Below are 57671 nucleotides of genomic sequence, written 5' to 3' on the forward strand. Positions count from 1 at the left end.
TAGGGGCTTCAGGTAATAATTTGAAAGCAAATTTCTTAGCTGGTCCTGAAACGACGAACCAATCTAAAAGAAAGGCACATAGGTAACCTAAGGGAAGACCTACCCAGGCTGTTTTAATAATTTCTCCATTGAATGCTCCAGCATTCATTCCGACATTGTACATACTCATCCAAAAAACCATCACAAAACACATAATCAATGAATAAACGAAACTTTCTCTTTTATTTGTTGGCATAAAAATCCTCCTAATAGTATTTACTTAAATTCTTAACTATTAAATAATTTAATAATCAATCCTTTAAGACAGCAAAAAAGTGGCCATCGTATAACTCGCTACGATAGCCACTTAGGGATCTTCACTGCGTTATGGAAAGTCAAATTTTACTACTTCCTATTATAAGCATATTTTTCAATTTGATATAAGTGAAATTTTCATTTTTTTTCAATAAAATTATTTCTTTTCACCAAGCTCGTCTTTTAAGCGATATATTTTAGAGGGACGTCCAATTCCAACCGGACGCTCACCGATCTCATCAAAATACTGAAGCATCGCTTTTTTAAAGTTTGAATGGTCAACGGTCTTAAAATCAACACCTAAAAATTTTGCAAAAACTTTACGAGCTTCTGTAATAGTGAATTCTTCGCCTAAAACTTGTAAAATCAATGGTTCATGATCCATTTTGTTGACGACTCGATTGAATGCTTTGCGGATAATTTCATTATGGTCAAAAGCTAACGTGTCTTTACCAATGGATTTGCCGGTTGCTAAGTCGATTTCAATTGAGATATCATCGTCACTAGTGAGATAGATGGTTTCGCCACGACGTTCCAAATTGAACCAACGGGCATCTTGCGTATCATCTCCAGCGGTTGGCGGTACTTGTCCGATAAAGGCTAGATAACTAACTGTGATAACCCAACCACGAGGATCTCGATTTGGCGAGCTGAATGTATGAAGTTGTTCAACATTTTTTCGTTCAATCGTAAGTCCAGTTTCTTCAGCAGTTTCTCGACGGACACTATCGTTAGTTGATTCATTTCGTTCGACAAAGCCACCAGGTAAGGCCCACGAATTACGATAGGGATTTCCTCGACGTTGAATCAACAAGATTTTTAGTTGATCTTCTTCCTTGTTATAACCCATGATGACGATATCAACCGTTACTGAAGGTTTATCGTATTCAGGATGTTCTTGTTCTTTATACCAAGCAACGAATTCTGCTTCGTCGGCTTCGTGTTCATAATAATCTTTTTCTGCTTCTTTAGAGGCAAATGATTTCATTTTTTCACCTATTCTCCTATAAGTATTCTCGTTTTTATTGTAGCATGAATAAAAAAAAAGGGGAACTCCGCTTGGAGTTCTCCTTTTTTTATTTATTTTGATGAATCTGTTGAAGCAGTGCTTGAATCAGTTGCTTCAGTACTTGATTCAGTTGAAGAAGTACTTGTTGCTTTTTTGCTTGAAGAACTATTTGTTGCTGCACTTGAAGAACTATTTGTAGTTAGGAAATCAGATAAGATATTTTCGAATGAATCATCTTTGATCTTAACATTGGCTTTTTTCAATTCTTTAGCAATAACTTCAGAAGTGAATGTTTGGTCAGTCATTTGCGTATCTTCTGCGATTTTTTTCAATTCTTTTTTGTATTTGTCCATGTCATTGCCTTTAGAAGAAGTTTTCTCCATTTTTACAATATAATAACTTGTTTGGTAAGTAGAAGAATCTGTTGTTGAAATCACGTCAGAAACTTCACCATTTTTCAATTTGAAGGCTGCTTCTTTGACTTCAGAAGGAACACTTGATGATTGAGAGCTAAATTTAATTTTACCACCATCTGCTTTAGTAGTAGAATCTTGTGATTTTTCTTTCGCAATTTTTGCGAAATCACCTTTGTCATCTAATTGTTTTTTGATTGCTTTTGCATCATCTTCGCTGCTTGCTTGGATAATACGAGCTGTTACTTCTGGATGGAACGATTCCCAAGCCGTTTTTAAATCTTTGTCCGTTACTTTAACGTGAGCTTTTAGACCTTCTTGGAATGCTAATGATTGTTTCAAATACTCTTTAAAGGTTTTCGTTGTATAACCGGCAGATTTTAATTGAGTATCAAAACTATCACCTAATGATTCTTTTTGTTCATTGTAAGCTTTGTCGACTTGTTTATCCGTTACTTTATCGCCATAAGCATTTTCAAAGACTTTATAGATGATCATATTACGCACCAAGCTTTGGTTGGTTTGTTCTTTCTTGGCTTCATTATAGAAGTCTTCGACGGTGATTTTACCGCCTTTCATTGTTGCGATTTCTTGGCTTGAACTTCCAGAACAAGCACCTAGGACTACTACGCTGAATAATCCAGCAGCAGCTAATAAGATTTTTTTCTTCATGTTTGTGTTACAACTCCTAAATTAAATTTTCATACGTTCGTTATTCCTTTTCAACTATACCATACCTAAATTTACAAAAGAAAGTGATTAAAAATAGTTTCCGAGAAAATTCACACTAAAAGCACATTTCCTTAAGCAGAATTAAATAAAATTACTTCGTATCATTTGGACGATTCAAAGAAAAGCGCCCATTTTTGATTGTCGTACTTTCGGCCATTTGAGGTAGGGCTTGATTGATTTTTTCTAATTGATCTTGGATTTGTTGAATCCTTGGTTCGGCTTGGAAGCGAAAATCTTCAACATCCTTTTCCACACCGGATTTGAAAGCCGGCACTAAAGTATCAAACGTTCCTTTCAACGTAACGAGTGATCGGCGAAAATCGGTCAGATTATCATTCAACGCATCGGTCAATTCAACCAATTCGCGGGTATTACTGATCAGCTTGTCACGCGTGTCTTCACCTTTACGAGGGGCTAACAATAATCCGCTCAAGGTTCCGATACCAGCGCCAAATAAAATTCCTTTAAAAAAGCCCATTTATTTCACCTGCTCTTTAATTTTATCTGTGATTGTTTGCATTTCTTCAGGTGTATATTGTTCCGCATGATTACCAAAATGGATCGAAAAATCGTCTTTTTTGCTGTAACGTGGGACTAAATGAACATGTGAATGGAAGACCGATTGATAAGCCAACTCTTTATTATTGTTCAAGATATTCAATCCATTCATTTCAGGAAAAGCTTTTTCTAATGCTCGAGCAATTTTAGGAATTCGCGTAAATACATCAGCAGCCAACGCTTCGTCGTATTCAAAAATGTCGGTTACATGTTTTTTAGGGACAACTAGTGTATGTCCTTTGGTTGTTTGAGAGATATCTAAAAAGGCATATACTTTTTCATCCTCATAAATTTTGTAACTTGGGATTTCTTGGTTGATAATCTTGCAAAAAATGCAGTCTTCCATGGTGAACATCCTTTCTTAGATCGAGGGTTATTTTTTTATATCGCTATTGGATAAAACATCCATTGCGACTCAAATTTCTTCCTTAACTTTACCATAACTTCCAAGACTTGTGCGTCGAAAAGGTCAGGAGAAGATTAAAAAAATTGGAGATTCTGCTATAATATTAACTAAGAAAACGGAGGGGAAAAGATGAGTTTACAAATTCAGCACGTTACCGGCGGTTATGGACACTTGCCTGTTTTAAAAGATATCAACTTTAATGTCGAAAATAATGAAATGATCGGCTTGATTGGTTTGAATGGAGCCGGAAAATCAACAACGATAAAAAATATTATCGGCTTATTGACGCCCCAAAAAGGAACAATCACGGTTGATGGCCTGACGCTACAACAAGATCCAGAAAATTACCGTAAAAAAATCGGTTATATCCCAGAAACGCCCTCATTATATGAGGAATTGACGTTACGTGAACATATTGAAGTAACAGCAATGGCTTATGGTATCCCAAAAGAGGAAGCGATGCAGCGGGCAGAAACATTGTTAAAAACATTCCGTTTAGAAAATCGTTTGGAATGGTTCCCGGTCAATTTTTCTAAAGGAATGAAACAAAAAGTCATGGTTTTATGTGCCTTTTTGATCCAACCAAGTCTTTATATCATTGATGAACCTTTTTTAGGTCTAGATCCATTGGCGATCAATGCCTTATTAGAATTGATGGTGACAATGAAAGAGCAAGGCGCGGCTATCTTAATGTCGACGCATATCTTAGCGACAGCTGAAAAGTATTGTGATCGTTTTGTCGTCTTACACGAAGGTGAAGTCCGAGCCCAAGGAACTTTAGAAGAATTACAACAAGAATTTAATTTGCCAGGCTCTTCGTTAGATGAAATCTATATTGCTTTAACAAAGGAGAAAGAACATGCTTGATTTTTTTCGATTGCGGCGTCAACGTCACCAAAAGAAAATGATGAAGTATATGCGTTATGTTTTCAATGATCATTTTGTTTTAGTATGTTTATTTTTGGTGGGTGGACTTGCTTTTTATTATTCAAATTTATTGAAAGGGTTACCGACTGATTTCGTCTGGGGTCTACCAATCGTCGGAATCATTTGGTGGGTGCTTTTACCATTTGGACGCTTGGCTACTTTAGTCGAACCAGCAGATATGACTTTTTTATTGCCGAAAGAAAAAGCCATGGGTAGCTACCTGTCACAAGGCGTGCGCCATTCGATTGGAATACCCTTTTTTATTGAACTATTAGTTTGTGGGGCGTTATTGCCTTTAGTAGTTTTGACTAAACAAGTGAGTTTCGCAACTTTTTTTCTGTACTTAGCTATGCTTTGGAGTTTGAAGTTCGCTAATTTACGTGTGCAACGTTTCGCGTGTTTTCAAAATACAAAAAACGCGACGGCTTACTTAATGCTAGGTTGGTTTTTACTTAGTGGTGTTGTCATTTGGATTAGTCTATATTTAGGGGCAGTTTTTGGAACGATTCTAGGGTTGGTGATAGCCAGTATTTTTTATGTATTAACCAAAGAAAAGGGACGATTACTCGATTGGAGTAAGATGATTGAGCGAGAAAATGCACGTTTGCATCGAATCTATCAATTCATCAATTTGTTTACAGATGTGCCAGAAATCGAAGCGAAAGTACGGCGTCGAAAATATCTCGATGGACTTTTAGCACGCATCACATTCAAACAAGAAAACACATATTTATATTTGTTTGCAAGAGGAGCCTTGCGAGGAGCGGAATTTGGTGGATTATTCTTCCGCTTATTGATTGTCGGCGGAGTTTTATTGGTTTCATTGAATGATTTTCGCTTTATTGTCGGTGTCAGCCTATTGTTCATCTACTTGATTGGCTTCCAAATGATTCCATTATATGGTCAATTTGATTATATTGGAGCTACACAGCTTTATCCGGTAGCAATAAAATATAAACGTGCAGCCTTACAAAAATTAATGGGGATTTTATTAATCGCAACTGCATTTATTTTTGCATTGTGCAGTCTCTTCCAAGTATCGATCGGACAAAGTTTGCTTTTATTCGTGGTACTCTTGGTTGAGATTGGTTTATTCAGTTGGTTATATCTCCCAAAACGTATAAAAAAAATGGAGGAATAATAGATGAAAATATTATGGAACGATCAAATACTCGAAGATTCAGAAGTTGCGATTGATTTTGAAGACCGTGGTTATCAATTTGGTGATGGAATCTATGAAGTGATTCGTATTTATGATGGCTGCATGTACATGGAAAAGGAGCATTTGGACCGTTTATGGGTCAGTGCAGAAAAAATACGCATGGTGCTGCCTTTTACACGTGAAGAACTAAGTCAACGTCTGCATCGATTAGTGAAAGAAGTTGGTTTAGCTAATGCACGGATCTATTTTCAAGTCACACGTGGTGTTGCCAAACCACGTTTACACGATTTTCCGGATCCTAAAGAAGTCACACCTGTACTGACAGCAGATGTCCAAGCAGTTACTCGCCCAGCAGCAAAACAAAATATTGGGATTCGTGCAGGTTTTGTTGAAGATAAACGTTGGCTACATTGCGACATCAAATCGATCAGTTTATTAGGGAATCTTTTAGCCTTAGATGAAGCTAAACAAAAGGGTTACGAAGAAGCTGTCTTAGTCCGTGATGGTTTCGTGACTGAGGCTTCAGCTTCTAATTTATGGATGGTAAAAAATGATATCTTGTATACCCATCCTGACGGAAATCTTGTCTTGCCCGGAATAGCCAAAATAAAAATCCGCGAGATTGCTAAAGCATTTGGACTTGAAGTCCGAGAAGAAGCTTTTACAAGAGAAGCATTATTGGCTGCGGATGAATGTTTCAAAACAAGTTCTGTCGCAGAAATCATGCCGATCGTAGAAATCGATGATCAAAAAATTGGTGAAGGGATGCCTGGAAAGCTGACTAAAAAATTATTGAATGCGTATATTGAGGCCATTCAATTAACTGTCCAATCACATCTTAATGAAAAATAATCTAATAAGAACATACATCCTCTTGACGAAGCGACCATCCCCGACTAAAATAGGAAATACGTTTAAAATGCTAGGGGAGGGCCTTGGGAATGGAATTTCAGTTGGATAGTGACTGGCGCGTGCAACCGATCAAGGGTGATACGGGAAAAACCTATATCGGTTATCGTGATGAAGATCGCGTCTTCATTAAACGAAATACCACCCCGATGTTGGCTGCTTTGTCTCGTGAAGGGATCGCACCAAAACTTGTGTGGATTAAGCGGACCGGAAATGGTGACACACTAACCGCGCAAGAATGGTTAGATGGGCGCATCCTAGAACCAGAAGAAATCGCGCGAAGAAATGATGTCGTGGATGTTTTATATCATTTGCATCATTCACCTTCTTTGAAGACGATGCTAAAAAGAATGGGCGGTCGCCAGGTGACACCGCAACAACTTTTAGCCAATTATGAAGCCAATTTGCCTACGATGATCGAGCAAAATGGTTTTATTGAATTAGTTTATAATTATTTGAAAAAAAATATTCCCACATATGCTAAGAAAAATTATACTGTGGTCCATGGTGATGTCAATCATCGCAATTGGTTGGTTTGTTCGAACTATCTTTATTTAGTTGACTGGGATTCAGTCATGTTTGCTGATCCTGCTCTAGATATCGGAACGATTTTAGGAAATTATGTTCCTTTATCAAGTTGGAGCAAATGGTTGGTTCGTTATGGAATTCGACCAACCGATGAAAATATGGAACGGATTTACTGGTATGGCTTGATGAGTCTACTGTTAGAGATTTCTCGCCAATACAAACGTAAAGAGTTTCGTCACATGAATCAATCAATTGTACAATTGAAAAGAATTTTCGCAGGAAGCTGAACGTTCTGTTCAGCTTTTTGTCAGTGTTTTCTAGCTTTTATAGGCTGAAAATAAATACATAAAATAATAATGATAATTTTTGGAGGAAAAATATGCGTGTAAGAAATCGTCCAGGTGCAGCCGAAATGTTAGCTGCTCGTCCTGAATATGTAGTACCAGATCCTGAAGCCTTTAAAGGACGTTGGTCGGAACGTTTCGGTAATGATCATCCCATCCATATTGAAATCGGTATGGGAAAAGGCCAATTCATCACAGGAATGGCGGCAGCTCATCCTGAAATCAATTATATCGGGATAGAGATGCAAGCCAGTGTGCTGTCATTAGCTCTGGATAAATTAGTTGAATTAGAGTTGCCAAATTTACAATTATTGCATGTTGATGGGTCCGATTTGACGAATTATTTTGCAGATAGCGAAATCGATCAAATCTATTTGAACTTCTCAGATCCATGGCCTAAGACGAAGCATGAAAAACGCCGCTTAACTTCTCCAAGTTTCTTAGCAGTTGATGAAACGATTTTACGTCCAGCAGGAGAGATTCATTTTAAAACTGATAATCAAGGATTATTTGAATATTCATTAAGTAGTTTTTCAAAATATGGCATGGTATTAGAACAAGTATGGTTAGATTTACATGAAAGTACCTTTGAAGGAAATATCATGACAGAATATGAAGAAAAATTTTCAAATAAAGGTCAACGTATCTATCGAGTAGAGGCACGCTTCCAAGATAAAACCAAAAAATAGAAATTACTATTAAAGAGGTTAAAACAAAAGTAGACATACTTTTGTTTTAACCTCTTTTTTTTATGAATTAGTTTAATTTTACGTATGTTGTTTTAGAGGTGAAAAGATGGAGATTGAAGAATTTTCAGATCGATTGGTCCAGTTTGGCTGTGATCACCAGCTACAAGATTTGTATCTACTCCCTAAGAATGAAAATTATCACTATTTTTTTCGACGAGGAGATACGTATAAACAGTTTGATGCGCAATCAAATGATACTAAAGGGCAATTAGCTACAGATGATGCCATGCAATTGATTAATCGTTTTAAATATTTGGGTCAAATGGATGTCAGCGAACGAAGAAAAGTCCAGTTAGGAGCAATCACTTATTTATTGCCTCATAAAACTCAGCGTTTACGACTTTCAACCGTGGGTGACTATAAGTATAAAGAAAGTTTAGTTGTACGTTTTTTGCATCAATTCGGTCAGAGTCCAGAAGTGTACCATTTGCCAGAACAATTGGCTGTGATTGAAAAAAATTGTAATCAACGAGGCCTGTATTTATTTTGCGGACCAGTTGGTTCTGGAAAAACAACGTTGATGTATAAATTAGCTCGAGCAACCAAAGGACAAGTGATTACAATTGAAGATCCAGTAGAAATTGAAGAACCAAATTTTCTTCAGCTCCAAGTCAATGAAAAAATACAGCAAAGCTATGAAGAATTAATCAAATTATCTTTACGACACCATCCCGATGTTTTGATTATCGGCGAAATCCGTGATTCTAAAACAATTAAAGGTGCGATTCGGGCAGCTTTAACCGGGCACTGCGTTTACGCAACACTTCATGCTTCCAGTCTAGAATCTGCACATGCTCGAATTTTCGAATTAGGTGGAACGGAAACCTTGTTAAATGAGTGTTTGCGTGGTGTTATTTATCAGGAATTATTTTCCGTTGATGAAGTGCTAGGACTATTAATGAGTTATCGATTTTATCGGGAAAAACTGCTGTTTACTTGGGAAGAAGGCCTAGCTGATGTGGCACAAAAATAAATTGAACCGGAAACAACGCATTGATTTTGCACATTTATTAGGCGATCTTTTAGAAAATGGGTTTAGTTTGCAGCAAGCTTTGGCATTCTTTCTTAGTGCGGGGTTATTCTCTAAACCATTAATAGAATCCATTCAACAAGACTGTTATCAAGGAAAACAATTAGCAACCAGTTTTGCACATTTAGAGTACTCTAGCGATCAAATTTTACAAATAAAGTTAGCTGAATCCCATGGCGAGCTTGCTCAAACGTTATTAGGAATCGCACAGCAAATGCGGTTAGTACAAAAGCAACGAGAAAATTTTATTAAAGCCATCTCGTATCCACTATTATTGTTGATTTTTTTAATTGTAATTTTATTGGGCATGCGTTTTTTTTTATTGCCACAATTATTAGCAAGTGGAATGATTCGAGCAGATGATTTTTCGGTCCAATTAATTACGACTATTCCAATGATTGGTTTAGGGATGATTGTAGTATTAATAGTCATAGTAGTAATCTGGCGTTTTTTAGGGAGGCGTCATAGCTATTTAGTTCGTTTTTGCTATCTAGCAAAAATCCCCTTAGTTGGGAAATTATTTAGTAATTATTATTCTGCCTATTTTGCTTTAGAGTGGGGAAAGCTATTTGCTCAAGGATTAGAACTGCATCAAATTATTGAATGTATATTAGTAATTGAAGGAAGGTCACTGATGCAGGAAATGGCAGGTGATTTAAAGAATCGTTTATCTAAAGGTGGAACGTTAGCAGAAGAATTAAAACGCTATCCTTTTTTAACGCAGGAATTTAGCCGCATCATTTTTCAAGGTGAAGCACGGGGGAATTTGGCGAAAGAGCTATTAACGTACAGCCAGTTAATTTGGCGTCGTTTCTTTAACCAATTAGAATTTCTTTGTTCTTGGTTGCAACCGTTCGTTTTTTTGATTGTTGCTTTATTGATCATGAGTTTATACGTCACAATGTTATTGCCTTTGACTAATATGGAGGGAATATTATGAAAAAGAAGTGGTCGGGATTTACCTTATTAGAGATGTTAGTTGTTCTTTTTATCATCAGTTTATTGCTTTTGCTATTTGTTCCACAGTTGACCAAGCAAAAAGACAGTGCAAGTAACAAAAGTGATGAAGCAATCGCTAAAGTCGTCGAAACTCAAATTGAAGTATATAAATTAGAAAATCCAGGAAAAACACCAGGTAAGGATGATTTAGTTGATGAATACGTTAAAGCAGATCAATATGAAGCTTATTTGCGGTATAAAGCGGGTAAACAATAACGGTTTTACTTTGCTTGAAACGTTGATCGTTTTGTTTTTGGTTTTTAGTTTTGTGATGTTACCAACACTAGCCTTACGAAATTGGCAGCAACAACTAGAGAAACACTATTTTTATTATCAGCTGGAAAAATCGATCTTGCATTTGCAACAAGTAGCGATTACCGATCATCAAATGACTCAGATTCGTCTATTTCAAGACGATCAGCAGATGATTGTGTTCTTTACCACACAGACAGAGTTTCCTTGGAAGATATTGAAAGTTCCTGAATCAATCAAATTAGTGAGTGGATATTCAATTTTTTTTAGTGCTGGGAAAGGGAATATTTCGACCAATCAACCCGGCAATGGGAGCATTCCAAAGATTATTTTTAATGAACAAGAAAAAAATATGCACCAAGTTACTTACCAGTTTCAGTTAGGAAGTGGCCGATTTGAAAGAAAATAAAGGTTATATTTTATTAGAAAGTCTGATTAGTTTAATGATTCTTATGCTCGTGGTAATGACTTATGTTAATACAACGAGCAAGCTCATGCTTAAAAGCCAAGAGCATTTAGCAAGTTTGGGTGCATACCGTGAATTATATAATGAAACACGGAGGTGTCGGATACATTCAGTTGAACCACTGAACGATCAAATCACGATCTCTTTTGAAAAAAACAGCGCAGCTAACTCGCAAGGAGGCATTTTGGTTGTCAAAGACTAAAGGATTTACCTTATTGGAAAGTTTGGTCGCTTTATTGATGCTAAGTGGGATTTTATTATTACTATCCGGAATAATTCAGTATGTCGATAAAGTAGAGCAGGCGTTAAGCGGCTATCACCAATTAGAATGGGAAGTCTTTTTACTTCAGTTAGACAATGAATTAATGGATTTTACTTATGAAGCAACGACACAACATGAAATTATCGGAAAAAAATTGATAGAAGATGAAACAGTGCCGCTATCGATACGGCGTTCCAATCAAAAAATAATTAAGCGTCAATCTGAAGGTTATCAACCTTTGCTGACGAATGTAAAACGTTTTGATTGTCAGGAAAAAAATCAAGGAGTGGAATTTATTGTTACCTTCACTGATGAAAAACAAAAAACAGGCATTTGGATCTATGAATAGCCAAGGCGGAATTTTAATTTCCGTTCTATTGGCTGTTTTTTTATGTAGTTTATTATTACTGAATGTCCTTACGGCATATCACCAAACAGCGGATCTAGTTGTTCGGACTAAAAACTTGTATGAAGCTAGGATAGCTAAAGAACTTTTCTTAGCTGATTACCCGAATTTGAAAGAAAAAGAGGGTAGTTGGTTTTTTAATAAAGGGGAAATCACTTACCAAAATGAAGGGAAAGAAGTGAAAATAACAGTGAAAATTAAAAATAAAAAATATCATTTCTATGAAAAAAATAGCACATCTATTTCTTCAGAGTGACATAGTTAGAAAATAATAAGGATAAGCTTAAATGACTGAAAAAGAGACAGTTGTTCTAAATTAGGAAATCAAAAATAAAAAAAGAAAGCGATTGATTAATTTGAATATGTTCGCTAAAATAGAACAGGTATCGTGAGTGTTATATAGTATGTGAGGTGCAAGATGAATCCGGAAAAATTAGAAACAGCTTTTTCTTTGATGGAAGAAGCGATCGTCACATTGCAACAATCACTAGGAACTTCATTTTTTGACGCTTACATCGAAAATACGGAGAACTTAGTGGATAATGCAAAAGTACGTGTGATTGATCAACAACCCAATGTAGCTACTGTTGAAAAAGTAGAAGCGTTATATCAAGAGCTTTTATCCTTAGAATTAGAAAAGGAAGAATGGCGTAAACTAACGCAATTGATTTTGTTAAAAGGATCAATGTCAGAAAATTTACAGCCAAATCATCAATTGACGCCAGATAGTATTGGCTTTTTATTTGTCTTTTTGATTGAGCAATTGACCTTGAAAAAAGAACAGCCGTTAAGCATCCTAGATGTAACCGCTGGAATGGGTAATCTTTTATTGACGACTATCATTAATCTGCAAGCGGCCAACTATTCTGTAAAAGGTATTGGCGTGGATAATGATGAGACCCTTTTAGCGATTGCAGCTGCGGATAGTTTGCTAGTGGGAGAAGAAGTAAAACTGTTCCATCAAGATAGCTTGCAAGACTTGTTAGTTGACCCTGTAGATTATGTAGTTAGTGATCTACCTGTTGGCTATTATCCAAATGATCAGCAAGCTGAAAAATTTATGACCCATTCCGAGAAAGAGCATAGTTATGCGCATCATTTATTGATCGAACAAGCGATGAATTATGTAAAACCTGATGGATTTGGCCTCTTTTTAGTGCCAAGTAACTTTCTTGAAACGGAACAAGGACCATTATTGCAAAAATGGCTGAAAGATGAGGTCTTTTTACAAGGCATCATTCAATTACCCGATGAATTATTCAAGTCAGAACATTCACGTAAAAGTATTTTATTGTTACAGAAAAAAGGAGAAACAGCGGAACAAGCAGAAAAAGTCTTGCTTGTCCATTTACCATCGCTTAAGAATCCAACCAATGTAACAGAATTTTTCAAAAAATTCGAGGACTGGAAGTCTTCTAATTTATAAAAGGCTCTGAAGAGCAAAGCATTTCAATTATAAAGGAGAGTTAAAATGTCAAAAACAATCGCAATCAATGCAGGTAGTTCAAGTCTGAAATGGCAGCTTTATCAAATGCCTAAAGAATCAGTTATAGCAAAAGGAATCGTTGAACGAATCGGTCTTAAGGATTCTATCTTTACAATTAAGTACGGAGAAGGACAAAAATTTGAACAAGTTCTTGATATTGAAGATCATGAAGTTGCTGTTCAAATGTTATTAGATCAATTGATCGATTTAAAAATCATTGCTTCATTTGATGAGATTACAGGCGTTGGCCACCGTGTTGTTGCTGGTGGTGAATACTTTAAAGATTCAGTTGTGATCGATGATGATGTTTTAGCAAAAATCGAAGAATTGAGTGAATTTGCACCTCTTCATAATCCAGCCAATGCGATGGGAATTAAAGCGTTCCGTCATATTTTACCAAATATCACGAGTGTTGCTGTCTTTGACACATCTTTCCATACAACAATGCCAGCAACAAGTTACATGTACAGTATTCCAAAAGAATATTATGATAACTATTCAGCACGTAAATACGGTGCTCATGGAACAAGTCATCGCTATGTTTCAGAACGTGCAGCTGAGCTGTTAGGTAAACCAATTGAAGAAACAAAAATCATCACGGCTCATATCGGCAATGGTGTTTCAATCACTGCTGTTGAAGGTGGAAAATCAATCGATACGTCGATGGGCTTTACACCATTAGCTGGCGTGACGATGGGCACCCGTTCTGGTGATATTGATCCTTCATTATTACCTTATTTGATGGAAAAAGATGGTATTGAAGATATCCACGAAATGATCGATATCTTAAATAAAAAATCTGGCGTTTATGGTTTGACAGGTATTTCTAGTGATATGCGTGATATCGAGCAAGGAGCAGATGATGGAAATGAAGATGCGATTTTAGCATTGGATATCTACTGTGATCGTATCCGTAAATATATTGCTCAATACATTTCTGTCATGAATGGTGTCGATGCGATCGTCTTTACTGCTGGTGTCGGAGAAAATGCGGATCCAGTTCGTCATTTAGTTTTAGAAAAAATGACTTGGTTTGGAATCGAAATCGATGAAACAATCAATGAAGCAACACATGGAAAAGAAGTAGAATTATCAACTGAAAATTCTCGTGTTAAAATTTATGTGATTCCAACAGATGAAGAAGTTATGATTGCTCGTGATGTGGAACGTTTAAGTAAATAATATAAGTAAAAGACTGGATTTGATAATTGATCCAGTCTTTTTTTATTCGTTAGTTTGAAATGAGAATGATATCTAAATGTAATGTTGCTATGTTATTTTTAAGAAAAGGGTAAAAGGAGTTAATTATGACAACAACAATGATTATCGATCATCCTTGGAAAGAAAGTTTCAATCATAGTGTGTTGGCACAGCTAATTGAAGGACTAGAAGCAGATCAAAAAATCTATCAAGTGATCGATTTAAATCAAGATGGGTTCAATCCAGTCATGTGTGAGGCTGAATTAGCAGGGTATCAAAAAGGATTAGTTTTAGATCCCTTAGTTTTACATTATATGAATTTATTACGTGATACGACACAGCTAGTGTTGATTTTTCCAGTTTGGTGGTATAGCTCACCTGCGAGTTTAAAAGGCTTTCTTGATAAAGTACTTTTGAATGAATTCGCTTTTTTTGATGGTGGAAATGGGATCCAACCACTATTATCGATGGATTCAGTTGTTGTTTTTACCACATCAGACCAAACAACGGAGAGCCTGGATCAACGCTGTACACGAAGTTACAAACATCAACTGACTACGACGTTAGCGGATATTGGATTAAAAAATATTTCGTGGCACCATTTAGGAAATCTGAAACGGTTGAGTGAAAAAGAGAGAAGTTCATATTTGGAAAGTGTCTATAGCAAACTTTAGGCTTAAAACGAATATTTAAATAACGATGATTTAATGTTACTAAATCCGTAAAAAGAAATTTGATTATTTACTAATAGTAACACGATGCCTATTGCAACGCGGTCTTTTTATCGTTACACTAATAAAGAAATACAAGAAAGAAGAGGAACTTATTTTTTATGGAAAACGAAAAAGTTATACCGCCTAATAAGAGCGATTGGTTTTTACGCTTCATCAAAGGCATGTTCATCGGATCAGGATTTATTTTACCGGGTGTTAGTGGAGGCGCTTTAGCTGCCGTGTTTGGTATCTATGAGCGAATTATTTCATTTTTAGCCCACATCACCAAAAATTTTAAAGAAAATGTCCGTTTTTTCATCCCAGTAGGGTTAGGCGGGATTGCGGGAGTATTTATCCTTTCATTTGCAGTCAGTTTTTTACTCGGTCAATTCGAAACAATCATGTTATGGTTTTTTGTTGGTTGTATTATTGGGACAGTTCCAGCATTATGGAAAGAAGCTGGAAAAAAAGGTCGCTCAACGAAAGATCTGATTATCTTAGCTGTCAGTTTTGTCCTAGGATTTTGGTTTTTATGGCAAGGTTCTAGTTTATTTGGAACCGTTGAGCAAAATTTTTTCACTTGGATGATCGCAGGTGCTTTGATTGGTTTAGGATTAATCGTACCAGGACTTAGTCCCTCAAATTTTTTAGTTTATATGGGGATGTACAAAGCAATGGCAGATGGATTCAAATCGATTGATTTAGGTGTTATTATTCCAATCGGAATTGGTGGATTGATCACGGTTTTGAGTTTATCAAAAGTCATGGACTGGGTATTCAATCGTTTTTATGCGCCAATGTTTCATTTTATTTTGGGAATTGTTTTTGCTTCAACCATCATGATCATTCCAACAAATTATAGTGGTATCGGCTTTTTAGGTTTTGTCGGTTGTGCCATTTTATGTGTACTAGGAGCCGCTTTAGGTTGGTGGATGAGCCGTTTAGAAGAGCGCTATGTTCCAGAAAGTTAAAAAAATAAATTGTTTAAGGCTTGCTTTTTTTTTGAGAAGTCGATAAGATGATGTTAAGCACTTGGATTAGTAACGAATTTTTTATTGGCCTCAGAGAGTTGATTCATCGGCTGAAAGATCAACACGCCCGCTGAGATTTGTGAACCTACCAAGCAAGATTGTCGTGAAAATGACACGCGTCTCTAGCGTTATTAGAGCTGAAAGTTGGATCAACAATGTTTGATCAAGCAAGGTGGTACCGCGAAATTATCCGTTTCGTCCTTACATTTGTAGGGATGGAACGGTTTTTTTATTTTATTTTAGGAGGAAGCATGTATGACAAATTTACAAAAAGAAGATTTTTCAAAATGGTATTTACAAACAATTCAGAAAGCTGATTTAATGGACTATTCACCTGTTCGTGGCTGTATCATCTTCAAGGCTGATGGCTGGGAATTATGGGAGCACATTCAAGAAGATTTCAATAAATACCTACGGACTCAAGATATTCGTAACGTCTACTTCCCTATGCTAATCCCTAAACATTTCTTAGAAAAAGAAAAAGAACACGTTGAAGGATTTGCGCCAGAATTACCTTGGTTAACTGAAGTAGGAACTGAAAAATTGGAAGAACCTTATGCATTACGTCCAACATCTGAAACATTGATCGGTGATGCTTTTTCTAACTGGATCAATTCTTATCGTGATCTTCCATACGAAATCAATCAATGGGCCAATGTCTTCCGTTGGGAGAAAAAAACAATGCCGTTTTTACGTACGTCTGAATTCTTATGGCAAGAAGGTCATACTGCCCATGAATCAGAAGAAAGTGCTCGCGAACGGACGATGTCAATTCTAGAAGCCTATGGAAAATTGATTGAAGATACTTTAGCGATCCCAGTATACCGTGGTCAAAAAACACCATCTGAACGTTTTGCTGGAGCGGTCGACACTTATTCAGTAGAAGCGATGATGCGCGATGGTAAAGCCGTTCAAGCAGGAACATCTCATTACATGGGTCAAAACTTTGCGGAAGCATTTGACATTAAATTCTTAAATCGTAACAATGAGCATGAATTTGCCTATACAACTTCATGGGGAATCTCAACTCGTTTGATTGGTGCATTGATCATGGTTCATGGAGATGAACAAGGATTGGTCTTGCCACCAAAAGTTGCTCCGACCCAAGTTATTTTAGTACCAGTCGGTCCATGGCAAAAGAAACCTGAAATCTTAGATCGCTTGAAAGAATTAAAAGCATCATTAGCAGAAAATGGGTTACGCGTTCGTATCGATACAACAGATAATACACCAGGCTATAAATTCAATGAATGGGAACTTAAAGGTGCACCATTGCGTGTTGAATTTGGTCCTCGTGATTTAGAAAATAATCAAGCAGTGATTAAGATGCGTGATTTAGCAGATAAAGAATCTGTCTCATTAGATGGTATCGAAGGCTACATCATCGATCAATTAGATACGATGCAAACACGTCTGCTTGAAAGTGCGAAGGCACGTTACCAAGCAAACGAGCATACGGATATTGATACATTAGATGAATTGAAAGCCCATATTGAAAAATCAAAAGCTGCTGGTGAAGTGCCAGGATTTGTTTTGATTGGCTGGGATGGTACTGAAGAAACTGAAGCCAAAATCAAAGAAGAAACAGGCTTCACGACTCGAAATATTCCATTTAACCCACCGGTTGAAAAAACCGTCGATATCGTTAGTGGAAAACCTGCGAAGCATACCGTTTGGATCGCTCGCGCTTATTAATCGAAGAAAACCGAAGCAGCTCACTTATTAGAGAAAAGTTATGCGAGTACTGTTTAAACAATCAGCCACCAGTATGCAAGACGATTAGGAATTTATTTTTCCAAAAGTGAGTCTGAACGGATAATTTCTTAAAGCCTGAGAGAATCAAATTTGATTCTCTCAGGCTTGTTTTTTATAATATATTTTTGAATTTTAGAACTGGTAGTAAAATAAATTGAAAGTAAACGTTCGGAGGAAGATAAATGAAAATCGTTGTATTAGATGGTTATGCATTAAATCCTGGTGATTTAAGTTGGGGAGATTTTGAATCATTGGGAGACGTCTGTGTGTATGAACGTACTTCCGTCACTGATAAACAAGAGATCGTTCAACGAATTGGCGATGCGGAAGTTATTTTGACTAATAAAACCCCAATCGATGAAACGATATTAGCTCAAGTGCCGCAACTGAAATATATCGGAGTAATCGCGACAGGCTATAATGTAGTCGATATCGAGGCTGCAAAAAAAAGAGGCATTCCTGTTACGAACATTCCGGCATATGGTACAGATGCCGTTGCACAATTTACATTTGCTTTATTATTAGAAATTGTCAATCAAGTCGGGCTTCATAATGAATCGGTCCAGCAAGGTGATTGGCAAAAAAGTATTGATTTTACGTATCAAAAAACACCGTTGATTGAATTAAAGGCAAAAACGATCGGGTTGATTGGGTATGGTGCGATTGCTCAAACTGTAGCTAAAATTGCTCATGCTTTTGACATGCAGGTCATCTTTTGGAATCATCGCCCGAAAGAAGCTCCTGATTGGGCTGAGCAAGTTTCGTTAGATAAACTGTATCAACGAGCGGATATTATTAGTCTGCATGTTCCGCAAACGAAAGAAACACAACAAATGATCAATCAAACAGCAATCACCAAAATGAAAGACGGAGTGATTTTGATCAATACTGCTAGAGGTGGATTGTTAGAGGAATCCACAGTCGCAGCTGCTTTAAATAAAGGAAAAATTTATGCGGCAGGGGTAGATGTTGTTTCTAAGGAACCAATGAATTCAGAAAATCCTTTGATTACTGCAAAAAATTGTTTTATTACTCCACATATCGCTTGGGGTGCAAAAGAAACACGAGCACGTTTAATGGGCATTGCCTTAGATAATGTAGTTCAATTTTTGGATGGTCAACCGAAAAACGTAGTCAATTAAAAAAGCTTTACTGACTATTTATTTGCCAGAAGAAGCTGAAGCAAAAGTAATGTAACTTTTGCTTCAGCTTCTTTTTTATTTAAATAATTGATCAATACGATCAAAGTCTGATTTAGATAAGTGGATATCGGCGGATTGAGCATTTGCTGCTACTTGTTCAGGTCGTTTTGCGCCAGGGATCACGATATCGATCAATGGATGGGTTAAATACCACGCTAATACCAATTGGGTGATCGTACAATCATAACTTGCAGCTAAAGGTCGAAGTTGTTCAACTTTTGCGACGATCGCATTAAATCGTTCCCCTTTGAAATCCGAGTTGTTGCTTCTAAGGTCAGTTTCATCAAATGTCGTTTCTTTTTTATATTTCCCAGTCAGTAGGCCCGAGTCTAGCGGATAATAAGGAACAAAACGAATATTCTTTTCTTTTAAATAGGGAAGCAATTCTTTTTCATGTTCGCGATGCAAGAGACTATTTCGCGATGCAAGAGACTATAGTGGTCTTCGACGATGTCTACAAAACCATCTTGATTTGCTTCTTTGATTTGTTCGAGTGAAAAATTAGAAAGGCCGATCGAGCGAATTTTTCCAGCTTCTTTCAATTTATGTAACGCAGCAACTGCTTCGTTTTTAGGAGTTGTATCATCAGGAAAGTGAATATAAAAAATATCGATATAATCTGTCTGTAATCTTTGGAGGGCTGTTTCGACTGAAGTAGTTAAAAATTCAGGGGAGTTATTAAAGTTGTCATCTTTTTCAGGATCACGCGCGGCTTTTGTTGCCACGATAATACGTGAGCGGTCGAATTCTGCTTCTTGTAAAACTTCTCCAATCAATTTTTCTGATTGACCACGACCATAAGAAAAAGCTGTGTCTAATAAAGTAATCCCATTACGAAGTGCCGTACGGACGACTTCTTTTCCCGTTTCGTCGTTTAGATCAGGATAAAGATTGTGTCCACCAACGGCATTCGTACCTAAACCTATAGCGCTACTATAAACTTGTGATTTTCCGATTCGCACATCTGTCATACCGATCACTCCTTTTATGAGTTAGAATTTATAAGCCAGTTTATTTGAAAACGCTTTGCTCGTTTTAAGTGTATAACAAACAAAAATAAAAAGCGATAAAACCTTTTTAAAAGCCGGTAGAATAATTCAATTTTGCTTGACTTTCATAGTAAATTTTAGTAGCGTAATAGAAGATAAAAAACATCTGAGAAGGAACGAGTAAGTTACGAAGAAACGTACAGAAAAAATTGCCTTGGCTGAAAGCAATTTCGTAGGAAGTAACTGAAAGACAGTCTGGAGATGAGCGCGTGAAAAGCCGCTCCGTTACGCAAGCGTTAATTGCTAGAGAAAAAAGAGTCTGCTCTTTTTTAAAAATAGGTGGTACCACGAAATTTTCGTCCTTGTTCATTTGAACGAGGGCTTTTTATTTTATCTGCACCAACAAAGAAAAGGAGATCTAACATGAATTATCAGAGACCAAAAGGGACTAATGATATTTTACCGGGAGAAAGCAGCAAGTGGCAATTTGTCGAAGAAACGGCCCGTTTAGTGTTTAGCGATTATCAATACCAAGAAATCCGTACACCGATTTTTGAGCACTATGAAGTCATCGCTCGAAGTGTTGGAGATACAACGGATATCGTTTCAAAAGAAATGTATGATTTTCACGATAAAGGGGAACGTCATGTGACGCTTCGTCCAGAAGGGACTGCGCCAATCGCGCGTGCGTTTGTTGAAAATAAATTGTTTGGCCCGGAATTTAAGAAGCCTTATAAAGTGTATTATACGGGACCAATGTTTCGTTATGAACGTCCTCAAAAGGGTCGTTTACGTCAATTCCATCAAATTGGCGTTGAAGCTTTTGGTAGTGAAAACCCGACTTTAGATGTTGAAGTAATGGCAATGGCGATGGATTTCTTCAAACAATTGGGAATCAACCAAATTCGTTTAGTTATTAATTCATTGGGTGACAAAGAAACGCGTGCCAATTATCGCGAAGCGTTGATCAGTTATCTTGAAGCGCATGAAGAAGAACTAAGTGAAGATTCACGTCGTCGTTTACATGAAAATCCTTTACGTGTTTTAGATAGTAAAGATCGTAAAGACCAACCAATTGTAGCCAAAGCACCAAGTATTTTAGACTACTTGAGTGAGTATGCGAAAGAGTATTTCGAAAATGTGACCAAAACATTGGATTATTTAGGAATTGCTTACGAAGTTGATCACCGCATGGTTCGCGGTCTGGACTACTACAATCATACGATTTTTGAAATTATGAGTGATGCAGCTGGTATGGGTGCGCAATCAACGATTTGTGGTGGTGGACGTTATAATGGTTTAGTCGAAGAACTTGGCGGCCCTGAAACACCTGGGATCGGTTTTGCGATGGGAATCGAACGTATCCTTTTAACACTGGATCAAGAAGGAGTTATGATTCCAGATGCTGCAAATCTGGATGCTTACGTTGTTGGTTTAGGTGAAGCAACAAATATGGAAGTATTGAAAGTTGTTCAGGCGATTCGTGGCTTTGGTTTTTCTGCCGATCGTGACTTTATGAGCCGCAAAGCCAAAGCACAATTTAAAACAGCCGATAAAGAAGGCGCTAAGTTAGTCTTGACTTTAGGGGAAGATGAATTAGCAAATGGTCAGATCAATGTGAAAGATTCTGCTACACGGAATGAAAAAACATTTGCCCTAGCAGATATTTATCATGACTTTGCAAGTATTTATGATGAAATGACGATGCCTAATATCGATTAATCAAACTGTATTGAAATGAAAAAAACTAATTTCTTTTAAAGAATTTGTTAGATAGATAAAAATGGAGGAATAAAAGCAATGGCAAAACGTACGGTTTATTGTGGACGTGTGTCCGAAGAATACTTAGATCAAAAAGTAACACTAAAAGGTTGGGTGCAAAAACGTCGTGACTTAGGTGGATTGATTTTTATCGATCTACGTGATCGTGAAGGGATCGTGCAAGTGGTCTTCAATCCTGAAGAATCAAAAGCTGCTTGGGAAATTGCGGACCAATGCCGTAGTGAATATGTTGTAGAAATCACTGGAACGGTTATTCGTCGTGATGCTGGTTCTGTCAATAAAAAGATGGCTACTGGTGAATTTGAAATCAAAGGCGAAGATATCACGATTTTAAATAGTGCTAAAACACCACCATTCTCAATCGAAGATGAACAAAACATCAGTGATGAAGTCCGTTTGAAATATCGTTATATGGATTTACGTCGTCCTAAAATGGCGAAAAACTTGATCATGCGTCATCGCTTGACTCAATCTGTACGTCGTTTCTTAGATAACAATGACTTCTTAGATATCGAAACACCTTATTTAGCAAAATCAACACCAGAAGGTGCGCGTGACTATCTTGTTCCTTCACGTGTCCATGCAGGTCATTTTTATGCATTGCCACAATCACCGCAAATTTTAAAACAATTATTGATGACTGCTGGATTTGATCGTTACTATCAAATCGTTCGTTGTTTCCGTGATGAAGATTTACGTGGAGATCGTCAACCAGAATTTACACAAATCGATATCGAAACAAGTTTCTTAACAGCTGAAGAAATTCAAGAATATACCGAACAAATGATTGCGCAAGTAATGAAAGATGTTCGTGGTGTTGAAGTGACGTTGCCATTCCCACGTATGACCTGGGATGATGCAATGGAACGTTATGGTTCAGATAAACCAGATACACGTTTTGATATGGAATTGATCGATGTAACTGAAATTGCAGCAGCGACAGATTTCAAAGTTTTCCGTATGGCATCAGACAACGGTGGTGTGGTCAAAGCCTTAAATGCAAAAGGCGCAGCGGATAAATATTCTCGTAAAGAATTGGATCGCTTAGGCCAATTTGTTGGCCAATTTGGTGCCAAAGGGTTAGCTTGGATCAAAGTGGATGAAAATGGCGAATTAACAGGACCAATCGCTAAATTTATGGGCGGCGTTAGTGATGAATTGAAAAAAGCAACAAATGCTGAAGCTGGCGATGTCTTGATGTTTGCAGCGGATCAATTCTTAACAGCTGTTACAGCTTTAGGTGCGGTTCGTTCAAAAGTTGGTAAAGAACTTGGTCTGATCGACGAAGACCGTTTCGATTACTTATGGATCGTTGACTGGCCTCAATTTGAATACGATCAAGAATTAGGTCGTTATGTCTCTGCTCACCATCCATTTACAATGCCAATGGAAAAAGATATTCCAAACTTAAAAGAACATCCTGAAAAAGTTTATGCCCAAGCATACGATATTGTTTTAAATGGTTATGAACTTGGTGGTGGTTCAATACGTATCAATACACGTGAATTACAAGAACAAGTATTTGAAACATTAGGATTTACACGTGAAAGTGCGAATGAACAATTTGGTTTCTTATTAGAAGCATTAGACTATGGTTTCCCACCAATCGGTGGTATCGCTCTTGGATTAGACCGTTTTGCAATGTTGCTTGCGGGTGAAGATAATATCCGTGAAGTTATTGCCTTCCCTAAAAATGGTAAAGCAGCCGATCCGATGTCAGATGCACCAAGTACCGTCTCACCATTACAACTTTATGAACTAAGTATTGATGTTACGAACGTAGAAGAATAAGAAAATACTAAGAGAAGCGCCTTCCCCTAGGGTAGGTGCTTTCTTTTTTTCATGAAAATACGTATAATGTGAGTGAATTTTTGAAATGAGGCGGAAATTACATGATGAAAAAGAAGATAGAGGATTGGCCACACCACGATTATGCCACTCGCTTATCTGTCGCAGTTGTATATGCATTTTTGGCGGCGATTGCCGTGAACTTTTTTTACCAACCAGGACATATTTACTCTAGTGGTGCAACCGGGTTTGCCCAAATCTTGACGACATTATCTAAAAATGCGCTAGGCTATACGGTACCTGTTTCAATTACATTGTTTTTGATCAACGTGCCACTTTTCGTATTATCTTGGTTTAAGATCGGTCACAAATTTACGATTTTTACTTTTATTACCGTGTTTTTAACATCATTTTTTATCCATATAATTCCAGAGACGACGTTAACAGATGATCCAATCATTTGTGCCATCTTTGGTGGAGCGATCATGGGTGTTGGGATTGGTTTTGCCTTGAAGAATGGACTTTCTTCAGGTGGTCTAGATATTTTAAGTATCACGATTCGTAAACGGACAGGTAAGTCAGTCGGTTCGATTTCTATTATTTTCAACGTTATCATCATGTTTATGGCCGGTGTGTTGTTCAGCTGGCAATATATGTTTTACTCAGCGCTGGCTATTTTTATGAGTGGTAAATTAACCGATGCTCTCTTTACGAAGCAACGTAAGATGCAAGTGATGATTGTGACCAAGTGTCCAGAGAAAGTCATCACAGGAATCCAAGAACATATGCGTCGTGGGATCACGATCATCAATGAGGCAGAAGGTGCCTATAAACATGATAAGCAAACGGTCTTATTCACCGTAGTTACTCATTTTGAATTACCATTATTAGAATCGGTCATGAAGGAAAGCGATCCAGCAGCCTTTGTGAGTATATCTGAAAATGTTCGAATTATGGGACGCTTTTACGAAGAATCGATGGATTAAAAGTTGGGACAGTCTGTCCCAACTTTTTTATTGAAATTTTTACTCATTTTATTTTGGCAAATTAAAATCGAAATCTTTAGGAAAAACTTTTTTTAATGAGAAAATGTTGCAGTTTCTCAAATTTATCCGTATAGTTAATTTGGTATTCTATAGTAAAGTTGGAGTGAAGTTGGAAAAGAAAAACATGAAAAAAAGACTAAAACACAGTCGCTATATCAATGGCTTTGACGGAATTCGTTCCTTAGCGGTGATTGGCGTCATTTTATATCATTTAATGCCGACTCGGATGCGAGGGGGATACTTAGGTGTTCCAGTCTTTTTCGTAGTCTCGGGTTACTTGATCACTGATTTGTTGTTTCAAGAATTAAAACAGACCGGTAGGATCGATATCAAACAATTTTATTATCGGCGGATGAAAAGGTTATATCCAGCGTTGGTTGCGATGCTGATTGGTTCTTCGGCCTACATCACATTGTTCCAGCGAAATTTGTTGAATGATTTAAAAGGCAATGTCATCAGTAGTTTATTGTATGTCAATAACTGGTGGCAGATCAATCATGGGATGTCGTATTTTGATCGTTTTTCAAGCGAGTCGCCATTTACTCATATTTGGTCATTGGCAGTAGAATCACAAAATTATTTAATTTGGCCGATCGTCTTTGTTTTATTGATTAAATTAGTTAAAAATAGAGGCAAGATTTTTCTGGGAGTTATTGGCGCAGCCCTTGTTTCGATGATTTTGATGGCGGTTCTTTATACGCCAGGTCAAGATCCGACACGGGTTTATTATGGAACAGATACGCGGTTGTTTTCAATTTTACTAGGTAGTGCGTTAGCCTTTGTTTGGCCAAGTACACGCTTGAAAGAAGAAATACCCGCACAGGCGAAACGAATCTTAAATGGCATCGGATTTGTTTCACTATTATTATTGATCCTATCTTTATTTTTCTTGAGAGATGATTTAACGTTTGTTTATTATGGCGGAATGTTCTTGGTCAGTCTGCTAAGTGTTGTTCTGGTAGCTATTACGGCTCATCCTGGTGCTAGCTGGAATCGTTGGTTGACAAATCCAGTCTTTGATTGGATCGGTAAACGTAGTTATGGGATCTATTTGTATCAATTTCCAGTCATGATTTTTTATGAGGCAAAGATCAATGTAGCCAATCATACGCTGCTTCATACAATCATGGAGATTATTTTGATTTTATTTGTCACAGAGCTTTCTTATCGCTTTGTGGAAGCACCATTACGCCGTTTTGATTATGGAAAAACATTTTCGAGCTTGAAAGAATCATTTTGGGCGCCAATTAGAAGTCGCCGTAAAATTGGTTTTATTTTGACCGGAATCGTAACGTTGATTGCCGTAGTCGGTATCATTATTGCACCCAGCGGTCAAGTGGATGCCAATCAACAAGCATTGCAAAAACAAATCGAGCAAAACAAAAAAGCAGCTGAGAAAACAGAAACAAGTACGACTGAATCAGCGACAGACTCTAGTGCAAGTGAACAATCAACTGCTAGTTCAGATAAGCCCGTTACTTTAGCTGAGAAATACAATCTTAGTCAACGTGAAGTAACGAAAGCCAAAAAATTAAAAGTTACGGCAGTGGGAGATTCGGTATTATTGGCAGGTTCACAAGGATTGACTGAGATCTTTCCTAAGATGGTAATTGATGGTGAAGTGGGAAGACAATTGAAAGATAGTCCAGCAGTTTTCCAAAGTCTGAAGGACAAAAAAGAATTAAATGATACGATTTTGTTGAACCTTGGAACAAATGGTCCGATTACTGAAGACGAGTTTGCCCAAATCATGAGTATCGTTGGTGAGAAACGCAAAGTTTTTGTCATCAATACCCATGTACCAACACGACGTTGGCAAAATGATGTGAATGCGACCTTAGAAGCAGTAACAAAAGATTACAAAAATGTCCATCTGATCGATTGGTATAATTACAGTACGGCGCATACCGATTGGTTCTATGATGATCAAGTTCATCCAAATGAAGTTGGATCGGTGTATTATTGCCATTTGATTGCGACTGAGATGTTAAAAGGTGAATAATAAAAAACGTTTTGTGAGCAATCACAAAACGTTTTTTTGCTTATTTTCTTGGAGATAGTGTTCTTTTTTTTTGCGCGATAATTTTTTGAATGCTGCTTCGGCTTTTGTCGCTTCACTTCGCGTTTTAAAGCGTTCGGCATGGATCATTTGTAGCGGTCTACGGCTCGCAGGATGGGTATATTTTGCACCAACCCCAGAATTGTGTTCTACTAGCCGCCGACTTGGTTCAGTCGTGTAGCCGCCATAAAAGGTTTGATCTTTGCATAAGAGGACGTAAAAATAATGATCATTCGCCATAAAGCATCCCTCGTAAGTCCTCAGAGTAGTTTCCAGTTTGATCATATGTATATAATGGTGGAAGGAAACGCAAACCTTCATTTTTTCCGTCTTTGATTCCTTCAATCAACAAGGTATTTGCTTCTTTACCTGGTTTGGGATAGACGAATTGGATTCTTTTAGGTGCAATTCGATTGGCTCGTAACACATCGATAATTTCTAAAAAACGATCTGGTCGATGGACCATGGTAAAACGACCGTTCATCTTTAATAAGCGAGCAGAGACGTTAACGACGTCGGCTAATGTCGCATGAATCTCGTGCCGTGCAATCGCCAAATGAGGATTTGGATTTTTGATACTAGTAGGGAGTTCTTTAAAATACGGTGGATTACAAACGACGAGGTCAGCAGAGTCGCCTCTAAATACATCAAAAGTATTTTTTAAATCTAATTCATGCATCGTCATCTGGTTTTCTAAATGGTTGAGTTCGATACTTCTTTGGCCCATCTCCGCAAGACGCGGTTGCAATTCGATTTGGTCGATTTGTGCATTGGTTTTTCGGCTGAGAAAGAGACCGACTGCTCCATTGCCGGCGCAAAGATCGATAATTTTTCCACGTTTTGGGACTCTAGCGAAATTAGCTAAAAGTACCGCATCGATAGAAAAAGAAAAGACTTCTGCACTTTGAATGATTTGGATATCTTCAGCGTAAAGCTGGTCGATTCGTTCACCTTTTTTTAACAATTTCTTTTGCCCCCTTAAAAAAATCATACCGATGTATTATACTACGTTTAGTTAGGTAACTGAAAGGAAGAAAAAATGTTTTTTAAATTTATCCGCGTAATTGCCCGCAGTCTTTTAGCTGTCATTAACGGCAATGCCAAATATCAAAATAAAGAGAAATTGCCTGAAGGAAATTATATTTTAGTTGCACCGCATCGTACCTGGTGGGATCCAGTTTATATGGCGCTAGGTGCTTCGCCAAAACAATTTTGTTTCATGGCAAAAGAAGAGTTATTCAAAAACCCTGTATTGCGCTACATTTTAGTCCATCTGAACGCTTTTCCAGTAGATCGTGAAAAGCCAGGACCGAGTGTAGTAAAACGCCCGGTCAAAATGCTGAAAGATTCTGATAAAAGTTTGATCATGTTTCCTAGTGGAACGCGTCATTCCACTGAGCTAAAAGGTGGGATGTCATTGATTGCTCGTTTATCAAAGAAACCGATTGTCCCTTGTGTTTATCAAGGTCCAACAAAGTTTTCACAATTATTCAAACGAACACCAGTGATCATCCGTTTTGGTGATCCAATTGATATTTCTGATATCAAAAAAATGGATAAAGCAGGATTGGCAGAAGTGGAATCACGTGTGCAAAATGCTTTTGACCAATTGGATAATGAGATTGATCCGAACTATAAATATATTACTAAAGAAAAAGACGCTAATTAATTTAGTGTCTTTTTTCTTTGGCTAAAAAGGTACAAATTTTTTTATCGAGAGCGCCTGTCTAAGAACATCTGCTTGTTGAGCAGAAATATACAGTAAATCGTGTTATAATTTCAGGAAGGACTAAAATGAGAAAAGGGTGGATCAATGAAAGTTTTACATACGGCTGACTGGCATATCGGAAAGAAATTACATGGCTATGAATTGCTATCAGACCAAGCGTATATTCTTGATCAAATACTAAACATCGCAAAAGAAGAGTCTGTAGATGCAATCATCATCGCAGGAGACCTGTATGATCGCTCGGTTCCGTCTGAGGACAGTGTTCGGTTATTGAATCAAACGATTGCTCACTGGAACCTGACAGAACATATTCCGCTGTTGGCTATTTCAGGCAATCATGATAGCGCAACACGTTTAGCGACGGGAGCTCCATGGTTCGATCAATCGGATTTTCACTTGCATACGCGATTAGAAGAAGCATTTGAACCAATCGAAATGGGAAATACACAGTTTTACTTATTGCCTTATTTTGAGCCCGTCGATGCGCGAATCTATTTTGAGGATCCTGAGCTACGGACGATTCAAGCGGCGATGCCTAAAGTAATTGAAAAACTCGAAGCTAGTTTTGATAAAAATAAAAAACAAGTATTGGTCAGTCATTTCTTTGTAGCAGGTAGCAGCAAAACGGATTCAGAGACCAAAATAGAAGTCGGTGGTTTAGACGGGATCAATGGCCAACTATTGGCTAATTTTGATTATGTTGCTTTAGGCCATTTGCATGGAAAAGATGCATTGAAAATGGATAATGCTCGTTACAGCGGCTCGCCTTTAAAATATTCTTTATCTGAAAAAAATCAGGCTAAAGGTGTTTGGGTCATTGATACAGAGACGACCGAATTTTATTTTCGAACAGTTGCCCCGCTATATGAAATCGAAGAGATTCAAGCGACATTTGAAAAATTATTAGATCCCGATTTTTATTTAACCATCGATCGTGAAAATTATCTTTCGATTTTGCTAGAAGATCAAGTGGTGATTCCAAATTTGATGAATCAATTACGACAAGTCTATCCGCGGATCATTCAAGTCGAACGAATCAACGGGTACGAAGCCGAAACTATCAGTCGTTTAAGCCAAAAACAACTCAAAGAAAAATCTCCCATAGCATTGACTGAAGAGTTTTTTACTGAGGTTGCTCAAAGCGAATTGACGAATCAACAAAAGATATGGATTGAAGAAGGCTTACATTCACTTCTTAAGCAAGGAGGGTCAGATTAATGCTTCCAAAGAAAATCATTATGGAAAATTTCGGTCCCTTTTTACATGAAGAAGTCGATTTTGAAAAAATGTCTGAAACTCCATTATTTTTAATTAGCGGAAAAACCGGTGCCGGAAAAACTACGATTTTTGATGCAATCACTTTTTCCTTATATGGTGATGCTTCTGGTGGTGTTCGTTCTTCAAATGAAATTCGCTCTTCCTTCGCGGAACCGACAGAAGAAACCCGTGTTCAATTTATTTTTGAGCATCAAGGCAGACAATATTCGATCGAACGTTGGCCAAAACAGACCTTGGCTAAAAAGAATGGCAAAGGCGAAACGACTAAAAATCAAAAAGTCCAATTAAGTGTCTTTAATGATTTAGGCCAAGAAGCAGAAGCTTATACGAAAGTTGATGCGGTCAACGAAGTGATCTATCAAATCCTACATCTCCAAAAAGAGCAATTCCGTCAAATCGTGATGTTGCCGCAAGGTGAGTTTCGAACTTTTTTAAATGCGAACAGTACGGAGAAAGAAGCTGTTTTACGTAATCTTTTTGGTACAAGTGCCTATCGCAGTTTTACGGAGAATTTAAAGTTTAAAAAAATAGCGATGGAGAAATCTGTCGGTGAGCTGACTACACGAATGGATCAATTGTTCCAACAAGTTCTCTGTGAACAAGGGGATACTTATCAAGAATCATTGAATCTTGCCAATTATTATTTATCAACAGAAGCCCAAGAATTGTTGCAAAGTCAAACGGAACTTGAGACGCAACAGAAAAATTACAAAATGTTGCAACAACAAGTTCACGAAGCGCAAGAATTAACAGGCTGGCTACAGCAAAAAGATGAGACGATCCAAGAATTGGCTCAACTTGAAATGGAACAGCCAATCCAAGAACAACGTAAACAGCAGTTAAAACAAGCTCAGACACTGGAGCAAATCCGTCCCATCTATGAACGTAGGCAAGAATTGGAGCGCCTTCTTAAACAGCGACAAACCGAAATTACTGATAATAAAATTCAACTTAAAACGCTAGATCAACAACTCGTTGAAGCACAACAGCAAACACTTGCTTTTGAAAAAGAAGCGGGATTATGGCAAGTAAAAAGACAGAACTTGCAAAAAATGGAAGCTGCTTTGCCTTTAGTCAAACAACAAGCGGAACTAAAACAACAAGCAAATGATTTAGAGGCAAAACAAACGGTTCAACAAGCCCAGTTATTAGAATTAAATCAGCAATTAGCTTCTTTTGAACAAGAACAAAAAATACTTCAAGCAAAGCAAAACGATGAAAAAAACTGGCAAAACCGCCGCTATCAAGAATTACACTTTCAACAGCAACTAAATCAGTTAAAAGATGCAGCTAAAAAAATCACAGCTCAGCAAGAAGCGGAAGAAGAACAGCAGATCGACTTAGCACAACTGATCGAAAAGAAAAGTCAGCTTAGCAATCAATTGATGACGATCACCGGTGATTATAAGAAATTAAAAAGTCAGTGGGCTGCGGCTGAAATCGCACGCTTGAGTTTAGAATTATTACCGGGAGAACCTTGCCCCGTTTGTGGGTCTAAAGAACATCCTGACCCCGCTTCTCATGAGGGAATGATCACAGACAATCTAGCTGAATTGCAAAGTGAGTTGGAGCAACTAGAAGCACGGATCAAGCAGTTAGAACTCTTGCGTGGGCAGCAGATGACTCGTTATGAAGTTGCGAAGCAAACCTTCGAAAAAGCACAAGCAGACCGGGTGACTGCCCAAAAGGACTTAAACAAAAAAGTTACTGATTGTCATAAGCAATTGATTGATTATTATCAAACCACTTTACCGTTAGAATTAGATCAGTTAGTAACAAGTTTAGCTGAAAAGCAAATAGAAACGGATCAAAAGTTAAAAGAAATTACGATAGCTAATCAACAAATGGCATTATTGGCTGAAAAAATGACCAGCCGTTCAGAAGCAAAACGAGTCCTTGAAACGATACTTGATGAGGTGAAAAGCGAACAACAATTATTGCGTGGTCGAATTTCAAGCATCGAAGAGCAGACTACAGACTGGCAGTTGACAGAACTAGAGCAACAAATAAAAGAATTTATACAAGCTATCAAAGAGCATGAAGAATCAGTGGAAAGTCAGCAAGCTTTAATAAAATCATTGGAGCAACATCAGATTCGTCTGCAAGAGCAGCAGCAAGCTTTGACTCGGCAAGTTCAAGAGACCACTCAAAATATGTCAAAACAGCGATGTTTGCTAAAAGAGAAATTGACGGAAGCATCAATTACTGAAGAACAGTTGATGTTAGAAAAAATAGACCTTGAAACATTGGAATCAGCGATTGCAAATTTTGATAACCACCAAGGAATTTTAAAAGATCGACTCCAACGTTTAATTGAACAAATCGCTGATCGGGCAAAACCAGAACTCGAAGTGTTGCAAGCAGCGTTAGTAGAGCGTGAAACGCAAGTGTCACAATTACAACAGCAATACTATGCACGAGAAAGTCAACTGCAACAACAACGTGTGATCATCAAAACGATTACAGAATTGCATAACCAAAGCAAAAAGCAGTTGGATGAACTTGGTCAGATGGTTCAACTATATCAAACGATGAATGGGGATAATCCTCAAAAAATCAGTTTGGAACGTTATGTTTTACAATGGTATCTAGCCGAAGTCTTGCAAAGTGCTAATCAGCAATTAAATCAGCTGACGAAAGGTCGATATCACTTTGAATTGAAGCAAGAAACTGGACGTTCCAAAGGAAATACTGGGTTGGAAATCAATGTCTATGATGATAACGCTGGTGCCACAAGAAGTTCTCATACTTTATCAGGTGGTGAAAGTTTCATCGCTGCTTTATCATTAGCATTAGGTTTAGCAGAAGTGATCCAAAGCCAAGCAGGTGGTGTTGATATTGAAGCTTTATTTATTGATGAAGGATTTGGATCTTTAGATGAGGAAGCTTTGGAGATGGCGATGGAGGCTTTAGAAGGTATTGAGAACGCTGGACGGATGATCGGAATCATCAGTCATGTAAGAGAGCTAAAAGAACGAATCCCACAACAAATTATTGTGGAGACTAGCGGAACGGGTCGAAGTAGTATTCGTTATCAGCTAGAAGGATGGAGTGAAGCGTAAATGAGATGGAGTATTCCGGAAAAAGTAATTGAGCGCGGCAGAACTTACTTAAAAGAAGGACGGGTCTTATCCGTTGAAGCAGACGCTGCACGCCGTGTCTGGCATGGTGAAGTATTAGGCAGTGAACTTTATTTAGTAGATTTAGATGGTAGCGGAAAAGAAAACGATATTTGTTCATGTCCTTATTGGGAAGAACATGGTTATTGTAAACATACTGTATCAGTAGAATTGTACTTACGAGAAAAGGGTTTATCACGTGTCATTAAACCAGAAACTGTTTTACCTAAAAAAATGGAAAGTAGTGTGTCTTTTGCCGATTTATTAAATCAAGGATTCGCTCGTTTAGAAAAAGAAGCAGAACCTTTGCAACCTCTGTTTGTTGAATTCGTGGTCGAAGCTATTCCTACAAATCCATATCATTCAGAATTAGATGTGTTAGCTGTCTCATTACGAATCGGTACGAAAGCCGGAAAAAGAAGTTATATCGTCAAAAATCTGTATGATTTTTTACACGCGTATCAAATGGATTCTGCCTATACTGTTAATAAGCAATATCGTTTCCAAATCGAAGCAGGTGCATTTGAACCAGGCTGCCGTGATTTGATCGAAGATTTGGTCGGTATCAGTGAAACTTACCAATTATTAGGCAAAGCTGGTTTGCAGGTCAAGGGAAAACTAGATAAACGCTATCTATTATTACCAGTTCATCGAATGCAAGAATTATTGAGTGGAATGGAAAAGACCGGAAATCTAAGTATCGTGATCGGTGAGAAAGCCTATTCAGAAGTTCATGAAGGACAAGAATTACCATTGTCATTTAAAATCGAGAAACGTAGCGAGAATGATTTTAGTTTGACGGTGGCTGATAATTTTACAAACTATTATAGTAATTATTTCTTAGGCTTTATTGAAAATTCTTATTACTTGATGACCCGTGAACAACAAGATACGTATATCACGTTGAAACAATTGATGAAACGTTTGAAGGAACCTGTAATCACGTATGAACAGCGACAATTATCACAATTATTTACAGAAGTATTACCTTACTTACGTAAAATTGGACGTGTTCAAATAGCTAGTGAAGTTGCTGAAATCATGAAAGAAGAACCCTTGAGAGCGGTCGTGATTTTTCGGAAAATCAAAGGAATGATCAAAGTTGAAGCCGAATTTCATTACGGAAGTGCTTATTTCTCTACGAATGAGTCTCATCAACCGAAACTACCAAACAATGTAGAGATTTTACGTGATCGTCGGAAAGAAAAACAAATTTTAGATCTTTTTGATACGTATCGTTACCAAAAAATCGATACAGGCTTTGAGAAAAAAATTCCTGTGAAAGATAATTTGTATTATTTTTTCAAAGTTGAAGTCGAAGAATTTCGTCGTTTTGCTGAAGTCCGAATGGGAAAAAAATTACGACAATTATTCTTAGATGGCGAAGAATTCCAACCAACGATCGAAATCGATCAACATGGTTCTTGGTTAGACATCAAATTTGATGTGACTGGTATTCAGGACAATGAAATCGATCATGTGTTGAATAGCTTGTTGCGTAAAGATCGTTTCTATACATTGGATAATGGCGAAGTGTTATCCTTTGATTCTGAAGCTTTTCAACAAACGAGTGAGATGATTGGGCAATTAAGAGAAAAAATCAATGCAAAAGATGGCTTGATTCGTTTGCCGAAAAGTCAAGGGATTATGCTAGAAGAGCAATTGAAAAACAACCCGAATGCTCAATTCAGTGAAAACTTTACGTCAATGGTTCAAGATTTAACACATCCCGAAGATTATCAAGCGGTCCTACCTGATACGCTACAAGCACAGCTTAGACCGTATCAAGAAGCAGGCTTCCGCTGGTTAAAAATGCTAAGCGATTATGGTTTTGGCGGTATTTTGGCCGATGAAATGGGACTTGGTAAAACGATTCAAGTCATTACCTTTTTATTGGCAGAAAAAGCCCAAAAACCAATCAAAGCATTGATTGTTACACCAGCTAGTTTGGTCTATAATTGGCAAGCAGAAATCAAAAAATTTGCTCCAAGTCTGCATTCGCAAGTCATTTCAGGCAGTCGCAGTGAACGGGAACAATTATTTGCTGATTCCAACGAGATCGTGATCACTTCTTACGCAAGTATGCGTCAAGACATCGATCTTCATGAACAAGCAGGTTATCAATATTTAGTATTAGATGAAGCGCAAATGGTCAAAAATTCATCGACGAAAACAGCAAGTGCTTTACGTAATTTATCGATCCCACATCGCTTTGCATTAAGTGGGACACCGATTGAAAATAATTTAGAAGAGTTATGGTCATTGTTCCAAACAGTAATGCCAGGCTTTTTCCCAAGTATAGGTCGCTTCCGTCAAATGCCAGTACCTGAAATTGCTAAAATGATCCAACCATTTGTTCTCCGTCGAGATAAAGACACTGTTTTACAAGAGTTACCAGAACGGATTGAATCAAATGTCTTAAGTAGTTTGACGGAAGAACAAAAAACAGTCTATTTAGCATATTTAAAACGGATGCGTCAGGAAGTCGATCAAATGGACTCTGCGACGTTCCGCAAACAACGAGTAAGTATTTTGGCTGGGTTGACTCGCTTGCGTCAAATCTGTGACGATCCACGCTTATTCATGGAAGGCTATGAAGGCGGATCAGGTAAATTGGATCAAGTAAAAGATTTGATTCGTGCAGCTAAAGAAAATGGCCGCCGAGTATTATTGTTTTCACAATTTACGAGCATGTTGTCGATTATTGAACAAGAATTTGCTGAAGAAGGCATCTCTAGTTTTTATTTACGAGGAAGTACGAAAGTACCGGATCGTTTAAAAATGGTCGATGCGTTCAATGCAGGTGAAAAAGATGTCTTCTTGATTTCATTAAAAGCCGGCGGGACAGGTCTGAATCTGACAGGTGCGGATACCGTGATCCTTTATGATCTATGGTGGAATCCAGCAGTAGAGGAACAAGCAGCTGGACGTGCACATCGTATCGGACAGAAAAAGGTCGTAGAAGTATGGCGGATGATCGCTGAAGGTACGATTGAAGAACGAATGAATCAATTACAACAAGAAAAACGTGAATTGTTCCAAAAAGTAATTCAAGGAAATGAAGAACAAACGAATAAATTGACTGAAGAAGATATTCGAATGATCTTGAGCTTAGGAGAATAAAAAAGATTGCAGCGTATCAGCGCTGCAATCTTTTTTCATTTATTATTGCTTGTTTCAAAGCATCAAAACTAGTGATTTCTAGATCAAAAAGTGCTGTTTGATCATCAGGAAGTGGGCGATGCTGATGGTTAAACCACCAAACATTCCAATTTGCTGATTTTGCGCCCACGACATCATTTTCAAAACTATCGCCAATATAAAGTAGTGATTCCGCTGGTAGATCAAGACGCTTTTCCATCAATTTAAAAATAGTAGGATCAGGTTTTTGAATTTGGATACCATCTGAAATGAACAATGTTTCTGGCTCAAACCAATTGTTTAATTGCAAAGCATTCATTTTATTGGTTTGGCGTTCAACAGGTCCATTCGTGATTACTCCAAGGGAAATATTTTCTGCCGTTAAAAAATTCAGAATCTGTTGGATCTCCTTGGGAAGAGAAATTTTCTCTAATGCTTGATCATACAGTGCCTGAAACTTTAATAAGTCATTGTCTTCGGCATTAAAGTTTTCTGCTTGTAATGCGAGACGAATTCGTTCATAGCGCATTTTATCTAGAGGCCATTCTCCAGTGATCGTTTTCAGATAGTGCAGATCACTATAATAGCGAAATTGAAGAAAGAGAGAGGGCAACTTCTTCGTTGGAAATTTTGGAAATAGCGTAGTGATTGCGGCAAAAAAAGGTGCTTGTTGTTCATATAAAGTATCATCTAAATCAAATACGATTCCTTTAATCATCTAATCACTCCAAATCATTTGTTAAATCCATTATACCAAAACAGTTGTTCTTTTTTTAGACAAATAAAAAAATAGCATTTCAAATTACTTTTTGTTATGTTATCTGTTCAACAATAATTGGAAAAAAACATTCAAAATAATCAATCAAAAATATTCCTGACAAAAAAAATAATGATTGGCAGTCTTAAAAACAAGTTGAAATTCACCCGCTTCAATCTCACTAAACAACATAAAAAAAGTGAATCTTTTTGAATGCTTGGAAACTGTATCTATTTAAAATGATTACTTTTAGTAGAATATTTAATACAGAGTTAGAATTTCAAACATAAAATAAAATAACTGTGAAATAAGTAAATTGATAATTTATACAATTTACTAGTTTGTAATAGTTATAAAAAAGACTGAATTGACGTTATTCTGATAGGATTCACTTCGATTGCTTAAATAATATTTCTATTTTTATACCAATAAAAAAATTTTTTACAAAACTAATAATAGAAAAATATAAGATAATTTATATTTTTTTAATACAGTTTGTAACCTTGTTATACTATTTTTTCGAATGAGAGTTACGCCATTAATTTCTCATCTAAAACAACGGGTATGTCCTGACAGCTTTAGTAGCGGTGTTAAAAATTAAATAACGTTAATATTCAAAAAGAAAAAGTGGAAGAAGTCTTTTTTTTGTTACATTTTTTTTGTATAATAGAAACAGATAGCAGGAAATGAATATATCCTGTTACAAAATTTGAGAGTCAAGAAAAGGAGTGATATGTATGTTAACGTTATATACTTCCCCTAGTTGTACATCATGTCGGAAAGCACGTGCTTGGCTGCAGGAACATGAGATCCCTTATGTTGAGCGAAATATCTTTTCTGAACCATTGAACATCGATGAGTTGAAAGCCATCTTACAGATGACTGAAGACGGAACTGAAGAGATTATTTCTACTCGTTCGAAAGTTTTCCAAAAATTAAACATGGATTTAGATGAATTGTCACTAAAAGAATTATTGGATTTAGTCAAAGAGAATCCTGGATTGTTACGTCGTCCGATTATGATCGACGAGAAACGTCTACAAGTTGGATTCAATGAAGATGAAATTCGTCGTTTCTTGCCTCGTGATGTTCGCCAATACGAATTACGTCAAGCCCAGTTAATGGCTGGATTATAAAATAGATACCTCGTGGATGCGAGGTATTTTTATTTGGCAAAAATAAGTAGTTGGCCTCAACTACTTCCTCTATTTAGGAGAATTTAATAAAATTCATCGGCATTCTTTACTTTTAAAAGGAATCAGTTACAATGAACATATAATCTACTATTAAAGTGAGGTGTGCCAAGATGGAAATGGAACACATCAATGAGAATACGATTCGAGTTATTATTGAGAATGAAGATTTAGCAGAACGTGGGATTACTTTTTTAGACTTATTAGGCAATCATCGCGAAATTGAATCTTTTTTTTATAGTATCTTAGAAGAAGTCGATATCGAAGATGAATTCAAAAGCAGTGAAGCGGTGACTTTTCAAGTTCTGCCAAAAAATGATGGACTTGAGCTATTTATTAGTAAAAATTTATCGCCAGAAGATATTAGTAAGATGAATGATTCCACTGAATTCGAGACCAATGATTTTGATCAACTGATTCGTCAACAAATTTTAGCGAATTCTGAAATGGTTGAAGAAGAACCAGTGGATAATCGGGTTCGTGTCTTTCAACTAAATAGCTTTGAAGATATGATCGAGTTAGCAAGTTATCACTTTTTGGATGAGGCTTGGTGCGATTTGTATTTGCTAAATGAAAAATATTATCTTCAAGTTGTTTTCGATCCTGAAGTTTATGGAGACTATGCGTTAGCAGATGTCACTGCTGAAATTTTAGAATATACGCAAGACTCGGCAGTTTCGACAGAGATGTTAGACGAGTATGGAAAACTTTTGATGCGTCGTGATGCAATTGAAATCACTCGCAGTTACTTCAATTAAATAAGAAAAGACCTGTATGTAAGTGAATATGGGTCTTTTTTTTGTACCTTTGGTTGAGGTGAGAAGAATGCTATTTGCTTTTACGAAAGAAAAACAGTTGGTCGATGCGAGTGGTGCAGATGCACGTAAAACCTATTATTGTCCTGATTGTGGGTCAGTGTTGATCCGAAAAGCTGGGAAGTTGCTGATTCCTCATTTTGCTCATACGGCAAATGAAAATTGTCAAGGTATGAGTGAAGGAGAAACAGCCGAACACTTGAATTTAAAAAAAATTTTTTACCAATGGGGTCGGCAGGATGATCAACATTGGAAATTGGAAGAACCCTTAAAGGATCTACCGCAAAGGCCAGATTTGTTGAATCAAAAACTGGTGGTAGAAATTCAATGCTCGCCATTAAAAACATCTCGTTTGGAGGAGCGAGTGAGTGGGTATCGCCAAATGGGCTATCAGGACTGGTGGTTACTAGGAAGAAAACTATGCCCGGATAAAAAATTTACCGCATTACAAAAACAATTTTGTTCATTTTCTAAAGCTAGAGGGGTTCATCTATGGGGGATCAAAGCAGGTACGATTACGTTGTTTTACCATATCTATCAAAGGGACCAACACTATCATTATTCAAAAAAATCATGGCCCAAGTATTCTGAGCCCTTACCAATGATTTTGAATACAACTATTCGTGAGACACCACCTAAAGTCATTCTGTCAAAACAAAGTGTTATTGATAAAAAGACGCATTTAGGGCTAAAATTGCGGCAATCAGATCCTAAAATCAGAAAGATACAAGACTATCTATATCATAGGTATGAGCATTTGCTCTATCTCTCAGACTGGCTCTATTTTCCTAGTCGTTATTTCTTTTTTTATCAAGATGATATTTTGATTTTTCGACTATTGTTCCAACAAGAAGCTAAAAATGCGGATCGAATTTTTAAAAAATTTTTGCTCTATCGCGAAAAAACACAGCAACATTGGTCATTTTGTCGTATAGCAGAACGTGAAATCCTGGAGCGTCTTTATTTGGAAGCAATTTTTTGTCAAAGAAAGGCTAAAATTTTGCTGACTTGACGCATTTAAAAATTACTTTTTTCCAAATTGTGATAAGATTGGGGATGATAATAGAGATGGGAGTGTTTTTATGAGTGAAGCAAAACAATTACCAAAACGTCAGGAAGTTCCCGTTGAATTAACCTGGGATTTAACCAAAATTTTTGCAGATGAGGCTGCTTTTGAAGCAAAAGTCAAAGCCTTATCTGAAGAATTGCTAAATGTAGAACAAGTGAAAGGAAGTTTGGGGCAAGGTGCCTCTGAACTTTTAAAAGCTGTTGACTATGTTTTAGATATTTACCGTAAAGCGGAAGTTGTTTACGTGTATGCACATCTGAAAAATGATGAAGATACTGCTAATACGACAAACCAAGCGCTATATGCCCGTGCTTCTAGCTTGATCACAAAAGTCAGTGAAGCGGTTAGTTGGTTTGAACCAGAATTATTACAACTTTCTGATAGCCAAATAGCGGCTTACTTTGCTGAAGAACCTAAATTACAATTATATCGTCATTTTATCGAACAAATCATTTCAGAACGGGCGCACGTTTTACCCGCCGAACAAGAAGCACTTTTAGCTGGTGCAAGTGAAATTTTTGGTAGTTCTGCGGATACTTTTGCAGTGATGAACAATGCGGATCTAAAATTTCCGATCGTAAAAAACGAAGCCGGTGAAGATGTCCAATTGACGCATGGTGTTTATGGTCAATTGTTAGAAAGTACTGATCGCTCGGTGCGAGAAAAAGCGTTTAAAGCGTTGTATTCTGTCTATCATCAATTTAGAAATACCTTTGCTTCGACATTGAGTACACATGTCAAAGGTCATAACTTTAAAGCAAAAGTTCGCGGATATGATTCTGCTCGTGCAGCTGCATTGAGTAGTAATCATATCCCGGAAGATGTCTATGACACCTTAGTTCTAGTTGTGAATCAGTATTTGCCACTACTACATCGTTATGTAGAGTTGCGTAAAGAGTTGTTAGGTTTAGAGCAGTTGCATATGTATGATTTATATACGCCGCTACTAGCTGAAGCCCCAATAAAATTTACGTATGAAGAAGCGAAAGCCAAAGCGTTAGAAGCATTGAAGCCACTAGGTGAAGAGTACTTGGAAATCGTCAAAAAAGCCTTCGATGAGCGATGGATCGATGTGGTAGAAAATCAAGGAAAACGCAGTGGTGCGTATTCATCTGGTGCCTATGATACACAACCGTATATTTTATTAAATTGGCACGATCGTTTGGATGAATTATATACATTGGTTCATGAAATGGGCCATAGTGTCCATAGCTACTTTACCCGTCATACGCAACCGTATGTGTATGGAGATTATTCGATCTTTTTAGCTGAAATTGCATCAACGACGAATGAAAATCTTTTAACTAGCTATTTATTAGAAACAGAAACAGATCCCAAGGTTCGTGCCTATATCATAAATCATTATTTAGATGGTTTTAAAGGAACGATTTTCCGTCAAACTCAATTTGCAGAATTTGAACATTTCATCCATACCGAAGATGCAAAAGGCAATCCGTTAACCAGCGATTATTTAAGTAGATTCTATGGAGAATTGAACGCAAAATATTATGGTCCAATCGTTTTGAACGACGAAGAGATCAAAGATGAATGGTCGCGAATTCCCCATTTCTATTACAATTATTATGTGTATCAATATGCGACTGGTTTTTCTGCTGCTAGCGCCTTAGCAAAGCATATCGCTGAAGGTGATGTGCAAGCATTAGAAAACTATTTGACGTACTTAAAATCAGGTAGCAGTGATTATCCAATAGAAGTGATGAAAAAAGCAGGGGTCGATATGACCCAACCAACATACATTGAAGATGCGATGGAAATCTTTGCGTTACGTTTAGATGAATTGGAACAATTAGTCGAAGAGTTAAGATAGATCATTTTAATTAGTCGAAAATCACTCCTAATATATTAGGGGTGATTTTTTTGTAATGAAAGAAAGATAGCTAATATCCAAATAATTAACAGAATTTATATAAATGGAATTTCTATTTTGTTTGAGGGTGTGGGAAAATTATGTTGAGTAGGGGGGAGCTATTGTGAGCAAACCGAATAGAGGGGCTAAAATTGATCTATTTTTGAAACTATCGATTGCTGTCATGTTCATTATTGGTTTTCTTATTTTTATGTATCCCTTTGTAGTGGATGCAATCAATAATGTTATCGATCAACACCGACTTGCAGAAGTCCAAATAAAGAACGAAAAACGTTCTGAAGCAGATAAAAAAAAGCGTTTGAAACAATTGGAGACTGAGAACAAACAGCTACATACAATCATCCCTGGAGTAGGTAGTTTAGCCGACCCGTTTCAGACATCTTTAAAAAAAATGGAAAGTCCTAAAAAGGAATATTTTGAACAACATATGATTGGCGCCATCTTTATTCCCAAAATCAAGGTTAGTCTGCCGATCTATGACCAGACGAATGATTTTTTGCTTGATGAGGGTGCAACAGTACTGCAAGGGACTTCTTATCCAGTAGGGGGAAAGAATACCCATTCCGTAATCACGGGACATACCGGTTTGGCGGAAAAAAAATTGTTTACGGACCTTAATAAATTAAAAAAGCAAGAGCAATTTTACCTCCATGTGGAAGAGAAAAAAATGGCCTATCAAATTGATCGAATCCGGATAGTGAAGCCAGAAGATTTCAATGCTTTGAAAATAGAAGATGGACGTGATTTAGTCACGCTGCTAACATGTACCCCTTATGGAATAAATAGTCATCGATTATTGGTTACCGGTCACCGCGTTAAGTATCCCGTTCAAGCAGCTAAAAAAATAAGAGTAACCGAGAATTATCATCGCAGTAGGATCATTTATTTGATTGCCGGATGTATTTTTTTTATCCTTATTTTCCTTTACTTTATTTGGCGAAAAATAGTTCTTTACCAATCTCAAAAACGAACGTATGATTTTATTTTTTATCTTTATCAAAATGGAAAACCGATGCCCGGTGTACGAGCATGGGTGAGTTGTAAGGGCCAAGACATTTGCAGGGCAGACAAGCTTATATATACGACTAGTGATGAGTCGGGAGTAATTAAATTTTCTCATATTCCTGGCGGGATCTACTGCGTCGAGACTGAAAATGGCTTACGAATCAAAGGGAAAATTTGGCGAGTAAAAGATTCGGTCTTTACCATTGTCGGACATCCCAGTCGAAGGCACAAACAGATCAAACAGTCGATGAAGTATGACATTATAGAAAGTAAAGGAACATAGCATGAAAAGTAGCTCGTATAACCCCAGAAAACAGTTGGTCAATAAGATTCTTATGATCGTGGTTTTTCTGGTCGGAGTATTAGTAATGACCTATCCTTTTTATATCAACGCGATCAATGATTGGATTGATCAAAAGCGAATGGAAGAAGTTCAAAAACAAAATGAGAAACGCACGAGCGAACAACTTCAGCAAGCGAAAGAACGAATGGAAGTACATAATAAAAAAATGCAAATCAATGGGTTGGTACCGCGAGCACCCTCGTTCACTCATAGTGAGGAACAAAAAATCATCACAGATAAATACCTTCATTCACATCTGATTGGAGCAATCAGTATCCCATCAATCGAGATCACCTTGCCACTCTTTGATACAACGAATGAAAAATTATTACAAGAAGGTGCGACTGTTTTACAGGGAACTTCTTATCCGACCGGTGGAATCAATACCCATGCGGTGATTTCTGCACACAGTGGATTGCCAGAAAAAAAATTGTTTACTGATTTGGAGGAAGTAAAAAAAGAGGCTATTTTCGTAATCAGTTTGTTTGATGAAAAGTTAGCCTACAAAGTGGACAAAATTGAAATCGTAAAACCTGCGGATACTTCAGTTATCAATATTGAAGCTGGACGAGACATCGTGACATTATTGACCTGTACCCCTTATATGATCAACAGTCATCGCTTACTAGTAACTGGCCATCGAGTTCCCTATACTGAAAAAATAGCTAAGACGGTCAAACGGGCAGACGATGCTCGAAATTTGAAACAACTTTTCATACTGCTGGGAATAGTCATCACCATTTCGGTACTGCTGAGTATGATCTATACCAACTTCCACAAATATTTTTTGAAAAAGCATTCCTTTAATCTAACAGTAAAATGCTTGGATTCTATGGGAAATCCTTTGGCAAACGTGCAGTTAGTGATTTATTCTAAAAATGGAAAATTGCCGATCCAACAAGCAGGCTTGCCTATGGATGCTAGGACAGACACTAACGGTTTTGCTCATTTTGAAAAAATAGCAGGCGGCGTCTACTATTTAAAAGTCAATGAAGTCTTTGGCTTCAAATTTGGTACCAAAAAATTACGCGCTCAGAAAGTTGGACTATATTTAACTAAGAAACAAAAAGAGTATATTTTTACCGAGGAGAATACGGTCATTGTCAAGTGTTGATTTTTGGAGAGTAAAAAAATAACCAAGTGGAACTGTTCATCCCTAAGATGAGCAGCTTCACTTGGTTTATTTATATTTGAAAAAGTGTTTGAATGATTAAATCAAAGAAAGATGACAATCAGTGGCTAGATGATCAAACGGGATGTTTTTATTTTGTAAATTCAAAAAAGTAGTCAAAGATTCTTTGGTATTATAGGTGTCTAAAATATGATGGATCATTTCACAGCCTTCGATACGAATGCCCGCGTCACAATCGTCGTTATAATTGTAGATGACAGCAGAAGGGTGTGAGGTGATCTGCATCTCATTGGCGATCTGCTGATCAGCTAAAAAGGCTTCTTTGACAAAGGCTGAATGCCGATCTTCTAAAAACATCTCGACATCACCGCCGATTTTAGTAAATAGTTGAAGCGCAAGCTTCTTTGAATACTTCTGTTTTTGTTGTCCGACTGCTTCTTGAAGCTCTACGAGAAAATCCCGTCCTCGTTTTTTTCCTTGAAGTTGGGCTGCTTTTACATCTAAAGCGGCTGAATGAATCTCTTGAGACAAGTCATTGCGTAATTTTATATCTTTTTCTGAAGCGCCGATGCGATTCATGAATTCTGAAATAGTATTGAGATTCATGATAGGGATCAAACGTAATTGGATTTTAAGATCGTACGCTTTGATCAATTCAATCATTCTTCGTTCAATCGATAGGCAACGTTTGCCAATAGGATTAACAAATAAATAAATCTCAATCACTGATTTTCCTCCATATCTGTGTGTAATTTTTGCTGAGCGTGGACTGCGCGAGCAATTTTGTTTTGGGTCTTGCGAAAAGGTAAGCCAAATCGTTGTAAAAATTGCTTGAAATCTTCTTCGCTAAAAGTAGCGTTAGGAACTTCTAGTTCTAATTCAAAGTCATGCTGCTGACTATACCAACTTTCATCTAAAGCTAATTTTCCTTCAGGAATCGAAAGCTCAGCGCGTTTAGTCGTTAGTTGTCCAATTAGTTGTAAATTCTCGATGGAAATATGTAAGGCCCTTAAATAGGCTAAAACTTCTTTGGCTTCAGGAACAAATTGTGCAGATTGAACATTCGCATTCACTTCTTCAAGCGATAACGCATCAGTTACTTCTAACAGACCTACGCTTTGAGGGACTTTTAAGGTTGCTTCCGCACTGTTTTCAAAACGACGGATCCTTAACCCCATCCCTTGAGCTTTCAATAGAAAATCAGGTGTATCAAAATAGATATTTGTTTGTTGGACAAATTGATTTTCAGCGATTTGGTACGAGTGCAAAAGCCGATTATATTCACTTGCTGTCAACATACTTTTATATTCAATTTCAAGAGATTTACTCAAATTCGTATACTCCCATTTCTGACCTATTATTTATCTACTTTATCCTCACATATAACAAAGGATTTAGTCAAATATTTAGAAAGAAAATTCTAAAAATGTTACCGGATTGTAACATTTGTTAAATACTGAAAATATGATAATTTTTTCTGTCGATACTTTGTGATAAGATAGGGAAGAATGGAAAAAGAAGCGAGGGATTTACGATGGAGAGAGACTGGGATTCATTTCTTGCTCCCTATGAATTAGCGGTAGCTGAGTTGAAAATAAAATTACGAGGATTACGCAAACAATACCGAACGGGCGGCGATCATATCCCAATCGAGTTTGTTACTGGGCGTGTCAAGCCAGTTGAAAGTATCATAAATAAAGCTGAATTGCGTGGGATAGCATTGGATCGTTTAGAAGAAGAGATGTCTGATATGGCTGGCGTTCGGATCATGTGCCAATTTGTGGAAGATATCCCATTGATGGTCGATATTTTACGCCGACGCAACGATATGAAGATCATTCAAGAGCGGGATTATATTACCAATCGTAAAGTTAGTGGATACCGATCATACCATTTAGTCATCGAATATCCGGTACAAATGCTTGAAGGTGAGAAAAAACTTTTGGCTGAAATCCAAATCCGGACATTGTCAATGAATTTTTGGGCAACGATTGAACATTCAATGAATTATAAATATGAAGGACAAATACCAGAAGATATTCAAAAAAGACTTTTTCGGGCAGCCGAAGCAGCTTATCAGCTAGATGAAGAAATGTCTAGTATTCGAGGCGAGATTAAAGAAGCACAACATGTATTCAATCGTAAGAAGCAAAAAAAGGAAGTGAACCGCAATGGGATTAAGGATCGGAATCATCCATAATCAAGAAGAAAAATCAATTCGGATCTTACAGCGATTGCGGGGGCTATTAGCGGACAAAGAAGGCTTAGAACTGGTCAAACAAGATCCAGAATTGGTCATCACGATTGGTGGGGATGGTACATTATTATCTGCTTTTCATCGCTACAGTCACCGTTTAGACCAAGTCCGATTTTTAGGAGTGCATACCGGACATTTAGGTTTTTATACCGATTGGCGTGATTATGAGCTGCCTGAGTTGGTAAAAAGCTTATGTGATGAACCAAGTAAAAGTGTTAGTTACCCATTACTTGATGTCGTTGTTTCTTATAGAGATGGCAAGCACAAACATTTTCTTGCATTGAATGAATCAACGATCCGTAAGGGCAGCCGAACAATGGTAGCAGATGTATACATTAAAGAAGAATTATTTGAACGATTTCGCGGAGATGGTTTAGCGATTTCAACCCCAACAGGATCAACTGCGTATAATAAAAGTGTCGGAGGAGCGGTCGTTCATCCAAGTATTAATGCGATGCAACTAGCGGAGATTGCTTCATTAAATAATCGAGTATTTCGGACACTAGGATCACCTAGTATCATTGGTTCACATGAATGGGTGGATGTTCGTTTATCTGGAGAAGGGCAACACTTGATCACGATCGATCAGCTTGATATCGTGAGTCAAGAAGTAAGTTCGATCAAATATAAAATCGCTGAGGAACGGATTCATTTTGCTTCATATCGGCATATGCATTTTTGGCATCGTGTAAAAGATGCCTTTATTCGAGAGGATTAAACACGTGGAATTTAACTGGACGTATCAAGATGAAACAAGTGCGCTTGTTCGTAGTTTTTTAAAAAGGCAAGGAATCTCAAAAAAGTTGCTTGCGAAAATCAAATTTCAAGGCGGTCAAATTTTAGTGAATGGGACAGAACAAAACGTCTTGTTTTCTTTAAATGCCCATGATATTGTAACTGTTGTGATTCCTGATGAAGCGCCGCATGAGACTTTATTGGCAGATGCAATTCCTTTAGATATCGTATTTGAAGATGAACATATTTTACTTGTCAATAAACCGGCAGGAATTGCTTCGATTCCAGCGCAATACCATCCGCGCGGAACGATGGCTAATCGAGTCAAAGCGTATTATGTCGAGCAAGGGTATCCTAATCAAGTCGTTCATGTGGTCACCCGATTAGATCGGGATACATCGGGCTTGATGTTATTTGCTAAACATGGCTTTGCACATTCAAAATTGGATCAAGGGTTACAACAAAAACAATTTATCAAAAAATATCAAGCACTGGTCTCTGGTGCAATTGAAACATTAAAAGAGCATGCCCAGATCGATTTACCAATTGGACGCGATTTGTCATCATTGATAAAACGACAAGTGATCGAAACCGGACAAAAAGCTCAAACAGAATATTGGCTAAAAAAAAGTAAGGCTCCTTTAGCCTTAGTTGATATCCAACTACATACGGGACGAACACATCAAATCCGTGTTCATTTTTCAGCAATCGACTGCCCATTATTAGGTGATGAATTGTATGGCGGAGCGATGGATCTAGGGATTCAGCGTCAGGCATTGCATTGTTATTCGCTGTCTTTTTACCATCCTTTTAGTGGTGAACGACTATTTTTTGAGCTGCCCTTAGCTTCGGATATGGCTCAAGTAGCGCAATTAATTTAAATAAAAAAGTAAGAACTAATATTACGAGTGAGGTGAGATTGATGGATGAGAACCAAGAAGAACTAGAAATACATTTCCAACAATTACGAGAAAAGTTGGATCAAAACGATCTGCAGGGATTTCGAGATGATTTTCTGGAGATGCATTTTTATGATCAAGGTCAATTTTATCAATCTTTAGATCAAGAAGAACGCCAGCTTGTTTATTCCTATTTATCTCCGAAAGAATTGGCCGATATGTTTGACGTGATCGAAGAAGACGATGAAAATATGGATGAATACCTAAATGAGATGCGTCCGCAATACGCAGCTGATATGTTATCGGAAATGTATACCGATAATGCCGTCGATTTGTTGAATGAGATCGATAAGAAAGCTGTAGCTAAATTTTTAAGTTTAATGGATTCAGAACACGCTAATGAAGTCCGCGACTTGCTTCATTATGAAGATGACACTGCCGGATCATTGATGACAACCGAATTTGTTTCGATTGTTGCAAATCAGACGGTTCGTTCTGCAATGTATGTGTTAAAAAGAGAAGCTCAAATCGCCGAAACCATTTATTATACTTACGTAGTCAATGATGACAATCAACTTGTGGGTGTTATTTCTTTGAGGGATTTAATCATCAATGATGATGATACGATGGTTTCTGATGTGATGAGCGAGCGAGTGATTGCAGTCCATGTTGGAGACGATCAAGAAGATGTAGCACAGACGTTTCGTGATTATGATTTCTTAGCGTTACCGATCACTGATTATGAGGATCATTTATTAGGAATCGTAACCGTTGATGATATCATCGATGTCATCGACGACGAAGCAGCCAGTGATTACTCTGGGCTAGCCGGAGTCAACGTCGAAGAAGTCGATGAAAATCCTGTCAAAGCGGCTTCAAGACGGTTGCCGTGGTTAGTGACATTATTATTTTTAGGGATGACAACAGCTACATTGATTAATCACTACGAAGAACTAGTGAGTAAGGCGAGTATTTTAGCAGTCTTTATCTCGTTGATCACAGGGACAGCGGGAAATGCGGGAACCCAGTCATTAGCCGTGGCTGTGCGCCGTTTAGCAATTTCTGATGATAGCGATAAGAATTTTAAAAAATTGATTATTGGTGAAGTGCTAACCGGTTTAGTAACTGGCTTTGTAACAGGAATAACGATTTTTATTATCGTAGGGATTTGGAAACATAATTTCATATTAGGTTTCGTGATTGGAACTGCGATGATGGCAGCAATTACCGTAGCAACTTTAGCAGGTAGTTTGATTCCGATGGTGATGGAAAGACTAGGTTTTGATCCAGCAGTAGCGAGTGGACCGTTCATTACAACATTAAGTGATTTAACCAGTGTATTGATTTATTTCAATATTGCTAGTCTTTTTATGGAACGGTTTATTGGTCAATAAAGTGAAAGTTAAAAGACGTATGCTGAAAGTAGTGAGAAAAATTTGAAAAAAGCTTATGGCATTATTATTCGCAATGGTCTGATCTTGTTGGTTCGACGACCGGGCCTACCGATTTGGGATTTACCCGGTGGTGATTTATTACCCAATGAGAATGAGCGAGAGGGGTTGCGACGGTTAATCAAAGAAGTCCTTTCTTTCGATAGCACTGTCGAAGATTTAGTGGGAATCTACACGAAAGAGTATCAGGAAGACATTACTTATGTATATAAAGTCGAAGAAGTAGTATCTCAAAGTCAGATGGAATCCCATGAATATACAGCATTCAGTTTTTTTGATCTCCATACGTTACCATTAAATCTTTTTCCCGACCGGCAACGTCAGATTAAAGATTATTTAACGGGACGTTACCCTGTTCGTTTACGATTTCGCAAAAATCTTTGGTTAGCAAAGGCAGAAAATTTTTTAGTAGAACGAAAAAAAAGGAACCGACGTTAACTGTCAGTTCCTTTTTTTGTTTAAAAAGTGACGATCTTCGTGCCATGAACTTCATTGATTCCTAATTCAGTAGCGATTTTTTCAGCATTTTCAGCATTGATCCCACCACCAGGTAATATGATGATGCGACCAGCTGCATAATCGACTAATTCTTTCAGATGTGGCAGGTTTTCCTCGATCGGTGTATTTAAGGGACCTCCGTGAGTTAAGATACGATCGATGCCCAACTTTACAAACCAATCGATCGTTTTGAATTGTTCCGCTTTCGAAAGTTCATCAAAAGCCATATGGAAAGTCGTCATTAACCCCTCACTGTTGCCAATCAACATTTCTAAGGCTTCTTCATCGACTTCATGATCTTCCGTAAGACAGCCAAAAACGACCCCATCTGTTCCGGCATTTTTTGCATGGATCAAATCATTTTCCATAATTTTTAATTCGATATCATTGTATACGAAGTTTCCACCTCTTGGTCGGATCATCGTCATGATCGGAACATGTTTTTCTCCAGCATAAGCCAAGACCTCTTCGATTACACCCATGCTAGGCGTTGTTCCACCGGCGGCTAGGTTATCGCATAGTTCGATGCGATTTGCTCCGGCTTGGATGGCCTTAGGGATATCCGTATAATTTTCAGCACAAAATTCTTTGATCATTTTTGTTTCCTCCTGAGTTAAAATGTTGATCCTGATACAGACTGTCTTTTGATTCGGTAATTAATGGTAATACAAAAAATAATAGTCTTTGAATCAAAAAAAGCTGACTGATATCTCCAGTATAGTGTAGCATATCTGGATGATAGTAGGAATAAAAGAACTATGCTATGATAACAAAAAAGGAAGTGGAAAGATGTTAAAAAAAATTGATAAAGGTGCGTTATTTTTAGCTGAACAACAACAGCTTTTTCGCTGCCCAAATTGCCATGAAAAAATGCTTCAAAATGAAAAGAGTTTAGTTTGTGAAAAAGGTCATCGTTTTGATCTTTCAAAAAAAGGCACGCTCTACTTTTTAGCCCATCAAATCAAAACGGACTATGATCATGAGATGTTCGATCCGCGAGGAAGAATGATTCGTTCTGGAATGTATCAACCAGTGATCGAAAAAATAGCTGATTTTATCCAAACTGGGAACGTATTAGATGTAGGCTGTGGGGAAGGCAGTTTTCTCCGTCAAATCAGCCAGTTAAAAGAAAATCCAGTCACGATTGGATTTGACATCGCAAAGGAAGGAATCTATCTTGCGAGCAATCAACCATTGGATGCTTTTTGGTGTGTTGCAGATTTAACGAATTTGCCTTTTGCAGATCAGTCTTTTGATACGATTTTAAATATATTTTCACCTTCACACTATCGTGAGTTCAAACGTGTATTAAAGTCAGACGGTTGTGTGGTAAAGGTGGTCCCACAATCGGACTATTTACAAGAATTACGAGCGATCTACCATCCAGATGGCCCAGCGTATTCAAACGAAGCGGTCATTCAGCGATTTACAGAGGAATTAACAATCACTCAACGTGAACGTGTGACTTATGAATTTGAGATTCCTGAAGAACGTCGTTTAGATATATTAGAAATGTCGCCATTAGAATGGAAGGTCTCTGATGAGGTCAAAGCAGGCTTGGCAGCAGACCCGTTAAAGAAAATAACAATTGATGTAGAAGTATTAAAAGGTTATTAGAGTAATCGCTTTCATTAAAAATTCTGAAAATAGAAGGTTGCATTTGTTACTTCGTGATGTTATAGTACAAACAAGTTGTTTTTCATTGGTTTTTATCAGGTTCCTGTTCTGATAAAAGTTAGTGAAAAGTACTTCACTAACGTAGTGACTCGCCGTGCTAGACACCGAGTTGGTACGTTTTTTTTTTGGTCAAAATCAACTACATATTGATGACATTAGCGGTATAATAACGTGGTGAATAAGTAGCATTACTAAATAAAAGCCACTGCTGATAACAGATAAAAATAAATGCTAAAAATTTGATCTAAGGAATGAGGAGAGTCACCATGACAAATCATATCGTTTTATTTGAACCACAAATCCCAGCGAACACTGGTAATATCGCACGCACGTGCGCAGCGACAAATTCACCACTACATTTGATCGAGCCATTAGGATTTTCTACTGATGATAAACACTTGAAACGTGCGGGTCTTGATTATTGGAATGATGTCAATATTACATATCATAAGGATCTAGCAGCCTTTTTAGAATTTTTAGAAGATCGTCAGCTTCACCTAATCACTAAGTTTGCAAATGCGACTTACTCTGAAATCGACTACACGGATGATGCAGATCACTTCTTCATGTTTGGAAAAGAAACAACCGGTTTGCCAGAAGAATTCATGCGTGAAAACTCAGAAAAATGTTTACGAATACCAATGAATGACGAACATGTTCGTTCTCTGAATTTATCTAATACAGTTGCATTAGTCGTCTATGAAGCTTTGCGTCAACAAGCATTTCCTAACTTAGAATTAGCTCATCACTATGAACACGATAAATTAGACTAATACGATGTATCAAGAAAGGGCGTTTAGATGAAACTTTATTTTACACGACATGGTAAAACACGTTGGAATGATGAAAAACGTTTTCAAGGCATGATGGGAGATTCGCCTTTATTACCAGAAAGTTTAACTGCAATCGATGCGTTAGGACAAGAATTGAAAGATATCTCTTTTGAAAAGATTTATACGAGTAGTTTGAAACGAGCATATCTAACAGCAGAAGGAATCAACAAACAATTAGCTACACCAGTAGAAATCATTCGTACAGATGACCTAAGAGAACTTGGATTAGGAACTTTAGAGGGGCAATTGATCCCTGTGATTGAAGAACGCTATCCAAAAGATATGGTGCATTTACGTCAGCATTTAGATTTATATGATCCAACACCGTTTGATGGTGAGCCAATCGAAGATATGTTGCAAAGGATTAATCAGTTCGTTGAAAAAGCTGTTACCGAGGCAAAAGAAGGCCCACTGCTTTTTGTCGGTCACGGTGCCGCGTTGACCGCAGCGATCCAATCATTGACGGGGAAACCATTAGCAGAACTTCGTGATATGGGTGGGTTATATAATAATAGTTTGACGATTTTAGAAGCTGATGCGAGCCAACCACCGTATAAAATGATCCAATGGAACGATGTCCGCTTTTTAGAGGGACTTGGTTCAAAACCAGATGCATTGCTTTAACCGTTAAGCATAGAAAGGAGGAGCAAAATGTCAGAAGAACAACTATATATCGTAGGTACGCTAAAAGTGGTTTTTTTCCAAAATGCGAGTAATTTCTACAAAGTCTTGCTGATCGATGTCCGAGATACCAATAGTGATTATTTAGAAAAGGAAATCGTAGTCACTGGTAGTTTTGGCGATGTGCAAGAAGATGAAGAATATCGTTTCTTTGGGCATTTTGTCGATCATCCTCGATATGGTAAACAATTTTTAGTTGAAAGTTATGAACAAGCACAACCAACGTCGGCAAATGGGGTGATCAGCTATCTTTCCAGTGATAAATTTCCTGGTATCGGTAAGAAAACAGCTGAAAAAATTGTTGAAATCTTAGGCGAAGAAGCTATTGATCAAATTATTGATAATCCAGCAGTTTTAGCTAAGATTCCTAACCTGAACATCAAAAAACAAAAGATCATTGTCGATACGATCAAACAAAATCATGGCATGGAAAAAATCATTGTAGGCTTAAGCCGTTATGGTTTTGGGAGTCAACTCTCTTTCGCGATTTTTCAAAAATATCGAAATGAAGCTTTAGAAGTAATTACAGAAAATCCTTATCAACTAGTGGAAGATATCGAAGGTGTAGGCTTTAAAAAAGCCGATGCCATCGCAGAGCAACTAGGGATTGCAGCGGATAGTACCCAACGAATTCGAGCAGCGATTTTACACCAAGTAACTGAAAATGCCAATCAGAGTGGGGATACCTATGCAGAAGCACAACAATTATTGTCGGAAGTCTTGCAATTATTAGAAACAGCTCGTCCGATAGAGATCGCTCCAGATCGGATCGCGACAACGATCATCCAACTAGTTGAAGAAGAAAAAATCCAGCAAGAAGCAACCAAGATTTATGAGAATACATTGTATTATAGTGAGTGGGGGATTGCGGCTTCGATCGAGCGTCTGTTAGCACGTAAAAAAGAAATCAACTATCCTAAAACAACGATTGAAAAAAAATTACGGATCATTGAGAAACAGTTAAAAATCACTTATGGTGATTCACAAGATGAAGCAATCAAAGAAGCGATTCGTTCGCCTTTATTTATTTTGACTGGTGGACCGGGAACGGGTAAAACAACCGTAATCAATGGAATCGTAAAGCTATTTGCTGAATTAAATGGCTTATCTTTGGATCCTAAAGATTACACTAATGCGATTTTTCCGATTCTTTTAGCTGCGCCGACTGGGCGAGCAGCCAAGCGGATGAATGAGACGACAGGATTACCGGCCAGTACGATCCATCGATTGTTGGGGCTGAATGGTCATGACGACACACCGGATATCGAAGCCAAAGAATTAGATGGCGGTCTTTTGATCGTGGATGAAATGTCGATGGTCGATACTTGGTTGGCGAATACCTTATTAAAATCGATTCCTGATAATATGCAAGTTATTTTTGTTGGAGATAAAGACCAATTGCCATCAGTTGGACCAGGGCAAGTTTTCCATGATTTGTTGCAAAGCGAAGCGATTCCAAAAATGGAATTGACGGATATCTATCGCCAAGGTGATGGCTCTTCGATCATTCCTTTAGCACATGAGATCAAAGATGGGAAATTGCCGAGTGATTTCAGGAAAAATCAAACAGACCGCTCGTTTATTGCTTGCCATGCCTTTCAAATGGAAGAAGTTGTCCGTCAAATCGTTGAACGGGCTAAGAAAAAAGGCTATACAGCTCAAGATGTTCAAGTCCTAGCTCCAATGTATCGCGGGCCGGCTGGGATCGATGCGATCAATAAAATGATGCAAGAAATTTTTAATCCAAATGATGGCCGTAAAAAAGAAGTCCAATGGAATGATGTCGTCTATCGAATCGGAGACAAAGTCCTGCAACTAGTCAATAATCCAGAATTGAATGTTTTCAATGGTGACATGGGCATGATCGTAGGGATCATTCCAGCCAAAGAATCAGACGACAAAGTTGATGAACTAGTGATCCAGTTCGATAACAATGAAGTAAGTTACAAACGTTCGGAATGGAATAAAATCAAATTATCCTATTGCTGTTCGATCCATAAGTCGCAAGGTAGCGAGTTCAAAATGGTACTTTTGCCGATGGTCAAACAATATTCGCGAATGCTACAACGCAATTTGTTGTATACAGCAGTCACTAGAAGCAAAGACTTATTGATTTTATTAGGTGAAGAAGAAGCTTTTCAATCTTGTGTGACGAGAGAGTCTGCCGTTCGTAAAACAACATTAATCGAACGAATTTTGACGGGCACAGAAACAGCACCAGCAAAACCAAAAGTAGAACCTTTTAAAGCTGAAGAACAAAAGAAAGATCCCGAAGAGCTTTCTGATACGATCAAAAGCTCTACCGTGTTAACACCAAGCTTAGTAGCTAGTCAAACCATTGATCCAATGATTGGAATGGAAGGTGTCACCCCCGCATTGTTTATGTAATTAAAAGGACAGAAAATAAATCTTAAGATTTATTTTCTGTCCTTTTTTCTGTATACCAAATGTATTGAGTAGCCGTTGAGAAGTTTAGATCAAATGAGCGTTCGCCCATCGTTTCACCATCTGCTTGCCCATGTTCTGGACTGACTGAGACGATTCGCAAACGACTGCTGGTGAAATGCTGATAATGCTTATTATTCGTATGTTTCTGTCGGACTAATTGGATCAAGAATCGTAAAATAGCCGGTAAATTTGGTTTTTCTACAACAACTAAATCAATCAAATCTTTTCGAGGGTCTGCCATTGGAGCAATCGCGACACCACCGCCAAAATACGGAATGTTTGTTGTTGTACACAAAAATGTTCGTTCAAAATCCAAACTTTGCCCATTTAACTCAACTAAAATTGGAAATGTCTTTTGCGTAAAAATTGCTTTTAAAAGATATAGGGCGTAAGAAGTCGATCCTAAGTGGTATTTATTCAATAATTTTTTTGAAGTAGAAGCATTAGTTGTTGCAACGATCAGAGCGTCCAAACCGATACCGATATTATTCAAAACAATGCCTTGCTCGTCACGAATTTTTTCATCGTAACGAAAAACATTGATTGGTTGGGGCTGAGTAGCAGAAACGATTTGTTCAAAGGCTTTCTGCGGATCACGAGATAAACCGATTCCTCGAGCAAAATCATTTCCTGATCCAGCAGGTACATAACTTACCGGACGTTCGATGTCTAAAAGATAGAACTGATTGACTACTTCATGAAGCGTCCCATCCCCACCGATAACGACTAATAGATGAAAAGAAGTATCTACATGATCTTGTTCACAACTGGGTGACCAGATACTTAATAATTCTGATAAACGGGTAACGATTTCTCGTTCGTCTCCAGGTTTTTTAGTATAATACGGTGTATAAGTATAATTTCCAGCATCCATCAATTGGATGATTTTTTCAGCTTTTTTTGCTCCGTTGCCACTACCAGCAGCGGGATTAATTAATATATGATAATGAAAATTCATGACCTCGATCCTTTCAAAAACTGATTATAACAGAGTAATGGAAGGAACTGTATAAAATTGGATTATTTTTTACTCATCGATTAGTAAGACAAGTAAAATAATAATATGTGATAGGCGAGGCCGGCTTCTTATCATTGGATATTTGTTTAGTTTGTAAGAGCGTCATCTTTTTGAATGAACCACTCAATGATTTTTTTGTCATAATTTGTAAAAATATCATCCTCATAGACTTCAATTGTTTTTGAGCAATGATGGATTTTTACGGCGAGTATATGCCAAATAAATAAAGAAGCTTCAGTATCATGGTATTCGATTCTATATTTTTCAATTAATGGTGCTCGTGTGCTACAACAATTGTAGTTTGTGGATGTCCAACGGCCTTTAATCGTAGCGTGTCCGTTTACTTTAGCTTGTTGGTACAACTCTTCTAATTCATGATCGATCCCTAGCATTATTTCCATCAACCTCCATTTAAAATAATTCTTGAATTGATTGTATCACTGACATTAAACGAAACTCAATTTTTCTATCTTATAGTAAAAAATCTAGTGAACAAACAAAATAGAGAGAATTACACTGCCTGGATAATGTGTTATAATACCCGAAGCGGTTCATCAACCATCCCGCTTTAAAAAAACTCGGAGAAAGAAGGACTTTTCATGAATGTGGTAGAAAAAAGACGTGTGAACGTTGTTGTCGTTAATGGAATTATTATGGCGCTCTATTTAGCACTGACAATTTTAGTTTCACCGGTTGCATCGGGCGCTATCCAATTTCGTATTTCAGAAAGTTTGAATCATTTAGTTGTATTCAATCGGAAGTACTTATGGGGAATTTTTGGGGGCGTCATCATCTATAATGCGATTTTTGGTATGGGCTGGTTGGATGTGGTCTTCGGTGGAGGACAAACACTATTAGCTTTAGCCTTAACAGCCGCGTTACAAAATATCGTAAAAAATACAAAAGTACGTTTAGCGTTGAATGTGGTTTTCTTTAGCGCCAGCATGTTTTTGATTGCATTAATGTTGAATCTGACCTTGCAGTTGCCATTTTGGCCAACATACGGTTGGACTGCGTTAAGTGAAGCAATCATTATGACTATCTCAGCACCAATCATGTATTATATAGATAAACGTTTGAATTTTGCAAAAAGAGTATAAGAAAAGACAGCCCCGATCAGAGGGGCTGTCTTTTTTATTACTCATGCATTGAGAGAGCTTCAACGTCTTGAATCTCAAAATGTTTTCGTTCAAGATAATCAATAATCT

The 57671-nt window shown here is 37.5% G+C and carries 56 protein-coding genes, 1 pseudogene and 1 other annotated feature (2 of these 58 running past the window's edge); of the genes and pseudogenes, 42 read left to right on the forward strand and 15 right to left on the reverse strand.

Features of this window, described 5'->3' with window-relative positions:
• The 5 genes from RV04_RS06240 to RV04_RS06260 all read right to left on the reverse strand — a co-directional run.
• A protein-coding gene (locus RV04_RS06240; RefSeq protein ID WP_071857609.1) for a DUF2798 domain-containing protein crosses the window boundary here: on the reverse strand, nt 1-235 show its beginning. 245 nt of this gene lie to the left of the window's left edge; the window shows 235 of its 480 coding nt (coding positions 1-235); the start codon lies at nt 233-235; the stop codon falls past the left edge of the window.
• Nucleotides 236-451: 216 nt separating this feature from the next.
• Nucleotides 452-1282 (reverse strand): NUDIX hydrolase, encoded by an 831-nt coding sequence (locus tag RV04_RS06245; RefSeq protein WP_071857610.1) that lies wholly within the window; start codon nt 1280-1282, stop codon nt 452-454.
• 92 nt (nt 1283-1374) lie between these two features.
• Nucleotides 1375-2388 carry a peptidylprolyl isomerase gene (locus RV04_RS06250; RefSeq protein ID WP_071857611.1) on the reverse strand — a complete coding sequence of 338 codons (1014 nt, stop codon included), beginning with the start codon at nt 2386-2388 and terminating at the stop codon, nt 1375-1377.
• A 151-nt stretch (nt 2389-2539) separates the two neighbouring features.
• Nucleotides 2540-2926, reverse strand: a complete 387-nt coding sequence (locus RV04_RS06255) for a YtxH domain-containing protein (RefSeq protein ID WP_071857612.1) — start codon at nt 2924-2926, stop codon at nt 2540-2542.
• On the reverse strand, nt 2927-3352 hold the full coding sequence (locus RV04_RS06260) for an HIT family protein (protein ID WP_071857613.1): 426 nt from the start codon (nt 3350-3352) through the stop codon (nt 2927-2929).
• Nucleotides 3353-3541: 189 nt separating this feature from the next.
• Here RV04_RS06260 and RV04_RS06265 point away from each other — a divergent pair, with 189 nt between their 5' ends.
• From RV04_RS06265 to RV04_RS06350, 18 genes are all read left to right on the forward strand, one after another.
• Nucleotides 3542-4279 carry an ABC transporter ATP-binding protein gene (locus RV04_RS06265; protein WP_071857614.1) on the forward strand — a complete coding sequence of 246 codons (738 nt, stop codon included), beginning with the start codon at nt 3542-3544 and terminating at the stop codon, nt 4277-4279.
• Nucleotides 4272-5480 (forward strand): ABC transporter permease, encoded by a 1209-nt coding sequence (locus tag RV04_RS06270; RefSeq protein WP_071857615.1) that lies wholly within the window; start codon nt 4272-4274, stop codon nt 5478-5480. Before RV04_RS06265 ends, RV04_RS06270 begins: the two co-directional genes overlap by 8 nt.
• A gap of 3 nt (nt 5481-5483) precedes the next feature.
• Nucleotides 5484-6353, forward strand: coding sequence for a D-amino-acid transaminase (gene dat, locus RV04_RS06275; RefSeq protein WP_071857616.1), 870 nt, complete (start codon nt 5484-5486; stop codon nt 6351-6353).
• Nucleotides 6354-6442: 89 nt separating this feature from the next.
• A complete protein-coding gene (locus tag RV04_RS06280; RefSeq protein ID WP_071857617.1) occupies nt 6443-7225 on the forward strand; it encodes a phosphotransferase family protein in 783 nt (260 codons plus the stop codon).
• 92 nt (nt 7226-7317) lie between these two features.
• Nucleotides 7318-7971, forward strand: a complete 654-nt coding sequence (trmB, locus tag RV04_RS06285) for a tRNA (guanosine(46)-N7)-methyltransferase TrmB (RefSeq protein WP_071857618.1) — start codon at nt 7318-7320, stop codon at nt 7969-7971.
• 106 nt (nt 7972-8077) lie between these two features.
• Nucleotides 8078-9004 carry a competence type IV pilus ATPase ComGA gene (gene comGA / locus RV04_RS06290; RefSeq protein ID WP_071857619.1) on the forward strand — a complete coding sequence of 309 codons (927 nt, stop codon included), beginning with the start codon at nt 8078-8080 and terminating at the stop codon, nt 9002-9004.
• A complete protein-coding gene (comGB, locus tag RV04_RS06295; protein ID WP_071857620.1) occupies nt 8988-10001 on the forward strand; it encodes a competence type IV pilus assembly protein ComGB in 1014 nt (337 codons plus the stop codon). Before comGA ends, comGB begins: the two co-directional genes overlap by 17 nt.
• Complete coding sequence (gene comGC, locus RV04_RS06300; RefSeq protein ID WP_071857621.1) at nt 9998-10276, forward strand: competence type IV pilus major pilin ComGC; 279 nt, start codon at nt 9998-10000, stop codon at nt 10274-10276. The genes comGB and comGC overlap by 4 nt, the downstream gene beginning before the upstream one ends.
• A complete protein-coding gene (gene comGD, locus RV04_RS06305; RefSeq protein WP_245791058.1) occupies nt 10215-10721 on the forward strand; it encodes a competence type IV pilus minor pilin ComGD in 507 nt (168 codons plus the stop codon). The genes comGC and comGD overlap by 62 nt, the downstream gene beginning before the upstream one ends.
• On the forward strand, nt 10699-10980 hold the full coding sequence (comGE, locus tag RV04_RS06310) for a competence type IV pilus minor pilin ComGE (protein WP_245791059.1): 282 nt from the start codon (nt 10699-10701) through the stop codon (nt 10978-10980). The genes comGD and comGE overlap by 23 nt, the downstream gene beginning before the upstream one ends.
• Nucleotides 10967-11389: a competence type IV pilus minor pilin ComGF gene (gene comGF, locus RV04_RS06315; protein WP_071857624.1), complete on the forward strand. Its 423-nt coding sequence runs from the start codon at nt 10967-10969 to the stop codon at nt 11387-11389. The genes comGE and comGF overlap by 14 nt, the downstream gene beginning before the upstream one ends.
• Entirely contained in the window at nt 11337-11702 is a 366-nt protein-coding gene (gene comGG, locus RV04_RS06320; protein WP_245791060.1) for a competence type IV pilus minor pilin ComGG, read from the forward strand. Before comGF ends, comGG begins: the two co-directional genes overlap by 53 nt.
• A gap of 162 nt (nt 11703-11864) precedes the next feature.
• The gene (locus tag RV04_RS06325; protein ID WP_071857625.1) at nt 11865-12872 is read left to right on the forward strand and encodes a class I SAM-dependent methyltransferase; all 1008 of its coding nucleotides are present in this window, start codon (nt 11865-11867) and stop codon (nt 12870-12872) included.
• A 45-nt stretch (nt 12873-12917) separates the two neighbouring features.
• Entirely contained in the window at nt 12918-14114 is a 1197-nt protein-coding gene (locus RV04_RS06330) for an acetate kinase (RefSeq protein WP_071857626.1), read from the forward strand.
• 125 nt (nt 14115-14239) lie between these two features.
• The gene (locus tag RV04_RS06335) at nt 14240-14806 is read left to right on the forward strand and encodes an NAD(P)H-dependent oxidoreductase (RefSeq protein WP_071857627.1); all 567 of its coding nucleotides are present in this window, start codon (nt 14240-14242) and stop codon (nt 14804-14806) included.
• Between the two features lie 158 nt (nt 14807-14964).
• Entirely contained in the window at nt 14965-15816 is an 852-nt protein-coding gene (locus RV04_RS06340; RefSeq protein ID WP_071857628.1) for a DUF368 domain-containing protein, read from the forward strand.
• A 315-nt stretch (nt 15817-16131) separates the two neighbouring features.
• Nucleotides 16132-17571, forward strand: a complete 1440-nt coding sequence (proS, locus tag RV04_RS06345; RefSeq protein ID WP_071857629.1) for a proline--tRNA ligase — start codon at nt 16132-16134, stop codon at nt 17569-17571.
• 242 nt (nt 17572-17813) lie between these two features.
• Nucleotides 17814-18773: a D-2-hydroxyacid dehydrogenase gene (locus RV04_RS06350; RefSeq protein WP_071857630.1), complete on the forward strand. Its 960-nt coding sequence runs from the start codon at nt 17814-17816 to the stop codon at nt 18771-18773.
• A 75-nt stretch (nt 18774-18848) separates the two neighbouring features.
• Here the strand turns inward: RV04_RS06350 and RV04_RS06355 are convergent.
• Nucleotides 18849-19804: pseudogene (locus RV04_RS06355) on the reverse strand (aldo/keto reductase).
• Between the two features lie 177 nt (nt 19805-19981).
• Nucleotides 19982-20189 (forward strand) — a binding site (T-box leader).
• Between the two features lie 56 nt (nt 20190-20245).
• Here RV04_RS06355 and hisS point away from each other — a divergent pair.
• The 4 genes from hisS to RV04_RS06375 all read left to right on the forward strand — a co-directional run bounded on the left by hisS (nt 20246) and on the right by RV04_RS06375 (nt 26440).
• Nucleotides 20246-21544: a histidine--tRNA ligase gene (gene hisS / locus RV04_RS06360; protein ID WP_071857631.1), complete on the forward strand. Its 1299-nt coding sequence runs from the start codon at nt 20246-20248 to the stop codon at nt 21542-21544.
• A 78-nt stretch (nt 21545-21622) separates the two neighbouring features.
• Nucleotides 21623-23395, forward strand: a complete 1773-nt coding sequence (gene aspS, locus RV04_RS06365; RefSeq protein WP_071857632.1) for an aspartate--tRNA ligase — start codon at nt 21623-21625, stop codon at nt 23393-23395.
• Nucleotides 23396-23499: 104 nt separating this feature from the next.
• Nucleotides 23500-24378: a YitT family protein gene (locus RV04_RS06370; protein ID WP_071857702.1), complete on the forward strand. Its 879-nt coding sequence runs from the start codon at nt 23500-23502 to the stop codon at nt 24376-24378.
• Between the two features lie 184 nt (nt 24379-24562).
• Nucleotides 24563-26440, forward strand: a complete 1878-nt coding sequence (locus RV04_RS06375) for an acyltransferase family protein (protein WP_071857703.1) — start codon at nt 24563-24565, stop codon at nt 26438-26440.
• Between the two features lie 21 nt (nt 26441-26461).
• Here RV04_RS06375 and RV04_RS06380 read toward each other — a convergent pair whose 3' ends face one another.
• Together RV04_RS06380 and RV04_RS06385 are read right to left on the reverse strand one after the other, a co-directional pair.
• Nucleotides 26462-26737: a GIY-YIG nuclease family protein gene (locus RV04_RS06380; protein WP_071857633.1), complete on the reverse strand. Its 276-nt coding sequence runs from the start codon at nt 26735-26737 to the stop codon at nt 26462-26464.
• A complete protein-coding gene (locus RV04_RS06385; RefSeq protein ID WP_071857634.1) occupies nt 26727-27461 on the reverse strand; it encodes a tRNA1(Val) (adenine(37)-N6)-methyltransferase in 735 nt (244 codons plus the stop codon). Before RV04_RS06385 ends, RV04_RS06380 begins: the two co-directional genes overlap by 11 nt.
• 75 nt (nt 27462-27536) lie before the next feature.
• Between RV04_RS06385 and RV04_RS06390 the strand changes: the two genes are divergently transcribed.
• The 4 genes from RV04_RS06390 (at nt 27537) to RV04_RS06405 (ending at nt 35746) form a co-directional block, all read left to right on the forward strand.
• Nucleotides 27537-28166, forward strand: a complete 630-nt coding sequence (locus tag RV04_RS06390; RefSeq protein ID WP_071857635.1) for a lysophospholipid acyltransferase family protein — start codon at nt 27537-27539, stop codon at nt 28164-28166.
• A 144-nt stretch (nt 28167-28310) separates the two neighbouring features.
• Nucleotides 28311-29444, forward strand: a complete 1134-nt coding sequence (locus RV04_RS06395; protein WP_071857636.1) for an exonuclease SbcCD subunit D — start codon at nt 28311-28313, stop codon at nt 29442-29444.
• Nucleotides 29444-32566, forward strand: a complete 3123-nt coding sequence (locus RV04_RS06400; RefSeq protein ID WP_071857637.1) for an SbcC/MukB-like Walker B domain-containing protein — start codon at nt 29444-29446, stop codon at nt 32564-32566. Before RV04_RS06395 ends, RV04_RS06400 begins: the two co-directional genes overlap by 1 nt.
• Nucleotides 32567-35746, forward strand: coding sequence for a DEAD/DEAH box helicase (locus RV04_RS06405; RefSeq protein ID WP_071857638.1), 3180 nt, complete (start codon nt 32567-32569; stop codon nt 35744-35746).
• Between the two features lie 16 nt (nt 35747-35762).
• On the opposite strand, the gene RV04_RS06410 is transcribed toward RV04_RS06405, so the two are convergent.
• Nucleotides 35763-36482 (reverse strand): HAD family hydrolase, encoded by a 720-nt coding sequence (locus RV04_RS06410; protein ID WP_071857639.1) that lies wholly within the window; start codon nt 36480-36482, stop codon nt 35763-35765.
• 776 nt (nt 36483-37258) lie between these two features.
• Between RV04_RS06410 and spxA the strand changes: the two genes are divergently transcribed.
• From spxA to RV04_RS06440, 6 genes are all read left to right on the forward strand, one after another.
• A complete protein-coding gene (gene spxA / locus RV04_RS06415; RefSeq protein WP_010739854.1) occupies nt 37259-37657 on the forward strand; it encodes a transcriptional regulator SpxA in 399 nt (132 codons plus the stop codon).
• A gap of 170 nt (nt 37658-37827) precedes the next feature.
• Nucleotides 37828-38472, forward strand: a complete 645-nt coding sequence (locus RV04_RS06420; protein ID WP_071857640.1) for an adaptor protein MecA — start codon at nt 37828-37830, stop codon at nt 38470-38472.
• A gap of 67 nt (nt 38473-38539) precedes the next feature.
• Complete coding sequence (locus tag RV04_RS06425; RefSeq protein WP_071857641.1) at nt 38540-39541, forward strand: competence protein CoiA; 1002 nt, start codon at nt 38540-38542, stop codon at nt 39539-39541.
• 70 nt (nt 39542-39611) lie between these two features.
• Nucleotides 39612-41426: an oligoendopeptidase F gene (gene pepF, locus RV04_RS06430; RefSeq protein ID WP_071857642.1), complete on the forward strand. Its 1815-nt coding sequence runs from the start codon at nt 39612-39614 to the stop codon at nt 41424-41426.
• A 163-nt stretch (nt 41427-41589) separates the two neighbouring features.
• Nucleotides 41590-42774: a class C sortase gene (locus RV04_RS06435; protein WP_071857643.1), complete on the forward strand. Its 1185-nt coding sequence runs from the start codon at nt 41590-41592 to the stop codon at nt 42772-42774.
• A 52-nt stretch (nt 42775-42826) separates the two neighbouring features.
• Nucleotides 42827-43948, forward strand: coding sequence for a class C sortase (locus RV04_RS06440; RefSeq protein ID WP_281246545.1), 1122 nt, complete (start codon nt 42827-42829; stop codon nt 43946-43948).
• A gap of 96 nt (nt 43949-44044) precedes the next feature.
• Here the strand turns inward: RV04_RS06440 and RV04_RS06445 are convergent, their stop codons facing one another.
• A complete protein-coding gene (locus RV04_RS06445; protein WP_071857645.1) occupies nt 44045-44692 on the reverse strand; it encodes a DsbA family protein in 648 nt (215 codons plus the stop codon).
• Nucleotides 44689-45297, reverse strand: coding sequence for a CYTH domain-containing protein (locus RV04_RS06450; protein ID WP_071857646.1), 609 nt, complete (start codon nt 45295-45297; stop codon nt 44689-44691). The genes RV04_RS06445 and RV04_RS06450 overlap by 4 nt, the downstream gene beginning before the upstream one ends.
• A 203-nt stretch (nt 45298-45500) precedes the next feature.
• Here RV04_RS06450 and yjbM point away from each other — a divergent pair, with 203 nt between their 5' ends.
• From yjbM to RV04_RS06475, 5 genes are read left to right on the forward strand one after another with little or no spacing between them, the layout of a single operon-like run.
• Nucleotides 45501-46166, forward strand: coding sequence for a GTP diphosphokinase (gene yjbM, locus RV04_RS06455; RefSeq protein WP_071857647.1), 666 nt, complete (start codon nt 45501-45503; stop codon nt 46164-46166).
• Entirely contained in the window at nt 46138-46941 is an 804-nt protein-coding gene (locus RV04_RS06460; RefSeq protein WP_071857648.1) for an NAD kinase, read from the forward strand. The genes yjbM and RV04_RS06460 overlap by 29 nt, the downstream gene beginning before the upstream one ends.
• A gap of 4 nt (nt 46942-46945) precedes the next feature.
• Nucleotides 46946-47839 (forward strand): RluA family pseudouridine synthase, encoded by an 894-nt coding sequence (locus RV04_RS06465; RefSeq protein ID WP_071857649.1) that lies wholly within the window; start codon nt 46946-46948, stop codon nt 47837-47839.
• Between the two features lie 41 nt (nt 47840-47880).
• Nucleotides 47881-49251 carry a magnesium transporter gene (gene mgtE / locus RV04_RS06470; RefSeq protein ID WP_071857650.1) on the forward strand — a complete coding sequence of 457 codons (1371 nt, stop codon included), beginning with the start codon at nt 47881-47883 and terminating at the stop codon, nt 49249-49251.
• Nucleotides 49252-49293: 42 nt separating this feature from the next.
• Nucleotides 49294-49746 (forward strand): NUDIX domain-containing protein, encoded by a 453-nt coding sequence (locus RV04_RS06475; protein ID WP_071857651.1) that lies wholly within the window; start codon nt 49294-49296, stop codon nt 49744-49746.
• Between the two features lie 20 nt (nt 49747-49766).
• On the opposite strand, the gene RV04_RS06480 is transcribed toward RV04_RS06475, so the two are convergent.
• Nucleotides 49767-50402, reverse strand: coding sequence for a copper homeostasis protein CutC (locus RV04_RS06480; protein WP_071857652.1), 636 nt, complete (start codon nt 50400-50402; stop codon nt 49767-49769).
• A 193-nt stretch (nt 50403-50595) separates the two neighbouring features.
• Here RV04_RS06480 and RV04_RS06485 point away from each other — a divergent pair, with 193 nt between their 5' ends.
• The 4 genes from RV04_RS06485 (at nt 50596) to recD2 (ending at nt 55385) form a co-directional block, all read left to right on the forward strand.
• Nucleotides 50596-51423 (forward strand): methyltransferase domain-containing protein, encoded by an 828-nt coding sequence (locus RV04_RS06485; RefSeq protein WP_071857653.1) that lies wholly within the window; start codon nt 50596-50598, stop codon nt 51421-51423.
• A 326-nt stretch (nt 51424-51749) separates the two neighbouring features.
• Complete coding sequence (gene trmL / locus RV04_RS06490) at nt 51750-52256, forward strand: tRNA (uridine(34)/cytosine(34)/5-carboxymethylaminomethyluridine(34)-2'-O)-methyltransferase TrmL (protein WP_071857654.1); 507 nt, start codon at nt 51750-51752, stop codon at nt 52254-52256.
• Between the two features lie 27 nt (nt 52257-52283).
• Nucleotides 52284-52940 carry a histidine phosphatase family protein gene (locus RV04_RS06495; RefSeq protein ID WP_071857655.1) on the forward strand — a complete coding sequence of 219 codons (657 nt, stop codon included), beginning with the start codon at nt 52284-52286 and terminating at the stop codon, nt 52938-52940.
• 27 nt (nt 52941-52967) lie between these two features.
• Complete coding sequence (recD2, locus tag RV04_RS06500) at nt 52968-55385, forward strand: SF1B family DNA helicase RecD2 (RefSeq protein ID WP_071857656.1); 2418 nt, start codon at nt 52968-52970, stop codon at nt 55383-55385.
• 22 nt (nt 55386-55407) lie between these two features.
• On the opposite strand, the gene RV04_RS06505 is transcribed toward recD2, so the two are convergent.
• Together RV04_RS06505 and RV04_RS06510 are read right to left on the reverse strand one after the other, a co-directional pair.
• On the reverse strand, nt 55408-56403 hold the full coding sequence (locus RV04_RS06505; RefSeq protein ID WP_071857657.1) for a diacylglycerol/lipid kinase family protein: 996 nt from the start codon (nt 56401-56403) through the stop codon (nt 55408-55410).
• A 146-nt stretch (nt 56404-56549) separates the two neighbouring features.
• Entirely contained in the window at nt 56550-56864 is a 315-nt protein-coding gene (locus RV04_RS06510) for a hypothetical protein (protein ID WP_245791062.1), read from the reverse strand.
• Nucleotides 56865-57062: 198 nt separating this feature from the next.
• Here RV04_RS06510 and RV04_RS06515 point away from each other — a divergent pair, with 198 nt between their 5' ends.
• A complete protein-coding gene (locus RV04_RS06515) occupies nt 57063-57563 on the forward strand; it encodes a QueT transporter family protein (protein WP_071857659.1) in 501 nt (166 codons plus the stop codon).
• A gap of 37 nt (nt 57564-57600) precedes the next feature.
• Here RV04_RS06515 and cbpA read toward each other — a convergent pair whose 3' ends face one another.
• A protein-coding gene (gene cbpA / locus RV04_RS06520) for a cyclic di-AMP binding protein CbpA (protein WP_071857660.1) crosses the window boundary here: on the reverse strand, nt 57601-57671 show its final stretch. It continues 571 nt past the right edge of the window; the window shows 71 of its 642 coding nt (coding positions 572-642); its start codon lies off the right edge, out of view; its stop codon occupies nt 57601-57603.

Origin of the sequence: Enterococcus hermanniensis (assembly GCF_001885945.1) — a bacterium.
Classification (GTDB): domain Bacteria; phylum Bacillota; class Bacilli; order Lactobacillales; family Enterococcaceae; genus Enterococcus_A; species Enterococcus_A hermanniensis.

Bases quoted from the DNA above. Each gene is read 5' to 3' on its own strand.
- RV04_RS06485 (WP_071857653.1), top strand. From the start codon at position 50,596: ATGTTAAAAAAAATTGATAAAGGTGCGTTATTTTTAGCTGAACAACAA.
- RV04_RS06265 (WP_071857614.1), top strand. From the start codon at position 3,542: ATGAGTTTACAAATTCAGCACGTTACCGGCGGTTATGGACACTTGCCT.
- RV04_RS06380 (WP_071857633.1), bottom strand. From the start codon at position 26,737: ATGGCGAATGATCATTATTTTTACGTCCTCTTATGCAAAGATCAAACC.
- RV04_RS06370 (WP_071857702.1), top strand. From the start codon at position 23,500: ATGAAAAAGAAGATAGAGGATTGGCCACACCACGATTATGCCACTCGC.
- RV04_RS06425 (WP_071857641.1), top strand. From the start codon at position 38,540: ATGCTATTTGCTTTTACGAAAGAAAAACAGTTGGTCGATGCGAGTGGT.
- RV04_RS06330 (WP_071857626.1), top strand. From the start codon at position 12,918: ATGTCAAAAACAATCGCAATCAATGCAGGTAGTTCAAGTCTGAAATGG.
- RV04_RS06515 (WP_071857659.1), top strand. From the start codon at position 57,063: ATGAATGTGGTAGAAAAAAGACGTGTGAACGTTGTTGTCGTTAATGGA.
- RV04_RS06505 (WP_071857657.1), bottom strand. From the start codon at position 56,403: ATGAATTTTCATTATCATATATTAATTAATCCCGCTGCTGGTAGTGGC.
- dat (WP_071857616.1), top strand. From the start codon at position 5,484: ATGAAAATATTATGGAACGATCAAATACTCGAAGATTCAGAAGTTGCG.
- RV04_RS06495 (WP_071857655.1), top strand. From the start codon at position 52,284: ATGAAACTTTATTTTACACGACATGGTAAAACACGTTGGAATGATGAA.
- mgtE (WP_071857650.1), top strand. From the start codon at position 47,881: ATGGATGAGAACCAAGAAGAACTAGAAATACATTTCCAACAATTACGA.
- RV04_RS06440 (WP_281246545.1), top strand. From the start codon at position 42,827: ATGATCGTGGTTTTTCTGGTCGGAGTATTAGTAATGACCTATCCTTTT.
- comGA (WP_071857619.1), top strand. From the start codon at position 8,078: ATGGAGATTGAAGAATTTTCAGATCGATTGGTCCAGTTTGGCTGTGAT.
- RV04_RS06400 (WP_071857637.1), top strand. From the start codon at position 29,444: ATGCTTCCAAAGAAAATCATTATGGAAAATTTCGGTCCCTTTTTACAT.
- RV04_RS06350 (WP_071857630.1), top strand. From the start codon at position 17,814: ATGAAAATCGTTGTATTAGATGGTTATGCATTAAATCCTGGTGATTTA.
- RV04_RS06250 (WP_071857611.1), bottom strand. From the start codon at position 2,388: ATGAAGAAAAAAATCTTATTAGCTGCTGCTGGATTATTCAGCGTAGTA.
- proS (WP_071857629.1), top strand. From the start codon at position 16,132: ATGACAAATTTACAAAAAGAAGATTTTTCAAAATGGTATTTACAAACA.
- RV04_RS06405 (WP_071857638.1), top strand. From the start codon at position 32,567: ATGAGATGGAGTATTCCGGAAAAAGTAATTGAGCGCGGCAGAACTTAC.
- yjbM (WP_071857647.1), top strand. From the start codon at position 45,501: ATGGAGAGAGACTGGGATTCATTTCTTGCTCCCTATGAATTAGCGGTA.
- comGC (WP_071857621.1), top strand. From the start codon at position 9,998: ATGAAAAAGAAGTGGTCGGGATTTACCTTATTAGAGATGTTAGTTGTT.
- RV04_RS06340 (WP_071857628.1), top strand. From the start codon at position 14,965: ATGGAAAACGAAAAAGTTATACCGCCTAATAAGAGCGATTGGTTTTTA.
- RV04_RS06325 (WP_071857625.1), top strand. From the start codon at position 11,865: ATGAATCCGGAAAAATTAGAAACAGCTTTTTCTTTGATGGAAGAAGCG.
- comGD (WP_245791058.1), top strand. From the start codon at position 10,215: ATGAATACGTTAAAGCAGATCAATATGAAGCTTATTTGCGGTATAAAG.
- spxA (WP_010739854.1), top strand. From the start codon at position 37,259: ATGTTAACGTTATATACTTCCCCTAGTTGTACATCATGTCGGAAAGCA.
- RV04_RS06255 (WP_071857612.1), bottom strand. From the start codon at position 2,926: ATGGGCTTTTTTAAAGGAATTTTATTTGGCGCTGGTATCGGAACCTTG.
- trmL (WP_071857654.1), top strand. From the start codon at position 51,750: ATGACAAATCATATCGTTTTATTTGAACCACAAATCCCAGCGAACACT.
- trmB (WP_071857618.1), top strand. From the start codon at position 7,318: ATGCGTGTAAGAAATCGTCCAGGTGCAGCCGAAATGTTAGCTGCTCGT.
- RV04_RS06245 (WP_071857610.1), bottom strand. From the start codon at position 1,282: ATGAAATCATTTGCCTCTAAAGAAGCAGAAAAAGATTATTATGAACAC.
- RV04_RS06280 (WP_071857617.1), top strand. From the start codon at position 6,443: ATGGAATTTCAGTTGGATAGTGACTGGCGCGTGCAACCGATCAAGGGT.
- RV04_RS06335 (WP_071857627.1), top strand. From the start codon at position 14,240: ATGACAACAACAATGATTATCGATCATCCTTGGAAAGAAAGTTTCAAT.
- recD2 (WP_071857656.1), top strand. From the start codon at position 52,968: ATGTCAGAAGAACAACTATATATCGTAGGTACGCTAAAAGTGGTTTTT.
- RV04_RS06395 (WP_071857636.1), top strand. From the start codon at position 28,311: ATGAAAGTTTTACATACGGCTGACTGGCATATCGGAAAGAAATTACAT.
- RV04_RS06420 (WP_071857640.1), top strand. From the start codon at position 37,828: ATGGAAATGGAACACATCAATGAGAATACGATTCGAGTTATTATTGAG.
- RV04_RS06510 (WP_245791062.1), bottom strand. From the start codon at position 56,864: ATGGAAATAATGCTAGGGATCGATCATGAATTAGAAGAGTTGTACCAA.
- RV04_RS06375 (WP_071857703.1), top strand. From the start codon at position 24,563: ATGAAAAAAAGACTAAAACACAGTCGCTATATCAATGGCTTTGACGGA.
- RV04_RS06410 (WP_071857639.1), bottom strand. From the start codon at position 36,482: ATGATTAAAGGAATCGTATTTGATTTAGATGATACTTTATATGAACAA.
- RV04_RS06460 (WP_071857648.1), top strand. From the start codon at position 46,138: ATGGGATTAAGGATCGGAATCATCCATAATCAAGAAGAAAAATCAATT.
- pepF (WP_071857642.1), top strand. From the start codon at position 39,612: ATGAGTGAAGCAAAACAATTACCAAAACGTCAGGAAGTTCCCGTTGAA.
- RV04_RS06480 (WP_071857652.1), bottom strand. From the start codon at position 50,402: ATGATCAAAGAATTTTGTGCTGAAAATTATACGGATATCCCTAAGGCC.
- comGB (WP_071857620.1), top strand. From the start codon at position 8,988: ATGTGGCACAAAAATAAATTGAACCGGAAACAACGCATTGATTTTGCA.
- hisS (WP_071857631.1), top strand. From the start codon at position 20,246: ATGAATTATCAGAGACCAAAAGGGACTAATGATATTTTACCGGGAGAA.
- RV04_RS06270 (WP_071857615.1), top strand. From the start codon at position 4,272: ATGCTTGATTTTTTTCGATTGCGGCGTCAACGTCACCAAAAGAAAATG.
- RV04_RS06260 (WP_071857613.1), bottom strand. From the start codon at position 3,352: ATGGAAGACTGCATTTTTTGCAAGATTATCAACCAAGAAATCCCAAGT.
- aspS (WP_071857632.1), top strand. From the start codon at position 21,623: ATGGCAAAACGTACGGTTTATTGTGGACGTGTGTCCGAAGAATACTTA.
- RV04_RS06390 (WP_071857635.1), top strand. From the start codon at position 27,537: ATGTTTTTTAAATTTATCCGCGTAATTGCCCGCAGTCTTTTAGCTGTC.